Annotated in this window: 42 protein-coding genes, 1 tRNA gene and 2 pseudogenes (1 of these 45 only partly in view); 31 read left to right on the top strand and 14 right to left on the bottom strand. The window is 52.8% G+C overall.

Annotated features, from left to right (window positions below; all coding sequences use genetic code 11):
• The 3 genes in view from Q0L26_RS03700 to Q0L26_RS03710 are tightly spaced (at most 11 nt apart) and all read left to right on the top strand, a layout consistent with a single transcriptional unit that may run on beyond the window.
• Positions 1–390 carry the end of an acyltransferase family protein gene (locus Q0L26_RS03700; protein ID WP_296647575.1) on the top strand. 1,551 nt of this gene lie to the left of the window's left edge, so 390 of the gene's 1,941 nt are visible here — the last part of the coding sequence; its start codon lies off the left edge, out of view; its stop codon occupies positions 388–390.
• On the top strand, positions 383–1,756 hold the full coding sequence (locus Q0L26_RS03705; RefSeq protein ID WP_296647581.1) for a hypothetical protein: 1,374 nt from the start codon (positions 383–385) through the stop codon (positions 1,754–1,756). The genes Q0L26_RS03700 and Q0L26_RS03705 overlap by 8 nt, the downstream gene beginning before the upstream one ends.
• An 11-nt stretch (positions 1,757–1,767) precedes the next feature.
• Complete coding sequence (locus tag Q0L26_RS03710) at positions 1,768–2,829, top strand: N-acetylneuraminate synthase family protein (protein WP_296647584.1); 1,062 nt, start codon at positions 1,768–1,770, stop codon at positions 2,827–2,829.
• Here Q0L26_RS03710 and Q0L26_RS03715 read toward each other — a convergent pair.
• Genes Q0L26_RS03715 through Q0L26_RS03730 form a run of 4 tightly spaced genes read right to left on the bottom strand, consistent with a single transcriptional unit; the run spans position 2,826 to position 7,599 of the window.
• A complete protein-coding gene (locus tag Q0L26_RS03715; protein WP_296647586.1) occupies positions 2,826–3,677 on the bottom strand; it encodes a hypothetical protein in 852 nt (283 codons plus the stop codon). The two genes, Q0L26_RS03710 and Q0L26_RS03715, sit on opposite strands and share 4 nt — an antisense overlap.
• 17 nt (positions 3,678–3,694) lie before the next feature.
• Entirely contained in the window at positions 3,695–4,669 is a 975-nt protein-coding gene (locus tag Q0L26_RS03720; RefSeq protein ID WP_296647589.1) for a hypothetical protein, read from the bottom strand.
• A gap of 39 nt (positions 4,670–4,708) precedes the next feature.
• Entirely contained in the window at positions 4,709–6,334 is a 1,626-nt protein-coding gene (locus tag Q0L26_RS03725) for a hypothetical protein (protein ID WP_296647591.1), read from the bottom strand.
• A 2-nt stretch (positions 6,335–6,336) separates the two neighbouring features.
• Positions 6,337–7,599, bottom strand: a complete 1,263-nt coding sequence (locus Q0L26_RS03730; protein ID WP_296647594.1) for a nucleotide sugar dehydrogenase — start codon at positions 7,597–7,599, stop codon at positions 6,337–6,339.
• A gap of 59 nt (positions 7,600–7,658) precedes the next feature.
• Between Q0L26_RS03730 and Q0L26_RS03735 the strand changes: the two genes are divergently transcribed.
• Both Q0L26_RS03735 and Q0L26_RS03740 read left to right on the top strand, forming a co-directional pair.
• The gene (locus tag Q0L26_RS03735) at positions 7,659–9,554 is read left to right on the top strand and encodes a glycosyltransferase family A protein (protein WP_296647597.1); all 1,896 of its coding nucleotides are present in this window, start codon (positions 7,659–7,661) and stop codon (positions 9,552–9,554) included.
• Position 9,555: 1 nt separating this feature from the next.
• Positions 9,556–10,623 carry a Stealth CR1 domain-containing protein gene (locus Q0L26_RS03740; RefSeq protein WP_296647600.1) on the top strand — a complete coding sequence of 356 codons (1,068 nt, stop codon included), beginning with the start codon at positions 9,556–9,558 and terminating at the stop codon, positions 10,621–10,623.
• Positions 10,624–10,655: 32 nt separating this feature from the next.
• Here the strand turns inward: Q0L26_RS03740 and Q0L26_RS03745 are convergent, their stop codons facing one another.
• Positions 10,656–13,454 (bottom strand): S8 family peptidase, encoded by a 2,799-nt coding sequence (locus Q0L26_RS03745; protein WP_296647603.1) that lies wholly within the window; start codon positions 13,452–13,454, stop codon positions 10,656–10,658.
• A gap of 158 nt (positions 13,455–13,612) precedes the next feature.
• On the opposite strand from Q0L26_RS03745, the pseudogene Q0L26_RS03750 reads away from it, so the two are divergent.
• Positions 13,613–15,841 (top strand): annotated as a pseudogene (locus tag Q0L26_RS03750) (serine protease).
• 59 nt (positions 15,842–15,900) lie between these two features.
• On the opposite strand, the gene Q0L26_RS03755 reads toward Q0L26_RS03750, so the two are convergent.
• Genes Q0L26_RS03755 through Q0L26_RS03765 form a run of 3 tightly spaced genes read right to left on the bottom strand, consistent with a single transcriptional unit; the run spans position 15,901 to position 18,735 of the window.
• Positions 15,901–16,851: an L-lactate dehydrogenase gene (locus Q0L26_RS03755; RefSeq protein WP_296647605.1), complete on the bottom strand. Its 951-nt coding sequence runs from the start codon at positions 16,849–16,851 to the stop codon at positions 15,901–15,903.
• Positions 16,832–18,460 (bottom strand): putative PEP-binding protein, encoded by a 1,629-nt coding sequence (locus Q0L26_RS03760; protein WP_296647608.1) that lies wholly within the window; start codon positions 18,458–18,460, stop codon positions 16,832–16,834. Before Q0L26_RS03760 ends, Q0L26_RS03755 begins: the two co-directional genes overlap by 20 nt.
• 5 nt (positions 18,461–18,465) lie before the next feature.
• Positions 18,466–18,735 (bottom strand): HPr family phosphocarrier protein, encoded by a 270-nt coding sequence (locus Q0L26_RS03765; RefSeq protein WP_296647611.1) that lies wholly within the window; start codon positions 18,733–18,735, stop codon positions 18,466–18,468.
• A 245-nt stretch (positions 18,736–18,980) separates the two neighbouring features.
• On the opposite strand from Q0L26_RS03765, the gene Q0L26_RS03770 reads away from it, so the two are divergent.
• The 7 genes from Q0L26_RS03770 (at position 18,981) to Q0L26_RS03800 (ending at position 24,446) form a co-directional block, all read left to right on the top strand.
• Positions 18,981–19,433 (top strand): fructose PTS transporter subunit IIA, encoded by a 453-nt coding sequence (locus Q0L26_RS03770; protein WP_296647613.1) that lies wholly within the window; start codon positions 18,981–18,983, stop codon positions 19,431–19,433.
• Positions 19,433–19,867 carry a PTS fructose transporter subunit IIB gene (locus Q0L26_RS03775; RefSeq protein ID WP_296647616.1) on the top strand — a complete coding sequence of 145 codons (435 nt, stop codon included), beginning with the start codon at positions 19,433–19,435 and terminating at the stop codon, positions 19,865–19,867. The genes Q0L26_RS03770 and Q0L26_RS03775 overlap by 1 nt, the downstream gene beginning before the upstream one ends.
• Positions 19,868–19,904: 37 nt before the next feature.
• A complete protein-coding gene (locus tag Q0L26_RS03780) occupies positions 19,905–21,044 on the top strand; it encodes a PTS fructose transporter subunit IIC (RefSeq protein ID WP_296647620.1) in 1,140 nt (379 codons plus the stop codon).
• 90 nt (positions 21,045–21,134) lie between these two features.
• Entirely contained in the window at positions 21,135–21,980 is an 846-nt protein-coding gene (locus Q0L26_RS03785; RefSeq protein ID WP_296647623.1) for an ABC transporter permease, read from the top strand.
• Positions 21,967–22,734, top strand: a complete 768-nt coding sequence (locus tag Q0L26_RS03790) for an ABC transporter ATP-binding protein (RefSeq protein ID WP_296647625.1) — start codon at positions 21,967–21,969, stop codon at positions 22,732–22,734. Before Q0L26_RS03785 ends, Q0L26_RS03790 begins: the two co-directional genes overlap by 14 nt.
• 2 nt (positions 22,735–22,736) lie before the next feature.
• Positions 22,737–23,744 (top strand): glycosyltransferase family 2 protein, encoded by a 1,008-nt coding sequence (locus tag Q0L26_RS03795; RefSeq protein ID WP_296647628.1) that lies wholly within the window; start codon positions 22,737–22,739, stop codon positions 23,742–23,744.
• Positions 23,745–23,753: 9 nt separating this feature from the next.
• On the top strand, positions 23,754–24,446 hold the full coding sequence (locus Q0L26_RS03800; protein WP_296647631.1) for a phosphocholine cytidylyltransferase family protein: 693 nt from the start codon (positions 23,754–23,756) through the stop codon (positions 24,444–24,446).
• 25 nt (positions 24,447–24,471) lie between these two features.
• Here the strand turns inward: Q0L26_RS03800 and galE are convergent, their stop codons facing one another.
• The gene (galE, locus tag Q0L26_RS03805; protein ID WP_296647634.1) at positions 24,472–25,425 is read right to left on the bottom strand and encodes a UDP-glucose 4-epimerase GalE; all 954 of its coding nucleotides are present in this window, start codon (positions 25,423–25,425) and stop codon (positions 24,472–24,474) included.
• A 39-nt stretch (positions 25,426–25,464) separates the two neighbouring features.
• Between galE and Q0L26_RS03810 the strand changes: the two genes are divergently transcribed.
• Positions 25,465–26,508 carry a DUF3048 domain-containing protein gene (locus tag Q0L26_RS03810; RefSeq protein ID WP_296647637.1) on the top strand — a complete coding sequence of 348 codons (1,044 nt, stop codon included), beginning with the start codon at positions 25,465–25,467 and terminating at the stop codon, positions 26,506–26,508.
• 135 nt (positions 26,509–26,643) lie between these two features.
• On the top strand, positions 26,644–34,305 hold the full coding sequence (locus Q0L26_RS03815) for an Ig-like domain-containing protein (protein ID WP_296647640.1): 7,662 nt from the start codon (positions 26,644–26,646) through the stop codon (positions 34,303–34,305).
• Here the strand turns inward: Q0L26_RS03815 and Q0L26_RS03820 are convergent.
• Positions 34,302–35,489, bottom strand: coding sequence for a hypothetical protein (locus Q0L26_RS03820; protein WP_296647643.1), 1,188 nt, complete (start codon positions 35,487–35,489; stop codon positions 34,302–34,304). The genes Q0L26_RS03815 and Q0L26_RS03820 overlap by 4 nt on opposite strands.
• A 505-nt stretch (positions 35,490–35,994) precedes the next feature.
• Between Q0L26_RS03820 and Q0L26_RS03825 the strand changes: the two genes are divergently transcribed.
• The 11 genes from Q0L26_RS03825 (at position 35,995) to Q0L26_RS03875 (ending at position 48,770) form a co-directional block, all read left to right on the top strand.
• Positions 35,995–37,551, top strand: a complete 1,557-nt coding sequence (locus tag Q0L26_RS03825) for a sigma-70 family RNA polymerase sigma factor (RefSeq protein WP_296647648.1) — start codon at positions 35,995–35,997, stop codon at positions 37,549–37,551.
• A 239-nt stretch (positions 37,552–37,790) separates the two neighbouring features.
• Entirely contained in the window at positions 37,791–40,391 is a 2,601-nt protein-coding gene (locus Q0L26_RS03830; protein ID WP_296647650.1) for a hypothetical protein, read from the top strand.
• Between the two features lie 84 nt (positions 40,392–40,475).
• The gene (locus Q0L26_RS03835; RefSeq protein ID WP_296647652.1) at positions 40,476–40,943 is read left to right on the top strand and encodes a hypothetical protein; all 468 of its coding nucleotides are present in this window, start codon (positions 40,476–40,478) and stop codon (positions 40,941–40,943) included.
• Positions 40,944–41,639 (top strand): endonuclease NucS, encoded by a 696-nt coding sequence (nucS, locus tag Q0L26_RS03840; protein WP_296647655.1) that lies wholly within the window; start codon positions 40,944–40,946, stop codon positions 41,637–41,639. It abuts the gene before it with no gap.
• The gene (locus Q0L26_RS03845; RefSeq protein ID WP_296647657.1) at positions 41,639–42,898 is read left to right on the top strand and encodes a divalent metal cation transporter; all 1,260 of its coding nucleotides are present in this window, start codon (positions 41,639–41,641) and stop codon (positions 42,896–42,898) included. Before nucS ends, Q0L26_RS03845 begins: the two co-directional genes overlap by 1 nt.
• Positions 42,899–42,945: 47 nt before the next feature.
• A complete protein-coding gene (locus Q0L26_RS03850; protein ID WP_296647659.1) occupies positions 42,946–43,599 on the top strand; it encodes a response regulator transcription factor in 654 nt (217 codons plus the stop codon).
• 2 nt (positions 43,600–43,601) lie between these two features.
• Positions 43,602–45,353, top strand: a complete 1,752-nt coding sequence (locus Q0L26_RS03855) for a hypothetical protein (protein WP_296647662.1) — start codon at positions 43,602–43,604, stop codon at positions 45,351–45,353.
• Positions 45,350–47,113 carry a hypothetical protein gene (locus Q0L26_RS03860; protein ID WP_296647664.1) on the top strand — a complete coding sequence of 588 codons (1,764 nt, stop codon included), beginning with the start codon at positions 45,350–45,352 and terminating at the stop codon, positions 47,111–47,113. Before Q0L26_RS03855 ends, Q0L26_RS03860 begins: the two co-directional genes overlap by 4 nt.
• A gap of 12 nt (positions 47,114–47,125) precedes the next feature.
• Positions 47,126–47,512 carry a hypothetical protein gene (locus Q0L26_RS03865; RefSeq protein WP_296647667.1) on the top strand — a complete coding sequence of 129 codons (387 nt, stop codon included), beginning with the start codon at positions 47,126–47,128 and terminating at the stop codon, positions 47,510–47,512.
• Between the two features lie 28 nt (positions 47,513–47,540).
• Positions 47,541–48,116 carry a nitroreductase family protein gene (locus Q0L26_RS03870; protein WP_296647669.1) on the top strand — a complete coding sequence of 192 codons (576 nt, stop codon included), beginning with the start codon at positions 47,541–47,543 and terminating at the stop codon, positions 48,114–48,116.
• A gap of 9 nt (positions 48,117–48,125) precedes the next feature.
• The gene (locus Q0L26_RS03875) at positions 48,126–48,770 is read left to right on the top strand and encodes a DedA family protein (RefSeq protein ID WP_296647672.1); all 645 of its coding nucleotides are present in this window, start codon (positions 48,126–48,128) and stop codon (positions 48,768–48,770) included.
• Here the strand turns inward: Q0L26_RS03875 and Q0L26_RS03880 are convergent.
• Genes Q0L26_RS03880 through upp form a run of 3 tightly spaced genes read right to left on the bottom strand, consistent with a single transcriptional unit; the run spans position 48,767 to position 50,600 of the window.
• Complete coding sequence (locus Q0L26_RS03880) at positions 48,767–49,333, bottom strand: ATP-binding protein (protein WP_296647675.1); 567 nt, start codon at positions 49,331–49,333, stop codon at positions 48,767–48,769. The genes Q0L26_RS03875 and Q0L26_RS03880 overlap by 4 nt on opposite strands.
• Before the next feature lie 2 nt (positions 49,334–49,335).
• Positions 49,336–49,926, bottom strand: a complete 591-nt coding sequence (locus Q0L26_RS03885) for a winged helix-turn-helix domain-containing protein (RefSeq protein WP_296647677.1) — start codon at positions 49,924–49,926, stop codon at positions 49,336–49,338.
• 38 nt (positions 49,927–49,964) lie between these two features.
• Entirely contained in the window at positions 49,965–50,600 is a 636-nt protein-coding gene (gene upp, locus Q0L26_RS03890; protein ID WP_296647680.1) for a uracil phosphoribosyltransferase, read from the bottom strand.
• Between the two features lie 40 nt (positions 50,601–50,640).
• Here upp and Q0L26_RS03895 point away from each other — a divergent pair, with 40 nt between their 5' ends.
• Together Q0L26_RS03895 and Q0L26_RS03900 are read left to right on the top strand one after the other, a co-directional pair.
• Positions 50,641–51,084, top strand: coding sequence for a nucleoside deaminase (locus tag Q0L26_RS03895; RefSeq protein WP_296647683.1), 444 nt, complete (start codon positions 50,641–50,643; stop codon positions 51,082–51,084).
• A 23-nt stretch (positions 51,085–51,107) separates the two neighbouring features.
• Positions 51,108–51,761, top strand: coding sequence for an HAD hydrolase-like protein (locus Q0L26_RS03900; protein WP_296647686.1), 654 nt, complete (start codon positions 51,108–51,110; stop codon positions 51,759–51,761).
• 15 nt (positions 51,762–51,776) lie between these two features.
• On the opposite strand, the gene Q0L26_RS03905 is transcribed toward Q0L26_RS03900, so the two are convergent.
• Positions 51,777–52,685, bottom strand: a complete 909-nt coding sequence (locus Q0L26_RS03905) for a cation diffusion facilitator family transporter (protein WP_296647689.1) — start codon at positions 52,683–52,685, stop codon at positions 51,777–51,779.
• 19 nt (positions 52,686–52,704) lie between these two features.
• Here Q0L26_RS03905 and Q0L26_RS03910 point away from each other — a divergent pair.
• The 3 genes and pseudogenes from Q0L26_RS03910 to Q0L26_RS03920 form a co-directional block, all read left to right on the top strand.
• Positions 52,705–52,794: transfer RNA gene (locus Q0L26_RS03910), tRNA-Ser, on the top strand.
• Positions 52,795–52,851: 57 nt separating this feature from the next.
• Positions 52,852–53,217 (top strand): hypothetical protein, encoded by a 366-nt coding sequence (locus Q0L26_RS03915; protein WP_296647691.1) that lies wholly within the window; start codon positions 52,852–52,854, stop codon positions 53,215–53,217.
• A gap of 186 nt (positions 53,218–53,403) precedes the next feature.
• Positions 53,404–53,816 (top strand): annotated as a pseudogene (locus Q0L26_RS03920) (DNA-directed RNA polymerase subunit beta); the annotation flags it as partial.

Here is a 53,816-nt window from a genome sequence, read left to right on the forward strand (position 1 = left end):
GCCTCTCTGCAGGCCCTACGCACCACAATTGCCAAGGTCGAAGCTTTGGGTAAGCAGGTTGTTCTGGTGCAACCAACCCCCAACAACAACGAAGACTTAGGGCAGTGCTTGATTCGCGCATCAGTGAATAAACAAGATCTGAGCACCTGCAACTTTGACCTTTCTGAGAACACTCGCGGCAAGATCAACGCCTTGTTGCAGCGTGCGAGCAACGCAGCGCCTGTGTTCAGCCTTGACCCGCTCATCTGCCCAGACGGCACCTGTTTGGCATCGGTTGACGACGTGTTCATATATCGAGACACCGCACACCTCTCGCACGAGGGATCAACCTACCTCGGCGCTACCTACGACCTAATGGGTCAACTAGTGAAAGCGGCGCAACATGGCTAGTCAGCTCAGGTTCGAAGAGTTCTTCAATCGACTAGTTGCTGTAGAAGCAAGAACCGGCGCCATCGAGGCCAAGTTCGAGGGCATTCAGCTCTACCCGCTTTTGCGAGTCAGAATTTTTTATGCGCTAACCCAGGGGCTCGGTTTATTCGACAACCCGCACCCGAACTCAAAGAAGCCTGAGGCTGCTGCCGATGTGGTTCCAATTACTAACCTGGATGCCTTCGGCAAGTCCAAGGTGGTTGTGCTCCCGTTCCGTCGTCAGGTGAACGCCACCGACCCATATTCAGACCGAATTCTCGAGATTCTGGCCGAGCCAAAAAACCCGTTGGTGAAGAACCCGGGCGACATCCGTGTTTTGAAATTTGAACCAACCGGCGATAACTCAGAGCCAGACATGCAGCGCCTTCGCGCATACTTCGCCGAGAAATATCTGCCGGCCGCTACCGCCCAAATCAAGGGCAAGAACTTAGCCAAGTCTGCGGCTGCCTGGAAGGCAATCATCGACGGCCTTGAAGCAGAGTTTGGCGTTGACCTAGAGAAGTTTCGCAAATACCCGCCACTTGCTATGCGCCTTGCTCTTGCTGAGCAGCAGGGCTTTGCCGACTTCTTCAAGAAAATCGGAGCCAAGCACCTGTTCATTGTGAATGCCTACAGCGAGCAGTCAATCGTTCTCGGAGCCCGCAAAGCTGGCGTCGAGGTTCACGAAATTCAGCACGGATTCATCACCGCACTTCACCCGGCTTACAGCTACCCGAGCGCTAATGGCAAACCGGTTAGCGTTGGTCACGCACCAGACAGTCTGTTGGTTTGGGGTGACTTTTGGGTCGACAACGTTCCGCTGCCTAAGGGAACCAAAGCTGTCGTCACCGGCCCAACCGCGGCTTTCAAGGCATATCGCGAGAAGGTTCAAAACGAGAACCGCATCATTCCAAAGCAGGTGCTGTTCACCTCTCAGGGCGCGGTGGCTACCCAGCTGCTAACTTCGGCCATCAACACCGCAAAAACACTCAAAGATCACACCGTGATCTATCGTCTCCACCCAAACGAAACACTCGAAGACTACGAAAGAATGGCAACCGATATCGCCGGCAAGTCACTGCCAAAGAACTTCTCGTTCAGCCACAAAGACCCGATTTTTCTCGACCTGGTTTCGCAGTCTGAATACTTGGTCGGTGCCTTTTCAACCACCCTGTATGAAGGCCTCGCTCTTGGTTGCAAAGTATTGGTTCTGCCATTGCCTGGCTTTGAGCACGTCAAGAGGGCAATTGCCTTGGATGACATGACTCTGGTCAGTAGTCTTGAAGAGCTACCTGGTCAACTTGCAACCGCTAAGCCGGCTGCCAACCCGAAGCGCTACTACGCATAAGAAAGCACCTGATGATCAACTTTGAACTCAACGGCCGCACCTTTGGCTACCTGAACCCATACCTGATTGCCGAGATCGGTGTGAACCACGAAGGTTCGCTTGAGCGCGCTAAAGAGATGATTGATCAGGTCGCTCGCGCCGGTGGCCACGCTGCCAAGTTCCAGACCTACAAGGCTGCAACGCTTGCTGCCAAGACCACCAGCCCGGCTTACTGGGATCAAACCAAAGAGCCAACCACCAGCCAGTATGAACTCTTTCAGCGCTGGGATAACTTCGGTCCGGCGGAATACGCTGAGCTAGCCGAACACTGCAAACTTCGCGGAATCGACTTCATGTCAACCCCATTCGACCTTGACGCCGTTGACATGCTCACCCCGTTGATGCCGAGCACCAAGGTTGCTTCAGCCGACCTAACCAACATTCCGTTGCTTCGCAAGATCGGTGCAACCAAGCGCCCAACCATCATGTCTTGCGGTGCTTCTTCGCACGAAGAAATCGAGCGTTCACTCAACGTTCTTCTCGAAGCCGGCGCACCTTCGGTCACCCTGCTTCACTGCATCTTGAACTACCCAACCCCTCGCGAGAACGCGCAGCTTTCACAGATTCAGGTTCTGCAAGAAAAGTTCGGTGACCGCGTGGCAATTGGCTACAGCGACCACGTTCGCCCAGAAGACGACGGCTCGGTGCCAGCTCTTGAGATTGCATCAATCTATGGCGCTGTAGTCATCGAAAAGCACTTCACCGACAACAAGCAGGGCATCGGCAACGACCACTACCACGCTGTTGATGAGCGCGATCTAAAGGCATTCACCGAAAAGCTGGCCATCTACCGCGAGCTTTATGGCAAGCGCGAGCACAGCCTCGGTGCCCAGTCTTCAGCAATAAATAATGCCCGCCGCCGCGTTATTGCAGTTCGAACCCTGCCGGTTGGTCACATTATCGAAGAAAGCGATTTAATTGCACTTCGTTCAAACGTGGGCATCGAGATTGCTCACTGGGATGACGTAGTCGGCAAGACCGTAGCCGTCGAAATCGAAGCAGAGCTTCCGCTTGAGTGGAGCCAGCTCAGCTAATTAGCTGGTTGTGCCCAGCGGCGCTTTCGTTCTTGCCGCTCGAACGCCAAGTAAGGAATTACCGCAGCCGCCAGCGCTATGCCGGCAGCCAAGTAGTAACGCCAGTCTGCGTCAATTTCGTCTAAACCTTGCCCATACATGCCAAGGCCAAAGTGAAACCAAATTATTAGCCCAGTCAGGCCGAAGGTTGAGGCCCAACGCCAACTCGCCCTGATGAGGTTTTTTGATCTGCTGAAAACAAAGAAGTCAAACGCTAACGCTAAGAGGATTGAACCAACTAGGGCAAAATTTTCGACTGCAACGAAAATGTTTGTTGCCAAAGCTACTCGTTCATCAATATCGATGGCTAGGTTGCGAAAAGTAAAACTTTGAGCGAAAGCAAGCGAGAAGTTTGTCACGAGGCCAGCCGCTAACCAACCTATCTTTCTCGCCTGGAGGCTATTTGACTCCGAGATAAGAAAGAACAAACCCGGCCCAATGCCACAAACCAATGAAACTAAACCGGCGGTTGCATATGCATCACCTACTGTCGCAACACTAAAGTGTGACCCTAGATTCCTAAATGCCAACGTGTAGAGAGCAAAAATCAGAAACGTTGACCCGAATGTGGCAGACCACGCGAGCCACCTTTGACCATGCCGAGTTGCGAGTGCAAAAACAGCACCATCCAAAATCAACACAATTGCGACTGGCAATGCCAGATTGGCCTCTCCTGAATAAAGCGCGGATAGGACCGAATCAGCATTCTGGTAATTTTCGGATGAAGAAAAAGAATTCTCAAGCTTTAGCGTTGCAAGCAGCAACCCAAAATTGATTGCGAGTCCAACTCCCAACAAAATTTTTACCATAGCGTTGAATTTTTTGGCTACCAATTGCATTGTGAAATCACCCAATCGAAAACGTCACGGTTTGGAGAGCGGGTTCCTTCAAGATCCCAAGAAGGACTCTTATCCCAATTTTGCGTTGCAAACCCGAGGGGAGCCCCGAAAGCATGGCAATCGTATTGATCCCTGTACTGTGGTCGTTCGCTTATGTAGGTTCGCATTTGTAAGCTAAACGTGCTTTGCAGTTTTGTCAGAACCTCAGACCAGCCCGCAGATGCCATTATTGAGTATGCACTTGAGTAGCTAACTGCGTAAAGCGACCCGACCCATGGCGTTACGTGTACCTTTACCCTGTAGGCGCTAGGTGCGAGGTAGGCACGTTCGATGCGATCGATTAAATCAATTCCCAGCCATGGATCTGCAGTTAAGGGGTATTCGTAACCGTTAGATCGGTGCTCGACCACTTGAGTGAGAACGTTGCCTTCAACAACATAATGAGTTGGAATTCCCCTGCCGCGAGCATCCCTGGCCCACGGCGCCGGCAGATATGCTCCAAATTGCCCGTTAATATCTGCAACTATCACAGACCCATCAACTAGAACCTCAGCAGAGGCTGGTTGCCCATTGAGGGAAAGCTCAAATGAGTAATCCTCAGGACTGGCCTCCTCCGCGATTGTGATTAATACCTGCGCACTTCCTGGCTCAGTCGAGGTTGCATTCAGTGAGAAATTGTCAAAGGCCAAGTTCTGATCGGATCCTTCTTGTTCCCAAACCGCTCCAGAATCGGCACCCAATAATGTAAGCGAGAGATTAGTTCTAGTTGAATCGCTTGAGATCTTTAGCTCATCGAGATCGGCGCTCAGAAGAATTTCCTCGCTGTTTTCTTCAAAAGTTTCGGTCAGCTTTACCTGTTCTGCCGAAGCTAATGACGGCCCCCCGACGATTAATGTTGCTGCAAGCATTGATGCAATTATTGCTTTTTTCAATTTTCCATCCCCAAAATACTTGATAGTCAAGTCCTCTGAGTCTATGGGACTATAGGAAGCTTTAGACAATCATGAAAGATCAAGCGTGTGCATCATGCGCTCGACGATCTTGGTGTTTGATCGGGCGATGGTTGCATCCAAGGCTCTTTGGTGAAGCGTTTTTCGCAAACTGGAATCTTCAATCAATTCGCGCAGGTGGTTAGCCAGACTTTCGGTGGTCACCAGTGATCCCAAACCAAGCATTAGCACTCCGTTGTTCACGGTGGTGTGCGTGTGAGTTAGTTCTTTGGCGTTCTGCGCTAGGCACAGAGTCGGCACGCCAATGCAGCTGAGCTCAGTGATAGTTCGGCCTGCTGAAGAAAGCGCAATGTCGGCTCGTTCCATGACAGCCGGAATATTCTTGACGTTTGAGAGCAGTTCAATCTTCAACGCATAGTCAGCGGCATTCACCGGCTCTGCGCCAAGGCCGCGCACCACAATCACGTTGCCGGCAAAGTTCAACTGCTCGAGCGCGCGCAGGGCCTTGCCGGCCAGGTGAGACGGGTCGGTTCCTCCGAACAAAACCAATACGGTTTCGACAGTTTCGTTGAAGTCGTTTTTGCGGGGGAGTGATTCAAAACTCGGTGCCAAAATCGAATTCTCAACACCGGTCAGCTGTCGTTCAGCCGGCACGCGAGGGTTTTCATAAAGGTCGGCAACCAAAAGGTCGGCTAATTCGGCACCCTCACCAAGGTCTTCAAAAGTAACCACCTTGGCAAACTCTTTGAGGCCGGCTACTACAGCTGCCGAATTGTCTAGGCGGTCGAGCACAACCAGGTCGGCTGAGGTTTCGCGAGCATATTCGACAAAGGCTGCGTCGTCGGCAACTTTGGCCACCTCAAACGGATACTCGGCGAAGAACTCGGCACCAAGCGGCTTGTCATCGCTCAAAACAATAGTTAGCTCGTGACGGGCTAGAGCATAGGCAAGCGCGAGGGTTCGATAAACATGGCCCATTCCAAGCGCCTTGGCTGCGTCGGTGCGCAACAGAATTCGGCGGCGAGTGGCCAGGTGTTCGGCAACTGCCCAGTCGGCCCAGGTGTCGATGTCTAGCGATTCATTCTGGCTAAGTTCAATGAGTGAAATTGGCTCAACAATTCGCGTGCCTCGAGCCAGTACATCGCTAATGCGTGCGCCGATGATGGCCCCAGATTCTCGATAGTGGGTTGGCAACATCTGGCGGTTTAGTCGAGCCGTATAGTCAGGCTTTGGCTTGCCGTTTTCGTCAATCAACCAGCCGAGGTGGCGATCGTCAACCACGGTGATCACCGATCCGGCACCGTTGGCGAAGGCATCCATGGCTTCATGAATGCTTTTTGAATTCACAAACGGGCAGGTTGGCTGCATGGTCAGCAAAATGTCGTCTTCGGTTGCGCCAAACCCAATTAAATCTGGGATGGTCCTGACCATGACCTCATCAAGAGTTGCTTTGCCGGTGGTTTTCGGCTCGCGAACCACAAGTGCACCAAAGGCAACAGCAATTTCAGCGATTTCGTCGTCGTCGGTCACCACAACGCAGCCGGCAACATTTGCCGCTAGCGCTGTTTGAATGGTGCGGGCAATAAGTGGAACGCCGCCGAGTAGGCGAACATTCTTTCTCGGCACACCGGTTGATCCGCCGCGAGCGGGAATCACAATCCAGGGTGCTGAACTCATGCCTAGAGGCGCTCTACGTTTGCTCCGCTGAGCTTTCCGCGAGTGTCGAAGATGACCTTGCTCTTTGAAGCGATGTCTTCTAGGTCGTATGCCTTGTGAGCCTGTAGCAAGACCACAACATCGGCGGCAGCCAGAGCTGCATCCAAGTCGGTCTGGCCCTGAAGCATCTCGCCGTGCACGCGGAACTGAGTTGCGTGCGGGTCGTGGAACACCATGTCGGCACCCTTGTCTAGAAGCAGCTCGGCTACCTCTAGAGCTGGTGACTCGCGAAGGTCAGCGATGTCTGGCTTGTAGGTAACACCTAGAAGCAGAACGCGTGAACCCTTTAGCGCCTTTGACTGGTCGTTCAATAGGTCTTGGATGCGGCCAACCACGTAGTTAGGCATGCCGGTGTTGATGTCGGTAGCCATTTCGATGAAACGGAACGGCACACCGAGGCGGCGCTTCACTTCGTAGCTTAGGTAGTTAGGGTCAACTGGAATACAGTGACCGCCAACGCCCGGGCCTGGGTAGAACGCCTGGAAACCGTAAGGCTTGCTTGATGCAAGACGCACGACCTCCCAAACGTCGATGCCCAGTTCGTGGCAGAACATTGCCATCTCGTTCATCAGTGCGATGTTTACGTGACGGTAGGTGTTCTCAAGAAGCTTTGCAGTCTCGGCCTCGCGAGTACCAACGGTCTCGATTACGGTCTCGATGAACTGGGTGTAGAAAGCAAGTGCGCGCTTGGTTGATTCAGCGCTTGAACCGCCAACAATCTTTGGGGTGTTGGTGATCTTGTACTGCTTGTTACCTGGGTCAATGCGCTCTGGTGAGAAGGCAAGGTAGAAGTCTTTGTCTAGCTCGCGGCCACCCTTTTCAAGCATTGGGCGAACTAGGTCTTCGGTGGTGCCCGGGTAGGTGGTTGATTCAAGCACAACCAAGGTGCCAGGGCTCATGTTGTCAGCAATTAGCTGAACGGCTGACTCCACGTATGAAAGGTCTGGCTCGCCAGTTTCATAGAGTGGGGTTGGAACACAGATAACCACGGTGTCTGCGGTTGCGATGTCGGCTGGGGTGCAAGTTGCACGGTAGCCCTTGGCAATGATCTCGCTAACTTCGGCATTTGAGATGTCGTCGATGTGCGAAATGCCGTTGTTTAGGTTGTTAACTACACGTTCGCTAACGTCGAAGCCTAGAACTGACTTCTGAGTTCCCGTGTTGGCTAGTCCCTGCGCTAGTGGCAAGCCGACGTAACCTTGTCCCATAATTACTGTATTGACCATTGGTCAATTCTATCGTTCGCCAATTGAGTCGGGTGTCTAACCCAATAAGGAATTTGACCGTGCCACTAAAGAAGCGACTCGCAAAAATCCTGAAAGCACTGGGGCTATTACCTATTGCCTACCGGGTCTACAGCTTGCTTCGAGACGTTGCGGCTGCCCGCTCACTGGGTCAAGCTTTGCGTTCAATTGGCATTCACCTGAGCCCTCAATACAAATGGATTCCACGCTCACGTCGTCAAATTGGCCGTGGCCGAATCATGCTTCAGCAGGGCCTTGAAGAACAGGGATTAAGCAACCTGGTGAACGTGGCCTATGGCCCAAACATCCAAGAATCAGTTCGCCGCATTGCGCTCAACGAACTTTTGGTTTGGGGCATCACCGCAAACGACGCAAAGGTCGCAACGGTTGCTGCAAACCACATCTCGGGCGGTTTCGGTTCAAAGCGTTTTCGCTCGCCGCTGCGCACTGAGCTGAGCACGCTTCTAGAGCACTTCAGCGAACCTGAATTCTGGTCAAACCCGGAAGGCTATCGCGCATTTTTGGCAGCCATTCAGCGCGGCCGACGCGGTCTTGAATACGCAACCGCCAACTTTGCTTTCGGCATGCCCGAAGACATCTTCGGCGCGCGAGTGATCCGTGAACTTCAAATCTCATGGATGAACCACATTCTCGACACTTATAAACTTTCGGGCTTTGAAACCGATGCGGCATCAAAAAAACCGCTGACCATCGATGACCTCAACCATTTGAACCCGAACGACCAGTTCATCCAAGAGGGCCCGTTGGTCACAGTTTTGATACCTGTTTTCAATGGCGAGCAGTGGATGCCAACCGCACTTGAGGGTCTAGCCAAGCAAACCTGGCGCAACGTTGAAATTTTGGTGGTTGACGACTGTTCTACCGATGGCACTCGCGAGTTGGTCAAGGCCTGGAGCAAGCAAGACCCACGGTTCAAGCTGGTTGAGGCCGGCACCAACGGCGGTAGCTACCGCGCTCGCAACATTGGCCTAGAGCAGGCTGCCGGAGAATTCATTACCGTGCACGATGCCGATGACTGGTCTCACCCGCAAAAGCTCGAGGTTCAGGTTCGACACTTGCAGAAATACCCAAAGCTGGTCGGCAACATCAGTCAAGGAGTGCGAGTTGAGCACGAGCGCATGCATTTTTACTCTGTGGTTGGCAAGCACTATCTGCGCATGAACATCAGCTCAATGATGTTCCGTCGCGAAATTATCGCCAAAGAGATTGGCTTCTGGGATGAAGTTCGTTTCGGTGCCGATTCAGAATTCCACGAGCGAATTATGGCCAAGTTCGGAACATCTGCGGTTGCAGTGGTTAATGCTGGCCCGCTATCTTTCACTCGCTTTCACTCTGGATCGCTAACCGGCGGTGGCTATGCCTCAACCCAAAAAGGCATCTCGGGCATGCGCCGCTTCTATGCCGATTCATTCAAAGAGTGGCACGAGAACATTTCGCAAGGCACAGCTTCTTCATACCTGGGCCGCGCTTCAAAGGGTCGCCCGTTTGCTGTTCCGGCTCTTCACTTTGACCGCAACGCAAAATACACAAAGTTTGATGCAGTGTTCTTTGCCAACCTGAGCATTGAGGGCGAACACCTTGATGAAGTGCTGAAAGAGATTAAGTCAGCCGTTGCTTCGGGTCAGAGAATTGGTCTGGTTCACGCAATTTCAAATATTCGCCCGATTGCAAAGGTTGCGCCCGTTATTCGTCATCGTGTCGATTTCGACTCGGTTGTAATGTTGCTTGCCGGCGACGAAGTTCAGGCAAAGACCGTAAAGGTTTTCGAGCCTGAAGCCTTGCAGCGACTTTCGCTTCGTCGCCCAAAGGTGAAGGCAACCGCGGTTGAGCTTTTCGGTGCTTCAGTAGAACCAGCCCAGATCGAGGCTGCTGCCAAGGATGAATTCGGCGGCAAAGTTACTTGGGCAGGCAAATAAAGTGACCTCGCTCAAAACAGCTATCCGATCAGCCGTGAAGTCGGTTGCTCGGGTTGAGTTGTTTGAAGCAATCGCAATCAAAGCTGCCGAATCGGCAGGCAAGGCTAGAAGCTCGAAGGCGGCGGTTGCTAAGCCAGAAGATTTTGATGTTGATGCCGTGTACCTGTGGGTTGATGATCAAGACCCGGCATGGCAGGCAAGACGAGCAAAATACGCTCCAAGCAGGCAAAGTGATTCAAGCTCAGTTTCAGCCTCACGGTTTCGCCAGTTTGGCGAGTTGGCTGCGTCGATTCAAATGCTTGCCGAACATGCCCCATTCATCAGAAACGTGTTCATTGTTGTCGATCAGCAACAGCCAGACCTGTCAGCCTTGCCAGCAAACCTGCCGTTCGAAATCCGCCTGGTGAACCACAGCGAGTTCATTCCAGCTGAATATTTGCCGACCTACAGTTCACGTGCAATCACCGCCAACCTTCACCGAATTGAGGGTTTGGCAGAACGCTTTTTGTACTGCAACGACGATGTTTTCATCGCCAAACCTGCCAGCGCGAGCGACTGGTTTACATCCCAGGGTGTGCGCCTTCGCTACACGTCGACCCCCATGCCTGAGAGAGGCTCATTAGCCCCAGACGAGGTAATTTACAACGCTCGATACAAGACCATCGACCTAGCGACAGCACATGGATGGTCAAATGTTGACGGCATGCCTGAGCATGGACCGCACCCATTTTTGAAGTCGATTATGCGAGAGCTTTGGCGAGACTTCGTGGTCGAAATGAATGGTGTGAGCACCGCAAAGTTTAGAACCTCCGATGGCCTCTTGCCCGAGTGGCTGCACAACCTGGCTGCGTTGGGCACCGGCCGAGGCAAGTTAGTAACCGGCAGTGGCTACAAATACATCGCCATCAATGACCAAAACAGCCTGCCGGCAATCATTCATATGTTGCTAAATCGTGGTCGCATTTTGACTGTTTGTCTCAACGACGTTTCTGAAGTTGCCGAAGGTTCGAAATTGAGCGACGCCAAATTGGCACGTCGATTCAAGCGCGTTCTAAAGGCGATGGTTTAGTCAGCTATTGGCTATTGGCTATTGGCTATTGGCTATTGCAAAACTGCGTAGTAATACTGAACTTTCACGCCACGGGTTTTAGTTGTGCCAAGTTCGTGCACATTTATGTAGCCGGTTACTGAGGTTGGCTTGCTTGCCAGCGAAGCCCAGTTTGTCGAAGTCCATCCGATTTTTGACAGGGGCTTTACAGCCGGGCTCGAGCCGGTGGCCTTCAGCACAGCGGTGTTGGCATAAGTGGTGCAACCGGCGCCATACTCACTTAGGCGGCAACCATAGGTGTCACCCAGTTCTTCAAGTTGCATGCGAGCTTTTGGCGTTGCCAATTTATACGAGTTGATTACAGCCGACGGAATAGCAACTGAACCTCGCGAAGTGATGCCGATGTAGCCGCCCGAGGTGTCTAGATCTGAACCGTAGGCCTGGCAAATCAAAGTCGAGTTTGAGGTGTTGCAGAGACCGCGACTGAACACGTCGTTGTCGCGATAGCGGCTGAACATTTCGGCACCGGTATAGGTTTTGGTCAGGCTGGTCCAACTCAATTTCTTTTTCGAAACCACGATCGGCACCGACTTGATTACTCCGGCACCCTCGGTTCCTTTTGCACTGACCACAAAATCATAGGTGCCCTCAACCACCGAGGATCCGTAGCGCCCGTTCCAACTAACGCTCAGGTCGCCCGAATTTGGAATGTACCAACGTTTGACCACCTTGGTTCCGAGCTTGATGGTGGCAGTCGCGCCAGTTCGAACCAGAGTGTCAGGAGTCGTGATGACGTGCACTGTGAAGTCGACCGAGTCTCGGTAGTCGTCGATCACCGGATAAACCGTGGGAACCGATCGAAGAACAGCAATTGATGAAACGCCCGTGTCTTTTAAATAGATCGCAAGGTTGGCACTCGATGCGCTCGAAGTTTGACTCACAGCCAAAGCGGTTGTCGCTGATGCTCGCAGGTTACAGGCAACCTTGGCATAGCTGCTGAAGTCAAAGGTCACAACCGCTGGTGTTGTAGAGGTTCCGCTGAACGTAATCGCTGGTGTGCCAGTAGGTGAGCAGCTGGCCCAGATGCTTCCGGTCGATGCAACTTGGGTGCCGGTTTCATCCGTGGTGGCAATTCGCACGTCAACGGTGTCGCGAAGGTCATCATCAAGCGGATACACCGTGGTTGAATTCAAGGCATTTAGAACAACCTTGGTGACCTTGCCCGAGCCAACTTTTAGACTGCCGGTTAGCGTGCTGCTTGAGCCAACTGTGCTGATGGTGAATGCATGTGAACCGACACCAAGCGTGATTGAGCTCGAATTCACCGCCGGAACAGTGACCGTGGCCGAGTAACCCGATTCGCCTGCACTGAGAACTAGGTTTTGGGCGCTGAAATAAACACCGTTGTCTAAGGCATTGCGCAATTCAAAATTCACGGTGCGGGCGGTTGGGCTCTCAATTGTGATGACAGAACTCTCGTTGTAGCCATCGCCCACCGGCATGGTCAGGTTGTTCGATGAGCGCCAACGAAAAGTGCCCACTGAGCTGGTGAAACCACTCGGGCTGGCATACAAAAACTTCTTGGCATCAGATGGGTTGTCGCGCACAAAATCAACATTGGTTGCGTTGTTGAGTAGCGTGCTGGTGACCTGTGCCGGGGTTAGGGCTGGCTGGGCCTGAAGCATTAGCGCAACCGCACCCGAAACGTGGGGTGTGGCCATGGATGTACCGCTGCTCAGCGCTGGAGCACCTGACATTGAGAGCGAAGTGATGTCTACGCCCGGGGCATAGATGTCTGTGCATTCGCCGTAGTTCGAGAAGGTTGCGTCTGATTCATAGCCTGCGAAAGGTTTAGTCGAGGCATTCACGGTGATGGCCTGCGGAACACGAGCCGGTGTGAAATTACAGGCGTTTAGGCCGTTGCCGCTTGAGTCTCCGTTACCTGATGCTGCCACCACGGTTAGCCCAGAATTATACAAATCAACCACAGCCGCTTCAATAGCAGCGTCGGTTCCGTCAGCGCCGAGGCTCATGTTCACTACACCCGGCTTACCTTCGGGGTGGTTGGCAATAATCCAGTTAAGTCCAGCAACAATCTGCGAGGTTGAGCCTGATCCTTGGCAATCAAGAACTCTAACCGGCACCAAATATGCCTGCTTTGCAACTCCGTAGGTCTTACTGCCGATAGTGCCGGCAACATGGGTTCCGTGACCAGCGCAGTCGGTGGCGCTGGTGCCTGGGTTCACAATGTCTACGCCGGTTCGCACCCGAGTGCCGAATTCATCCGTGAGGTTGGTGATGCCTGTGTCAACAACATATACATAGACACCAAGACCGGTGTTGGCATAACTAAAGGTGCCATCCAGGGTCGCAGTGGTTTCATCAATTCGGTCAATTCCCCAAGTAGCTGAACTTTGGGTGGTTGAGGTGGCCGAAATTTCGTCGACGTGATATTCAAGGTTTGGTTGCACTGCGTCGACTTGGCTAAGCGGCAACAAGGCGCTGCGAACGGCACGGATTTTTGACTCCGAGATCTCGGCGTCAAACTTCAAGATTCCAAGGCCTCCATCGGCCTTCAGGTCAAAACTTGGCAGCGCCAAATCTCTGATTGCCTTGGTGTTTAGGGCAGCGTCAACGGCAGCCGAAACAGCATTTTCAGCAGTGCTAGAAATTAAGTCTGAACTAAAGCTGATGACCAGTTCGTCGTTTGCCTTTAGAGCTAACTTGGATGCGCTCGCCGCAGAATCAGTTTTGCCAGAAGGGGCGTTCTCTTGAGCTGTTGCTGTTGTGGCGGTCGAAATAATCAGAGTTAGGCAAAGCGCCAGAGTGGCTAAGCCCCTAAATCTCTGCAACGCTTTCCGCCTATCGTTTTCGGGAAGCATCGCCAAAATGTGACTGCAAACGAAACTTTCCCCAATCAAATCTAACTTCTGAACCTGAAAATTTCTTGTGTAAGTTGTCACACCTAGCCCTTAGGCTTGAGAAAAGATTTCAAGTCTGCGGGGGCAAAATGAAAAAGTTCAAAAATAAGTTTTCTGTAATTTCAATCTGTGCATTGATTTTCAGCTTGGTACTGCCATCGGGGGCGAATGCGGCAGAGACCAACGATGTCTCAATTCAAAGCGAAGTTGGTGCAGCCGTTTATGGCGGCACCAGCGCTTCAATCACTGATGCCCCTTGGCAGGTTGCCATCACTCTTAAGTCGGCATCCAATGAATATGACGGTTTCTTTTGTGGTGGCTCACTAATTTCAAACCAGTGGATCATCACCGCCGCACACTGTCTGGTCGACGACTACGACTCACCACTTTCGCCATCCTCTCTACTAGTACACGTCGGTAGTTCAAGATTGAGCACCTCGACCAAAGCTACCCGCGCTGTTTCTGCAGTTCGTGTTCACGATGGGTATGACTCATACACCGCGGTTAACGACATTGCTTTGCTTAAGTTGACCAACCCAGTTACCTTCGCAGCTGGAACCATCGAGGCAATCGATATTGCTGCCAGCGATCCTTATGACGGTGAAATCGCTCGCGTTACCGGCTGGGGTGAGGTTCGAGGAGCCACCTACCCTGCCACCATGCAAAAGGGCAACATCACAATCCAGGCAGGCTCTGTGTGTGAGAACAGTTACTACGACTTCTACACATCAAGCCAAATTTGTGGTGGCGACGCGTAGACCGACGTTTGTTCCGGCGACAGCGGTGGCCCGCTAACTCACACCGAAGCCGGCGACCAAACTCTAATTGGTTTGGTGAGCTACGGTTCAGCTCAAGCTTGTGCCAGTGGCACTCCGAGTGCTTTCACCCGAGTCTCTTTTTATCGTTCCTGGATCCAATCTCAAATGGGTGAATTCTCGGTAGTGAGTGCTGGCGTAATTATCAGCGGTGCCAGCAGCTCATCCAAGGTAACAATCACCTCTGCAACTCCTCGCACTGTCGACTTAGAGATGGACGTAAATGGTTCACCCCACACATTGCAGACCCACGTGGTTCTGTCTTGGGTGGCGTCTATTTCTAAATACCAAGCGGGCGTCTTGGTGCAAAACATCAACTCTGCGTTTGACGGTGTTGGCCCGGGCAGTTATCCGCTCAGTGCCGTAGACCTTCGCACCAGTGAAGAGGCATTATCAACCATTGCCGTTTCTGATGGCGTTCACAGTTCTGCAACATTGACCCTCGATGCCACAGAATACTTTCCGAGTGTTGATGGATACCGCGATGTGATTGCTGCCACACTGTCTGTGCTCGGTGCGAGCAATGAGGCCGTGCCATTCAGCGCGGGCCAGGCCAGCATTACCGTCGGAGCAAAAACAGCTCGATGCACTTTTGCAGCATCATCTTCAGGTGTAGCTACTTGCAACTTGAATCTCAAAGGTTTCAGCCCTACTGACGAGGTGACTGTCACTGCTAACTTCACCGATGGTGCCGGCAACAGCGACACAGTTGAGAGCCAAATCGTTGCACTTCTAACTACACAGATCACTAGTGCTTCCATTTCGCGCGATGTGCCAACTGTGTTCCCGGCTTCTGATGGCTACATCGACACCGTGCAGCTTCCGTTCACCATGGAGACCAGCACCGGCCGTTCGATTCCTCTAACCAAGGGCAGCATCACCGTAAAGCTGGGCACCAAGGTTGCCCAGACCTGGCCACTAACCAAGAGCGCTAGCAGCTATAAAACCTGGAATGGCCTCAACGGCGGCAAGATTGTGCCTGGCTCGTACACCATCGTCTTGGTGGCTCAGGGTGCTGAAGGTCGTTCATTCACGAGCACCGCGGTCGTTGTGGTTTCAAACAAGAAGCTGACCACCAAGACCACCACCGTCAGCTACACCGGCAAAGAAGCGTTCCGCTATTACTACTCAGATGACAGCACAGCGTGTCAGTACGACGGCACCAGCTTCTATGGCTACACCTATTACATTGACTCAGCTATTTGCTATTCATACCTAGCTGTTCCAACAGCGGTTCAACGTGGGTATGCAAATGGTGCAGTTCAGGTGAAAGCAACTCTCGTTGTGTATGACAACGTTGGCGATTATTGTGCATCATTCGGCATAGATGAGGCTTCGGGTGCCGACGTTGATCTTTGTACTAACGGAACCAAGGTTCTTAACATGGGTCGAATTGCATCAGGTTCGTCAACTATTCAGACTTACATTTATTTGCCTTACAGCTACACCATGTTGAATGTTCGTTCGCTGACCCTGACCTATACCTATAAGTCACTCGGCTAATCGTCTGAACCAAAAAGAATCCCGCCCACTAGTTAGTGGGCGGGATTCTTTTTGAAAACCTAAATCGCTAGATTTGCCAGCGAGTGAGCAATCTGGCTGGCAGAGGCTTCAAACAGCAACTGCTCTGAGGCATCCATCGGCACCTCAATGGTTCGGTAAGCACCGTTTCGGTTTACGACCGTCGGAACCGACATAGCAATTCCATCGACGCCACGGTAATCGGTTAGTACCGAGCTCACCGGCAGAATGGCATTTTCATCACGGATGATTGCCTCGACAATGCGAGCCCCCGAAAGGCCGATGGCATAGTTAGTGGCACCCTTGCCCTCGATAACTTTGTAGGCCGCGTTTTTTACTGAAAGCGCTAGCTCATCAAGATCGGTGCGCGAAAGCTTCGAGCCGAATTCATCTATCCAAGTTGCAAGTGGCACTGGACCAATGCTGGCCTGTGACCAAAGAGCAAACTCAGAGTCGCCGTGTTCGCCAACAATTAGCGCGTGAACGCTTGAGGTGCTGACGCCTAGCTTGTCGCCAAGCAACCAACGAAGTCGGGACGAGTCAAGCACGGTGCCCGAAGAGAACACACGGTTTGCTGGCAGACCGGTCATGCGAAGTGCAGCGGTAGCCAAAACATCACACGGATTCGTGACCAGCAAGAAGATTGCCTCAGGTGAACGCTTCAATAATTCGGGAATCAGTGAGCTCAGAATCGAGAAGTTCACGCCAGCTAGTTCTAGGCGAGTTTGCCCAGGATTCTGTTTGGCGCCGGCGGTGATGACAATTACATCCGAGTTTTCGGTCAAAGCAATGTCGTCGCCACCTGTGATGCTCGAAGAGCCAGTGAACGATGTGCCGTGAGCAAGGTCTAGAACCTCTGCGGTTGCCTTGGCGGCGTTCACGTCATAAAGCACTACCTCGCGAGCAGACTCACGAATGAGCATCGCATAGGCCATCGAGGCGCCGACCGAGCCGGCACCAATCACTGAAACTTTAGAGCTGTGAAAGAGCATCTAGGGCAGCTGCCTTCGCGGCCTCAGGTGAGGTTGCGGCCAACACCTTGTTTGCAATTTCTTTGCAGGCGCCAAGATCAAGCGATGACAAAGCGTTGCGAACCACAGTCACCTGTGACTTTGAAACGCTCACAGATGTAATGCCAAGCCCGGCCAACACCACTGCAAAAGCTGGGTCAGATGCGCTCTCGCCACAAACACCAACTGAGATGCCCGCCTTCTTGCCACCATCAGCGATACGGGCGAGGGTGCGAATCAATCCCGGCTGCCAGTGGTTTAGCAATGCGCCCAGCGAAGGGTTCATGCGGTCAGCGGCAAATAGGTACTGTGACAAGTCGTTGGTTCCAACGCTCACAAAGTCAACAACGCCTTCAAGCTGCTCAATCATGGCAGCGATAGAAGGGGTCTCAACCATTACGCCGACCTTGTAGCCACCGATGCTGCGTGCCAAATCAGCAAAAGCCTTAGCTTCGCCAACGGTTGCGATCATTGGTGCCATAACCCAAACTTCGCGACCGGTTGCAACTCGAGCCAACTCGAGGCTCTTCAACTGGTCTTCGATGAATTCGCGGTGATCTTGAATCAAGCGGTAGCCGCGAACACCCAGAGATGGGTTTTCTTCGTGAGGCATGTTCAAGAATGGCACTGGCTTGTCGCTGCCTGCATCGATGGTGCGAACCACGATTGGGCCAGCCGGTGCAGCCGCAAGAATTGCGCTGTAGCTTGCAACCTGGTCATCAATGCTTGGTGCGGTGTTGGCAGAAAGATACAAAAGCTCGGTGCGGAACAAGCCAACACCCTCGGCCTTGGTTTCGGCGGTCGCACCTTCGGCGTCAGCCAAGGTTCCAATGTTTGCGCGAACCGGAATCACTGGTTCTGCGTTCAAGGCCACGAACTCAATTGCCTTGGTAGCCAAAGTTTCGTCGCCGCCAAAAACAACACGGTCGCCAACTGGGTCAACCAAAACAGTGTCGCCATTTTCAAGGTCTGCTGCAGCACCACAAGAAACCACTGCTGGGATGCTCCTTGAGCGGCAGATGATTGCGGTGTGGCTGGTTGGTCCACCCTTGAGGGTGATTACGCCAACTACTGCTTTGGTGAACTGAGCGGTGTCGGCTGGTGAGAAGTCGTCGCCAACCAAAACATAGCGACCAATCTCAGGCAAGGTTAGAGCCATTTCGATGCCGGCAAGATCTGCCTGCACACGACGAGATAGGTCTTGAAGGTCTTTGACGCGCTCGTCAAAATCAGGGTCGCCGCCAAGAATCTCGGCAAAGGTGTTTACCGCCATGCCATAAGCAGCGCCAGCGGTCCAGCCGTCATCCAGATTGCCCTCGGCTACTTCAAAAAGCTCTTCATCTTCAAGCAAAAATTTGAGCGCCTCAAAGATCTCGGCACTTGTGCCGCCGGCACGAACACCCAGGGCATCCAAATTTTCAGACACATTCGCAATTGCCACCTTCAGAGCTGAGCGCTCTTCATCAACCGACTTGGATGATTTGGTCCACTCAGGGAGCGGGGCCTGTGGCTTAACAATGTGAACTTCGCCGACTGCGGAGTTAAGGCCTACACCTAGACCTGAAAGTACGGTGCCCTGAGCGACTGACAACTTAGTTAGCCCTTCAAGAACTCTTGGATCTGGCCAGCGATTTCGCCAGCAACAGTTGAATCCTCGGTTTCAATCTGAAGGGTCAGCTTTTCGCCGGTCTTGATCTTCAGCGACATCAGCATCAGTGCTGAGTTTGCTTTTACGAATTCTTCGCCTTCACGACCGATGGTGATGGTCAAGCCAGACTCTTTAACTAGCTTTACGATTTGGCTTGCTGGGCGGGCGTGCAGACCGATTGGGTCTAGAACCTCAACCTCGTGTGCGATTGCTGACATATGAATTGCTCCGTCATTAAATTTGTTGGGTTTTAAGTTTCTCACGCTCTAGGGGTAAACAATCAATAAGGAGTCGATTTGGCGCTTTATCCCAGAGAAAAGGGCTAGTCTTCTTTTGTCCATTTCCTACAAATTTGAAATGTTACTTTCTCGCAACATTACGTGTAAATACCAAAAAGCCTGAGAAAAGGCTGGGTATCGTAAGGTTCGAGCGAGCAACAAGAGCTTCCAAAGGAGCAAGCAATTTGACCACCGCAATTACCACTGCAGACATCGTCATCGTTGATATCGATGCCACCACCAAAGAAGAGGCAACTCGTCAGCTAGCTGAGCGTTTGGTTTCTGCAGGTCGCGTTACCGAGATCGAGGGTTACCTCGCAGCAGTAGCAAAGCGCGAAGAACACTTCCCAACTGGCATCGAGGGTGGCATTGCTATTCCTCACGCACAGAGTGACCTAGTCACCGCTCCATCTGTTGCTGTTGCAACCTCAGTAGCCGGCATCGACTTCGGCGCTGACGATGGCCCGTCTCACCTAATCTTCTTGATCGCAGCTCCAGCTGCTGGCGATGGCGCACACCTTTCTATCCTTGCTTCACTTGCTCGCAAGGTAATGCACGAAGAGTTCCGTGATGCTCTTCGCGCCGACAAGAACCCAGCCTCAATCGCAGAAACCGTAACCCGAGAGGTACAAAACTAATGGCAAAGATCGTTTGCGTAACTTCATGCATCACCGGCATCGCCCACACCTACATGGCAGCAGAAGCTCTTGAGCAGGCTGGCAAGAAGCTAGGTCACGAGGTAATCGTCGAGACCCAGGGTTCAGCAGGTTCAAACCCGCTTAGCCAGGCAGTAATCGATTCTGCAGATGCAGTAATTTTTGGCGTTGACCTAGAGGTAAAAGGCCGTGAGCGTTTCAACGGCAAGCCTTACATCGAGGTTCCAGTTGCTAAGGCAATGAAAAACGCACAAGACTTGGTCAACCAGGTACTAGAGGCTGCCGCTAACGGCACCGCTGCAAAGGTTGGCGAAGGTTCTTCAGCGAAACCTGCTGAGAAACAGGAACAGGCAGTGAAGCCTGCAACTGAAAAGAAGAGCGGTGGCTTCTTGGCCGGCCTCTTCGGTAAAAAGTAGTAATCCCACTAATCCCCCTAACTCTTAGGAGACTCAATTGAGTAACGCATCAATTGGAACCCGCATCCGCCAGTGGCTGATGACCGGTGTTTCACACATGATTCCATTCGTAGCCGCCGGCGGTATCCTTATCGCTCTTGGCTTCTTGTTCGGCACCTGGGCAATGGGTACTGACCCAGCCACCGGTGGTATCCGTGTTTACGACGCAGCTCTTGCAGGCGTTAACGAAGACGGTAGCTTCAACCTTGGCAACCTAGGCAACTGGGCATTCATCATTTTCTGGCTAGGTAAGGCTGCATTCGCATTCTTCGTGCCAGTTCTTGCTGGTTACATTGCCTTCGCAATTGCTGACCGTCCAGGTCTTGCTCCAGGCTTCGTTGCAGGTGCACTTGCAACCGGTCTTGACGGCAACCCACTTGGCACCGGCACTGGCTTCCTAGGTGCAATCATCGGTGGTTTCATCGCTGGTTTTGCTGCTCTATGGATCAGCCGTTGGCCTGTAGCTAACTGGATCAAGCCAGTTATGCCAGTAGTTGTAATTCCTCTACTTGCAACCATCATCACCGGTTTCGTAATGGTTCTAGTTCTAAAGGGCCCAATCTCAGGTCTAGCTAACGGTCTAACCGAGTGGCTAGGCAGCCTATCAGGCGCTGGCATTGTGATCCTAGGTATCGTTATCGGTCTAATGATGGCATTCGACATGGGTGGCCCAGTTAACAAGGTTGCTTACACCTTCGGTGTTACCGGTCTTGCTGCTGCAGGTGCCGTAGCTGAAGCTCCAGAGTTCGTTGTTATGGCGATCGTTATGGCTGCAGGTATGACTCCTCCACTAGGTCTTGCTCTTGCAACCGTTCTTCGCAAGTCTGCATTCTCTGAGTCAGAGCGCGAAAACGGTAAGGCTGGCTGGTTGCTAGGTGCATCATTCATCTCTGAAGGTGCAATCCCATTCGCAGCTGCTGACCCAATCCGCGTTATCCCATCAATCATGATTGGTTCTGGTGTAACCGGTGCACTTGTTGGTGTATTCGGCAACCAGTTGCGCGCACCTCACGGTGGTATCTTCGTGTTCCCTCTAGTTAGCAACGTACTTACCTACATCCTTGCTATCGCTATCGGTACCGTAGTAACCGCAGTTCTAGTACTAGTTGCAAAGAGCATTGGCAACAAGGCTGAGTAATCAGCTTTAGCTAACGTCTTTTCGACAAATTGAGAAGGGCCTGGGAGTAATCCCAGGCCCTTTTCGCATAAACTTGGGCAGGTGAACGACATGGATTATTCAGCGTATGCAGAGGCGCACGGCCTCAAGCGAATGGGTGCTCGCCCTCCGTTTTCTGAATACCTTCGTGATGCCTGGGTGCGCCGCGATTTTGCCGTCACCCTCTCGGCATACTCAAATGAAGCTGCCAATTCCCACAACCGCCTCGGTCGCTGGTGGACAGTTCTTTTGCCAACCATCCAAGCTGGCACCTATGGGCTCATCTTTGGCCTAATTCTTCAGGGCAATCGCCCCGACAACTTCTTGCCGTTTTTGTTCACCGGTGTTTTCTTGTTTGCATTCTTCTCAGCAAGCTTTTCATCAGGAGCCAGTGCACTGACCGGAAACGTTGGCTTGGTCAAGAGCCTGAGCTTTCCGCGCATTTTGCTACCTATCTCTTCGGTGCTCAGCCAGTTCTTCAACTTCTTGCCGCAGCTCGGTGTCTTGGCGCTTTTGCTGATCGGAATTCAACAAACCATTAGCTGGACTTGGTTGGCACTGATTCCGATCATGATTCTGATGGTCATTTTTGCCTCGGGTCTTGCCATGATTGCGGCGCGACTGACCGTTCAGGTTCGAGACCTTAGCCAATTGATTCCATTCGTCACACGCATTGCTTTTTATATCAGCGGAATCTTCTTCAGCATCGACACTGTTTTGTCGGGTATTCCGGTGCTTCACGCGATCATGCAGTGGAACCCGATTTATGACTTCGTTGAACTTGCTCGAGGCGCGGTTGTTGTTGGCCACGAGATGACTCCGCACCTATGGATCGCAACATCGGTGTGGGCATTTGGGTTGTTTATTTTTGGAACCATCTTCTTCTGGAGAGCGGAGGAGCGCTATGGCCGCGACTGATAACCGCAAGCCGGCCGTTGTCGTTGATGACGTTCACATTGTTTACAAGGTTTATGCCAGCGGAAAGCTAGCAACTGGCGACGCCGGAAGAAACGGCCTCTTGAAAAAGAAGGTCAAGCTTCGCGAAGTGCACGCGGTCAAAGGCGTTAGCTTCACAATCTATGAGGGCGAATCAATCGGATTGATTGGTAGCAACGGTTCAGGCAAGTCATCTTTGATGCGCGCTGTTGCCGGCCTGACTCCGATTGACCAAGGAAACATCTATGCCTCGGCTCGCCCAACCCTTCTAGGTGTTGGCGCAGCATTGCTGCCAAAGCTCTCTGGTGAAAAGAACATCATGATTGGCGGCATGGCTATGGGCCTTGACCGCAAGTCAGCCCAGGCATCACTAGAGCCGGTCACCGAGTTCGCAGGGCTACAAGACTTTATCGATCTACCGATGCGAACCTATTCATCAGGCATGTCAGCTCGTCTGCGCTTTGCAATCGCGGCCTACCGCGACCACGACATCTTGATCATCGATGAAGCTTTGGCGGTTGGTGACAGCGCCTTCCGCAAGCGTTCAGAAGCTCGCATGCGTGAACTTCGCGACACCGCCGGCACCGTGTTTTTGGTCAGCCACAGCATGAAGTCAATTCTCGACACCTGCAACCGAGTTATCTGGCTCGAAAAGGGTGTGCTGCGCATGGATGGCGACCCGCAGACCGTGGTCGATGCCTACAACGCTGAAAACGGCTCGGACATCATCGACTAATTATGGCCAAGACTTATCCGGCAATCTCGGTAATCATGCCGGTGCTCAATGAGCAAGACCACCTCGCGGCTGCAGTCGAAAGCGTGCTTTCGCAAAACTACCCGGGCCAATTTGAATTGCTTTTGTGCCTTGGCCCATCAACCGATTCGACCAATCAAATCGCTGCCAGTCTCGCGCTAGCCGACCCGCGAATACGACCAATCAATAACCCGCGAGGCTTGACCACAGTCGGGTTGAACGAGGCCATTCGCCAGGCGCAGTTCGACATCATCATTCGCATCGATGCTCACAGTGAACCGACGCCCGGCTATTTTCAGCGCGGTGTTGAAATCTTGGATGAACAAAAAGCTGACTTGCTCGGTGGCATCATGGACGCCCGCGGCAAGGCAAGTTTTCAAAGTGCAACCGCCTGGGCTTACACCAGCAGATTTGGCATCGGTGGTGCAGCCTTTCACGTTGGCGGCGAGGCTGGCGAAGCCGAAAGCGCCTACCTCGGAATCTTTCGCAAGAGCGCACTGATTCGAGTTGGCGGCTATGACGAGGCAATCATTCGTGGTGAAGACTGGGATCTAGCTCAGCGCATCAAGAAGACCGGTGGCCTGGTTTGGTTCAGCCCTGAACTGCGAGTGGTTTATTGGCCGCGCGGTCGCTTCGACCGATTGGTAAAGCAGTTTTATTCAACCGGTGTTTGGCGCGGCGACCTAACTCGTCGAGACCTTCGAGGTGCCCCAAAGCGTTACTTTGCTCCGCCACTCTTGGTGGCCTCTGTGATCATTGGTTTAGTTGCCGCAGTATTTGGCTGGTTGATTGGCATTCTGCCGGCGGCAGCCTATTTGCTAGGTGTAGCCGGTTTGGCCGTTACCGCAAGCAAACTAAGCCTCAAGGCTCGGGTTGCACTGATGATTGTTCTGCCAACCATGCATTTCAGTTGGGGTTGGGGTTTCTGGGTTGGCTTACTCAAAGGCGCCAGCGGAACCATCGACCGCAGTCGAGTTACTAAGAAGTCATAAACTAAACCCATGTCAAAACAGGTCGTAATTCTCGCCGCCGGCATGGGCACCCGCCTAGCCCGCCCGCTTCCGAAGCCACTTACCGAGCTTCGCGACGGCCGTTCAATCATGCGACAGCAATTCGACAACATCGAGACCGCCTTCGGCGAAGCTGCCCGCGTAATGGTGGTTGTTGGCTTCAAGCTCGAGGCAATCATCGAGCGATTCCCTGAAGCCAGCTTTGTCTACAACGAGTTCTATGACCAGACCAATACATCCAAGAGTCTTTTGAAAGCACTAAAAGCCTCTGGCGATGGCAGCGTTTTGTGGCTGAACGGCGACGTAGTTTTTGACCCTCAGGTTTTGACCCGCGTTACCCCGCTGATTGAGGCTGAAGAATCTTTTGTTGTCGTCAACACCGCAAAGGTGAGCGACGAAGAAGTTAAATACACCGTGGATGCCTCTGGCTTTATCAACCAGCTGTCGAAGCAGGTTGTTGGCGGTCTTGGCGAAGCCGTTGGCATCAACCACATTGGTGCTCGCGACAAAGCCACTTTGATCAAGCGTCTAGCCGAGGTTGATGACCAAGATTATTTTGAACGCGGCATCGAGGTTGCAATTGAGTCAGACGGCCTGAAGTTCAAGGCCGTAGACATCAGCGACCTTTACGCAGTTGAGGTTGATTTTGCTGAAGACCTCGAACGCGCTAACCAGCACGTTTAGTTTGTGCTGATAGGTTTAGCAATTTTTAGGCGTTCCAGGCGCTTTCAATAATGTCGTGAAGGTTCTTCTTTGCCTTCCAGCCGAGAGCCTTCTCAATTCGCGAGACATCGGCAGCCAAGAACGGTGGGTCGCCCGCGCGACGCTCGAGAACGTCGGTGTCAAAATCGATTCCGCTAACTGCCTTGATCTCGGCAAGAACTTCAAAAACGCTCGAACCCTGGCCAGTGCCCACGTTGAAAGTATCGTGAGGTCGAACGTCAAAATCGAGGTAGTCAAGCGCACTTAGGTGAGCCTCGGCAAGATCAAGCACGTGAACATAGTCACGCACGCAGCTGCCATCGGGAGTGTCATAGTCGTCACCGAAGACCACTGGGTTTTTGTTCGCACGGATAGCCGCAAAAACAATTGGAACCAAGTTGGCTACCGCGGTGTCGGCTAGATCAGGCCAGCCGGCTCCGGCGACGTTGAAATAGCGGAGGTTAGCGCCACGTAGACCCCAAGCTCGCTTGGCGTTGGCAACCATCCACTCACCAATCAGTTTGGTTTCGCCATATGGGTTGATTGGCTTGCAGTCGATGTCTTCAGAAACGGCCGGCACATCTGGCATTCCATAGGTTGCCGCTGAAGACGAGAAAACAAGTTTCTCTACGCCGGTTGCATGCATAGCTGAGAGCAAATTAGCCATGCCGCCGATGTTTTGTTCGTAGTAAAACTCAGGCATCTCTACCGATTGGCCAACCTGCTTGCGTGCAGCAAAGTGAATAACTGCGTCGACCTCAGAGTCGGTGAAAGTCTGAGCAAGGATGCTCTTTGCGTCAGGCGCAGCTAGGTCTAGCTGAAGAAGTTCGGCACCATCGAGACGGGCCTCGATGCCGGCGGTCATGTCATCGGCAACAATTACGCTGTCTCCTCGCTCTTGCAAAAGACGCACAACGTGAGAACCGATGTATCCGGCACCGCCGGTAACTAGAACCTTCATATCAACTGAGTTTAGCCGAGCGAGGTTTACGCTATTGGCATGAGCAAACTTCGCCTTGTTGCAGCAACAGCCATTGCACTTACAGTTCTTTCAGGTTGCGCATCAGCGCCGGCAGCATCGCCCGAGCCCTCGGCCAGCCCGAGTGCTTCACAAGGCCCGTTCTTTATCGCGGCACCGCTAACCGGTGTGCAATACGAAGTTGGTTCAGCAAACTTTCCTGCGCTGGGGCACCCATCCGTGGCCTGCAAAATTGATAACTCGTTTGATGCCCGCCCACAGTTTGGCTTGAACCGAACTGACATCACTTTTGTTGAGATGGTCGAAGGTGGCCTAACTCGACTGGTCGCAATTTGGCACTCAGATATGCCTGAGGCTGTTGGCCCGGTTCGTTCTATTCGCCCGATGGACCCAGACATTCTTAGCCCATTCGGTGGCGTGGTTTGTTACTCGGGCGGCCAGCTTGCCTTTGTTCGTTTGATTGAAGCAGCACCGGTTTTCACTGCTTCAGAGACCAGCGAACAAGGCAACGGAACCTTCAAGCGAAGCCATGATCGCCCGGCTCCGCACAACGTGATTGTGAACGCGAGTCTGCTTGCCGAGCAGCACAACGAACTGCGTTCACCAAAAGCTCAGTTCACTTATTCGCTCGATCAGGCAACGGCCAGCGCGGCAACCGGCACCGCAGTTAAGCAGTTCACGGTTAGCTACCCGCAGGCAACTTCAAGCTGGAAGCCGAATGCCGATGGAACCGCTTGGTTGAGAACCCAGGATGGCGCTGTGCACCGAGACGCTGCAACCGGCAAGCAGGTTGAGGCAACTAACGTCGTTGTCATGACCGTCAAGATTGACCGCAGCTTTGCAGATCACAAGTACGGCAACGTGCCAAAAACCATCATGGTTTCTTCTGGCACCGCTTGGGTTTTCACAGCCTCAAAGTACATCGAAGCCACCTGGTCGAAGGCAGACGCAACCTCGCCGATTATTCTCAAAGACGCCTCAGGTGCTGTCATAAACCTTGCCCCGGGCAACACCTGGGTTGAGCTAATGCCAAAGGCTCCCGAAGGCAAAATCGTAATCAAGTAACCATTTCGAAGGTCAACCCCGCATTTAGTTTTCAAATGTGGGGTTTACCGAACATTTCTCCTGCCCAATAATGCCCAATTTCTAGACTTTAACTAGCCTTCAATGCGGGCTCTAGTTGGTGTTTCTGGGGGATTAATGGCGATCAAGTTTGGCTCTTGGATGAGTCGCTTTGTCGTTGCATCCTTGATATTTGCACTGAGTTTTGCCGGGGCAATTTTTAGCCCAAACCCAGCGGGCGCCGCCACTCTAAACTTCACGAACTGGCTTTCTTATGTGGGCAACAGCGGCGGCAGCGCCCAGACCGATCTAATGTGCCCAAGCGGCCAGGCTGCAGTTGGTGTTGTCTCTGGCGGCAACTATGTAATTGGTATTCGTTGTGCAACGGTCAACGCCGACGGCACAGTTAACACCACTACAACTGACCGTGTTTGGGGGTCGGGAGGCACCTGGGCCCTGTGCCCAGCAGGCAAAGTTGCCCGGGCCATCACCGTGAACTTCAGCGGAGCTTTTCCGGTAAACGCTGGCCTCAAGTGTGTGACGGCTCCCGGCGGTACCGATACCCCAGATTTAGTCGGCCTCACCAGTTGGGGTGCTGAGCGAGATTGTGGCGCGGGCAAATTTATTTCGAGAATCTATGTTCAGACCGGCTCATGGATGGACGGCTTCACCCCCGGTTGTTCTACAGCGGTGGGGTTCAATGAACGGCCCATGGTTACCGCAACAACCGCGCCGAGCGGAACAGCTCAAATTGGCTCCACGCTAACCAGCGCTGTTACCTTTAGTGGTTCACCCACCCCCACTTACACATATCAGTGGCAGCGATCATCAAATGGCATTGATGGTTGGGAAGACCTGGTCAATGCAACTTCTTCAACCTATGCCCCAACCATTGCCGATGCCGGTCGTTACTTGCGCACCGTTGTGGTTGCAACAAACTCAAGCGGCTCAGTAAACGGCACTTCGGCATCAACCAGCATCATGCGTTTGGCAACTTTGGCCGCCCCAGATCTGCAGACAGCGTCTGACTCAGGAACCAGCACCACCGATAACCTAACCAAAGATTCAACACCTACTTTTGACCTAACCGGTTTGACTGCCGGAGTCGACGTCACGGTCACGGCCACTCAAGCAGGCCAAACCAGCCAGACCTGTCAGATTCTGAACGTGCCAAGCTCAACCGCAAGTTGCACATTTGTCGAGGGTTTTCCGGCAGCTGGCGCCTGGAGCTTCACGGTTACTCAGTCAACCAGTCAGGCAACATCAACTGCCTCGGCTGCAGTGACGGTTACCTTCGACACCGCCGGCCCTCAAATTACCGCCGTCACAATGACCCCTGTTTTGACCAAGCTCACCACCATTGCCGTTGAGGTTACTTTCAACGAGACCATCTCAAACGTCGCCGGTGAGATCGACTCGACCAAAATTTCACTCAGTGGCATTTCAACGGGTTGGACTATCTCTGGTCTAACTCGCAAGACTGGCAATGACAAAGTTGCGCAATTCAACATCACTAACTCGGCTACCACCATCGTCAATGGTCAAATCAATGTTGATTTCTTAGAAGGCTTCACGCGCGATCAGCACGGCCAGTTGTCAGCGGCTTCGACTGAGGCTCAGCGGCTCAGCGGCGTGTTCGATAACACCCGACCTACTGCAGTTATCTCGGGTGAGCCAGAGTTGCCGACTCAAAAGGGCACGGATGCAAACCCGTTGCGTTTGACCCTCAGCTACAGCGAACCTATCCGTGGTTTGGTTGGTGGCGCAGCAACACTCACCGCCAGCGACTTCACTTTTGCTGGCACCGGTTACACGGGTTGTACGGCTAACCCCGTTTCGTCGGCGACTGCAACCTCTGGCGGCACCTACGAAATTACCCTCGATATCAAGGGCTGCACCACTTCGGGCACATTCACCATCGCCCTTGAGGCCAACGCGGTTGATGACCTAACCGACACCACTGGCAACACCGGCCCTATTGCCAACGTGGTGTCACGTTCAATCACGCGAGACCTGGTTGCGCCAAAAATTACCACGGTCACAAAGAAACTGACAAACGGTGAAGTGACAACCGTCACCTACGAAGTCACTTTTGATGAGGCTATTGCTTCAAGCACTTTCACCTCAGACAAAATAACCGCTACTCAAACCGGCGCTACCTCGGCCTGGGTTGTTGCATCAGCACCGAGCCGGGTTGGCGAATCAAACACCTGGACCTTCTCGATTTCGAATGCCACACCGGTCAACGGAACGGTTGCCATCGCACTGGCTAACTCAATCACCGACCTTGCTGGCAATGCTCTGGTGGTAACCATGCCAACAATCAGTTCGGTGAACGCATCGCAGGCTCAGATTTATGTTGCCCCGGTGCTGAATCCAGGCACACTGAACACTGCGGGCACCGGCACAACGGCAATTGCACCAAACCTCACCCTCGATGGCCGTGGCGGCACAATCTATGGAATGCGAATCGAACTGACTGATCCGCAATCGGGCGATGCATTGGCATTCACCGCTTCAAACAACGTCACTAAAGATGCCCGCAGCACAGCATCCGTGTTGTATCTAATCAGCACAACCGCAACCTCTGCCCAGTGGCAAGCTGCCTTGCGAACTGTGACTTTGACTTCAACCGCTTCAACGGCTGATCGGCACTACGAGTTTCACATCAAGCCATTCGAGGGCTACTCATATGTAAACGGTCACGTTTATCAGCAAGCCGACTACGGCGTTGCATCGACGCCATTTGCTTCGCTCAAGTCAGCGGCTAACAAAGCCACTTTGGGTGACAACCAGGGATACTTGGCCACGCTAACGAGCGCCGAAGAAACCGCAGAATTTGCCGTGCTGACTAACCTCACCGGCTATTCGGTTCACGCTGCCCAAAAGACGGTGGGAACCACAACTGCCAATGTGGGCACCGAAATTGTTAAGTTCTTTGACGGGCCAGAAGAGGGCCAAACCGCAACCTACACCCCTTGGTACACGGGTGAGCCAAACGTTGCCAGCTCGATGTGCACCCTGGTTTACGCACAAAACCACGGCTTTGCGGCTGCCGGAAAATGGAACGACATCGGTTGTAGTGAGTCATATTCTCAGCGCTACATCGTTGAATTCGGTGGCTATGAAGGCGATGAATCATTCACTCAAATTCTTTCGGCAACTCAAATTGCCGACACAGTGGCTCCGACTGTTGAAGCGATTGGCGCACCTAGTGGCTCGGCCAATTTGGGTAGCTCAACCAAGCCGCTGACTCTCACCCTGCGTTTTAGCGAACCGTTCAAAAACCTCGCTGCGGCAGACATTCTCAAGTCAGGTGCTACCGCCGGTTGTGTAATCGCAACTCCAAGCGTTTCAACCGACACCACCGCGCCTTATGAGGCAACGGTTCAAATCACCGGATGCACCGCCTCGGGTGAAATCACTTTCTCGTTAGCTGCAAACGCGGTGAATGACCTAGCTGGCGACACCGGCAACCCGGGCCCGGCCACAGCAACTGTGCTTGCAACTTTTGTTCGTGATTTCACCGCGCCAACCGTTGTAATCACCAGCGAAGTTCAAGCCACCACAGTCACCCATGAATTCGCATTCAGTGAGCCAATTGAAGACTTCACCCAAGATGACCTGACTGCAACTTTCTCTGGCGTTGGCGGCGTCGAGAGCTGGTCGGTCAGTGGCCCAACGCTCAAAGAGGGCACGAGCTCTACCTATGTTGTCGCTTACCAACGTGAAACCGAAACCGCTGGCGAACTTTCTGTTTCGCTAGCTTCACTGAGTGTCAGCGATGCTGCTGCAAATCAGATCGCTTCAACCGCCACCTCGACCGTGAGCCTGGCTTACCTGCCTACTTTTAGCCTCGGGGCACTGCACGGTTCAAGAAATGCCACCGAGCTTGCCCCTGATTTCACCTTGGATGCAAAGGGTTCAACCCTGGCTGGCACTCGCATCAGAATCACCAACGCCGAGGTTGGCGACACCCTCGCCTTCGTAAATAACAACAGTTCGCTTTTTGGAACCATCCAGAGCCTAACGACCACCAACGGAGTATTCGAGCTCACCTATTCAGGAGCCGTGCCGACCGAGGCTCAGTGGCAGGCGGCTATCCGTGCGGTTCGTTATTCGAATGCCTCAAACACTTCGTCTTCAGCTGAGCGCAACATTGAGGTGCACCTCAAGCCGCGGTTGAATGCCAGTGCAATTTATCTGTATGACACCCAGCATTTTTATGAGCCGGTTTCAACGCTCGTAACCAATTCGGTTGCGATTGCTGCGGCCGAGGCCAAGACTCTCGCCGGGCTGCAGGGCTATCTAATGACCGATGTCATTCAGGCTGAGCACAGCTATTTGCTTGGCACTAGCGGCAATTACTGGGTGAGCGGTTTTGAATACTCGGATGGCTTCAAGTACAACACTGGCCCTAACGCAGGCAACCCGGTAACGGCTTCGTTCTGGAATGCGGCTGAGCCAAACGCCGCAACTAACGAACCTTGTATTGTCTCGATTGATGAGAGTTATTCGAACTACGGTTGGGCCGACTATGGATGCTCGGCAACCTTCAAGTACGTGATCGAATACGGTGGCATGGTTGGCGAAGCACCGCGCAGCATGATTTCCAACTCAACAATGTCGCCTGATCTCGAGGCGCCTAGAGTCTCTTCAATTACTGCTCTAACCGAAGATGGTTTCTACATCGCCGACGATGTTATTCGAGTCAAAATCACCTTCAGTGAACCGGTAGAAGTTATCGGTTCACCAGAGTTGAGCCTTGCCTTTAGCGGGGCTAACCAAGCGGCCGTCTGTGATTTGGGCGAATCAGCCTATGAGTTGATTTGTGAATATGTAATCGCTCAGGGCGACACCGCTGCCGACCTTGACTATGCCGGCGTTACCGCGCTCTCAATCGGCTCGGGTTCAATCAAAGATGCCTCGGGCAACAGCGCAATTTTGACTCTGGCTGCACCGGGCACGCCAGGGTCGATGTCACTCGGCGCTGATCTTGAAATCGACGGCAATTACCTAGAGCTGAACTATTCAGCTGACTCTTCAACTTCAGAGGTTGCCGAACTAACCTTCACGTTGAGTTCAACTTTGCCGATTGATTGTTCAACCCTGAGCCAAGTTGATGGTGTCGATTTCGACTTCACCAACATCCGTGAAATTTCTTCGATTGTTTCAGCCGACGACAACCTCTCTTGCATCATTCACGCAACCTCAAGCGTTGCAACTGCCAACTACGGTGAGAGCGAGCTAAAGATCGCTGACTCATTCTCGGTTGACGATCTTCAGGCCACTGCAGTTGCGCACACTGTCGTGACATCGGGTAACACCAGAGTCTCGGTTGTCATCGATGCCGAGCCAGGCGAAGGTTCTATTGACCTGATTACCTTGCCAGGTGAGCCAGCCACTGAGCTTGAATTAAATGCCCCGGATGAATTCTTCGGCGAGCTCAGCACAGCCGCACGGTCGGCGCTCGAAGCGCTTGGAATCGTTCGTGTTCCTGAAGGCCTCGAACTTTCTGGAGCCCAAGCCAGTGCCGACTTCAGCGCTCTAACTCGCACCAGCCCGAGAGTCGATGCAGCGCGAACCAACCAGCTAGTTACCGGCGAGAAGCTCTCGATGCAACTAAATGTGTCGGCCGATATTGCTGCCGACTATGTTGCGGTTGGCTACCTCAAGCGCGATGGCAACTGGATCTATCTGGGAACCAAAGAGTTTGATGTTGATAATTCAGTTGAGTCAGCCGCCTTGGTTTTTGCCCAACCGGGTGCCTATAAGGCCAGGATGATCATTGTTGAGCGCGGCACCGCTCTAGCGACTTCGGCCTTGCGCAGAGCTGCCATTGCAACCCAATCGGCCCGATCGCAAGATTTTGCAGCTTCAGCGATTAGCGATGCCGACCTGCCAACCGGCATTCAGAAACTCGACCTAGACATCGCTGTCTTAGGCACACCAATTGCCGTGGTGATTCCAACGCCGTCGCCTACACCTTCGCCATCTCCTTCTAGCTCGACAACGCCTACCCCGACTCCTACCCCAACGGTCGCGCCTACCCCGACTCCGACTCCGACTCCGACTCCGACGGCTACGCCAACTCCATCAGTTGCCCCGACCCCGACCCCTTCGGCTCAAGCAACCGCAACACCGGAACCAACGCCTGAGCCAACCGAAGACCCAACTGTTGAGCCGACCCCAGAGCCAAGTGAATCGGCTGTGGCTCTGCCTGAGCCATCTGCAGAGGCTGAAGCTCCTGCACCTGGTGAGCCGGTCGCCAACCCAGCCATCGGTGCAACCGGCGATGACAGTGACCCACCTTCACCTTTCGACCCGCTGGCAACTCCCGAAGGTGTGGCTGCCGTAACTAAAACTGCAGTGACAGCTCTAACGGTTGTTTCAAGCGTTGCCGCTGCGGCGGCGGGTGCGGCTGCCGCTGCCGGAGCCGCTGGCGCTGGCGCTGGTGCCTCTTCTGGTTCTGGCCGCTCAAGCTCAGGCAGCTCAGGCAGTTCAAGCTCATCAAACTCAAATGCTGCCGAAGTTGCCGAATCGGCAGAATCAAGTGACTCAGGTGAGGGCGAGGTTGCCGAACTAGAGGTTGCACTCGATCAACTCGAACTCACGCATCGTGGCTGGGGTGATGGCCTTGCCATGTTTGCCCTGCCGTTTATGACCTTCTTTGACATTCGCAGCAACCGTTGGGCCGTCAAAATCGCCCGCATCTCGCCATTGATTTCAAAGGTGGTGACCGACGGCGCATACATCCGTGCCGCACTTGGTTCGCTTTCATTGTTGTTGCCAGTTATCGCAGGCGCACTCGCCCTAATTTCAATCGGCATCAACCAAGAGAACAACCCGGGTCTTGTGGTTACCCCGCCATGGATGTTCCTTCTCGCGATTGCAGTTCTTGGCGTATTCGATGCTTTTGCGGGCTTTGTTGCCGGAATCATCTTTGTGCTCGGCACCGTGGCCATAACTTTGGCCACCGCACCTGAGGCAATGACTATGAGCGGCGTTCGTTTGCTAATGGGTGTGATGGTTGTCGTGATCGGCCCGGCCATGTTGACCACTGCCTTCCGTCAACTGCGCAAGGCTCCCGAATCTGGGCACCACTACTGGTGGGAGCGTCTGGTTGACACTGCCGTTGCACCGTTCATGGCTGGCTGGTCAGTTGCCGCCATGGTCAGTTCGCTGCCTGCACTTGCTGGTCTAACCCTGCCGGTTGCCAATCACGTTCTCGACTTTGCTCTGGCTATTGCCCTGGCAGCATTGCTTCGTGTTTGGTTTGAAGAGGCAACCGCTCGCCTCTACCCAGCTCGACTCGATGTCATCAACCCAACTGAAATTCCTGAACCTGGCCTGCTTCAAAAAATTATCGTGCTCGGCATCAAATACGGCATTTGGGTAATCATCGGCGGCGCCTTGATTGGCCCAAGCTGGCAGGTCTTTGTCGGTTCGGCTCTCTTCTTGTTCCCAACAGTGCTCGGATGGTTCGCTGATCGATTCCCGAACTCTCCGCGCCTATGGAAGCTTCTTCCCTCTGGCTTGCCTGGATTAGTGACAAGCTTGGTCATCGCCAGCACAACATCTGTGGTGGTTGCAGCAATCTTCGGTGTCGTGCCAACTCTGGCTCAGTGGTCGTTCTTGATTATTCCGATGCCAATGTTGGTGCTGAGCATTCTTGGTCTATTTGGTCGCCACGGCGAGAACGAAGAGGATGAAAAACCTGCCAAGTCACAAATGTGGGTTTACCGAATCGGTGGCTTGGTGATGTTCATCATCACGCTCAAGTTAACTGGCATTATTTAGTCGATTTGCGGTTCGCGGCCCGGCTGAAACTCCCAGGCAACCTCTGTTATTTGCGAGGCGTCAACCAGAGGCGAACCCGAGCCGTCGGCGCCAAAATCGGCAGCCACAACTTCAACAATTCGGGCAGCTGATTCTCCATCAAATGGCATAGCTGCTTCTTTTAGCGCCGCAATCTGTTCGGTGCGATCGGCCAAGACAAACTGGGCATCGCGCATCTCAACCTGATCAATCGATTCAACCCGGATGCTACTTGCCGCTGCCAATTCACCAATCTCACTGAATTCCCAGTGCTGCGGATTCTCAATAAAGAACGCCGGGCGGCCAGTGGCCAATGGGTATTCAGCAAGATAAGAAATGCCATCGGTGATCAAGGCGTCAGAGTCGATAAAAATCTCAGCTGAACTCGATTCGCTGTCAATCTTGGTGTTTGGCAAAGCGTTCCAAGCGCCTAGCCAGTCATCCAAGGCTTCGGCAGTCATCACTTCACGGTCAACCAGTGTGCCAAACAAGAACGGGTGTGGGCGAAGGGTGACATGCACTTCAGGGTGCTCAGTTGCCCATCGCAACATGTCAGAGTGCGTGGTCGCGAAGGTTCCAAAATTCAGCCAGCTTGGCGAATAGCTGTGGTGAGGGGCCCAAACCAGACGAAGCCCGTGGCCAGCAACACCCGCTGCTCGAACCTCGTTGACCAGCTGATCTAACTTTGGTGAACCAACAAAGTGCACATGGTTGTTGCCTCGAGAGGTCGATGCAAAAGCTTCACGCATGGCTGCGGTCTGAACAAAAATCAGCGAGGCCAACTGGTGCGAACGCTGGGTATAAAGGTGTGGCGCAACCTCGTTGCCAGAACCAGGCTCGTCAACCAGCGACACCGAGTAATAAGGCACATAGGCAATACGGGTGAACTTAGCCAACGCCTCGGCCCGATATTGCTTTGGGTAATTTCTTTGCCACGGATAGTTGATGAACACATAGTCGGCATTTAATTCACGGATGTCTGCATTCACCAAGTGCTCGATGCCAGCATCGGTGAAGAATTTTGAAACTTCAGCGGCGTCATCAAATTCAATCTCACCGGTTAGTCGTCGCGAGATCGCAACCACTTTCACGTCAAAACGTGGGTCGGCATTCATGCGCGAATAAACCTCGGCCAGGGCATCCCAGGCTTCAAAATAAAAAGTCATAAAGACTACGCGTATCGGCACTCATCAAACCTAACCCCCCCTGTGCTGTCGGCAAAGTTTGGGTTAAAGCAAAAACTCGGTTCCACAAATTCTGTGGCCCCGAGTCTTGTCACAACTGGCTTGGTTTCAGTTGCGATTGCTTCATATCTAATAGCGCTAGTTGCTCAGTTTCATTACGGCCAATTGTCGTATCTGTTGTTTCCTATTCGCAACAAGCGGTGTCGCAAGAGGCCCATCGTGCCGCACTTCGCCAGACTTAGAAAGTCGAATGTTCGCAAAATGTCATACCCATTAGCGAACATTTAGTTGGCATCAAAAGATGCATCTGAAGTTGATTTCACCGGGGGATCGGTCGCATCGATTTCTAGGAGCGGGGGCTCCCAGAAATTATTTTTTCAATGCACCGTAATGAATCAGCCCTTTCCTCGTGTATTTCAATGTTCGGCAAATTTGTTGCTGCGTTCATGCGCATTAGCTAGCCAGCAACACGGGGACCGGGGGAAACATGTCCAAAAAGCGCAACCTGCGCATCATCAAGGTAGTCGCGCCTGCTTACGAGGCCGAGGCCAAGGGGCCACTCGACGACGACTACAACGAGGTGCTGCTCAGCAAAGGTGCGTCTGGCGTCAAGCGCGCCGATCAAGAATTCAAAACCTATGTTGAAGATCCTCTTGAGAACATGCTCGACCTAGAGTCTGACGAAGAGTTTGGTGAGCCCGATTTTCGCGAAAAAGTAGGCACCGATCTTCAGCCAGTAAAGCTCGCTGAGTGGAGTGCCCAAGACTTCAGCAGTATCTACACTCGCTTTCGCCCACACCTTGAGCATCATGCTCGCCGTTTTCTGCGCAACCAATCCCAGGTAGACGAAGTCGTTCAAGACGCGTTTCTGTACCTAATGGTTAGCCTTCCTGAACTTGATTCAGAGCTTGGTGTGCTGCGCTTTCTCAAGTGGAAGGTGCGGTTGCTCTGCCTCGATGTCATTCGTGCCAGCGGCCGCGCTCAGTTCAGCAGCATTGACGACAACCCAGAGATTGCTAGCAACGACCCAGACATGTCTTTGGCTCTTGAGCAGCAAGATGATGCAGCGGTTTTGCGACTTGCGCTAAGCAAGCTGAACCCTCGCCACCGCGAAATCTTGTTGGCCAGCATTTATGAAGAGAAAACCACCGAAGAGATCGCACAGCAGGTTGGTCTATCTGAGAACGCAACTCGTCAGTTGATGTTCCGTGCCCGCGCAGCTTTCAAAAAGGCGCTTTTGGGTGAAGATGTCAACACCGACGGCATGAGTGCTTCGGCAATTCTCTCGGTTGCTGCTCGCAAAGCTGCTCAAGATGCCAAACGCATGAGCGTTCAGGCCATGGTGTTTGCCGTGTTCCTAATGTTGAGCGTTGGTGCCTACCTAAACCTGCCTGGTCGCAACAGCGACAACCAGATTCTTGCCGAGGGTGAAGGCCCTGCTGCAGTTTCACCTGAGCAAAGCCCAAGCCCGTCATCAACTCCGAGCCAAACCAAGACTCCAGATGCCGAAAACCTTGGCCCAACTGTGGTCACCAAACTGGTGGATATTATTACCGAAGAGCCAAACATCGATACTTCGGTTGAGCCAAGCCCTGAGCCTTCGCCATCAGAAGCAGCGTTCACGGTGGCGGCTCTCGAGAACCTGTTCACCACCACCCCGGGTTCAAACGAACTTATGAGCATGTCGCCAACCGGTGTTGGTGCGGCTAAGTCTTATCGCCTGATTTCTGGCCAAGGCATCATCGCCGACTTCAACTTCGATGCAACTGCTGAGAATGCCTTCACCGATGCGCTGTTCACCATCGATGTGAACGGTCAGCAATTCTTTGCCTACCCGGAGGCCACCGAGCTTTATGTTGTCACCGACAACGCAGGCCTCAAGCACTACATCTATTACGGTTCGCTAGCCCATGTGTTTGACGAGGCTGGTCAAGTTTTGAGCGGTTCGGTTTTGGCCAAAGCCACCGTTCGCCTAGAGCTGGTCGTCGAAAACGATCAGAGCACGCTTCGCGATTCGATTCTTACGGTTTTGCCGCAGGAATAGCTTCTCTTAGTGTGCCGGAACCCCCTACCACCCCCTGGGAGGGGGTTCCGTATTTAACCGGGATGATGCCGTCTTCAAATAATTTCAAAAAATTTCTTGCACAACCGTAATAACTCGACCACCCCGTCGCTATTTATTGTGGGGACCCGCGTGCCATCCTGCTTGGTTGCTTGGCGCAAGTGGATTTCTCAGTGATCTAAGCCTTAGATCGCTTCTAAACCAAGAAAGAAAGAGACATTATGTCTAAGAACATCTCCCGCAAGGGAATCGCGTTCGGTGTGGCAGCTACTGTCGGTTTCGCTGGTCTAACTGGCGCACTGCCAGCTCAAGCCGTCGTTCCAGTAAGCCTTTCACCAAACGCTGGTACCTCATATGGTCAAATCCTTGGCCAAACCTTTAACCTGAAGTCAGTTTTCACTGATGCGGCCCAGGTAGGTTCTGAAGACCTAACTTTTAAGATTGTTGACTCGACCAGCTCGTTGGCTGTTGGAGACTTCACCTTGGAGTCAGCTTCAACCCACACTTATTCATATGCCACTGGCAACGAAGCAGCGCCTGCAAGCAACAACGTTGTTCTCGCTGCCGATGACGCTGCGCTAGAAGCGGGCGACACCTTCTCAGTTCAGGTGACAGCTTTCCTTGACTACAATGGCGATGGCGAGCTTCAGACCACTGGCGAGGATGCAGAGACTGCCTCAGCAACCCGTACTGTAACTTTCTATGCGGTTGACGAAGTGACTTCTACCGTTTCAGTTACCCAGCCATACGAGGGTGACAATTCAATTGCTGCTGCTGTTAAGTTCACCAACATCAACAATGAGCAGCTCGATGAAACCGACTTTGCAATTCTGTTTTCTACTGGCACCGGTGGAAACCTTGCTGGTTCAGAAGCAGCCGAGTCAACGGATGCAGTCAGTGAGTGGGACGCAACTGACGGTTTTACCGCAGAGACTTCTGGCGCAATTGACGACCTAGTTGAAGCTAAAGTCATCAAGGCTCAAGCCCTATACACTCCAGGTGGCGTGGCTCCTGTCCAGCCATCTGATGTTAGCGCAGACACCAAGGTTGGTTCGTTCAAGACCGCAAAGGTTGCTGCTGTAAAGGCATCGTCGATTACCGCCGACACTGTTGCAAGCAAGACTGCAAACACGGCCGACTTTGCGCTAACCAATTCAGAGTTCCAGGTTTCAGCACTTGTTGAAGATGCAAACGATGATGCAGTTGCTGGCAACAAAGTTCTTGCAACTGTTTCAACCGATGTAACTCTTTCTTCAACCGTGAAGTTGATCGTGAATGGTGTAACTTACACGGACAACGATGACCTTCCAGGCGCAGACGGTGTTGCTGAAGTTTCGTCAACTTCTAACGCAAAGGGTCTGGCAACTGTTTCAATCAAAACAGTTGGATTCGCTGCCGAAGACGTGGTTTCAGTTGAATTCTCAACCGAGAACTTGCCTAGCTCAACCGTTGATGTTGCATTGCAGGATGCTGAATACTCAATCGTTGAGTCAAATAATATCGCTGACCTAGACCCGTTTGAGGTTGCAACGACTCCAGGTGGACGTTTCTCGCTAAACGTTTTGGTAAACGACCAGTTTGGTGGAGTTCCAGCAAATGGCAAGTACGAGGCACGCCTTTCACTTGATGCAGCAGGCACTCGATCAGGCGACGGCGAAGAAGCTACCAATGACGTTGACTCAGTGGTAGCTGTATCTAACGGCAAGGCATCGTTCACCGTAACTGACAATGGAACCGGCACCGGTGTAGATGAGTACGCAGTGGACCTTTGGAAGAAATCAACTGCCGACACCATCGATACCCTTTGGGTTGATGTAAACCTAGTGGCAGCCGCAGACCTAATCGCTGGAGACATTTCAGTTGATGGCTCTGATGATGCAAACGAAGACGGCGTATTCGAAATTGGAAACGACGTTGCACTTGAGGTTGAGGACTTCAGCAACTTTGATGCTCGCACCCTTGAAGGCACTGAGCCAAACCTAAACCAGGATGGTTTCTTGATCGCGGGTATTGTGTCAACCGCAGGTTCTGACACAGAAGAGTCAGTTGCTGTTATCGGAGCAACCGTCACCATCTCAGGCGAAGGCTTGCTATTCGAGTCTTCAGGCAACTACTCAGTGGGTTCACTCGCTGTTCGTGCCGATGACGAGGGTAACTACGACTTCAACGTTTGGTCACACAAGGCTGGCGAGCAGACTGTAACCATCAAGTCTGGTTCAAAGTCACAGAAGGTAATCATTGAGTTCGGTCAGGCTGATGACGAGGCAGGTACCAACGTTGCTTTCACCAGCAGCAACCAGGTAAAGGCTGGTCGCACTTTGACTGTCAAGGGTCTCCTGACTGACAAGTTCGGCAACCCGGTCAACACAACCGACAACGGCATTTTCGAGGCAATTTACGACGGCCCAGGATTCATCCTTAGCGACGACGTAATCGAGACTGACGCAAACGGTAAGTTCAGCATCAAGGTTCTTCTTGGCACTGGCGAAGTTGGTTCAGCTTCTGTCACTGCAAAGTACGATGTTGACGGCGACCTAGACGTAGCCGACGAAGAAGATAACAGAATCACTAAGACCCAGACCATCTTGCTTGGTGTCTCAGCTGCCTCTGTTGCAGGTTCGAAGAAGGTTGTTTCAACCGTCAAGAACGCTTCAGGTCTTCAGGTCAAGGTTTACGTTGACGGCAAACTGAAGGCAACTAAGACTGCTTCATCAGACAACTACTCTGTAGCTGTATCGAAGCTAACTGTCGGCAAGCACACCGTAAAGGTATACGTTGCTGGAATCTTGGTTAACACCAAGTCAGTTGTAGTCAAGAAGTAACAAAACCTAGCAAGTTCAATTGCTAAATCTGAAAACCCCCGGTGCCTGGCACCGGGGGTTTTCTCTTGCCGTTAGCCTAGAACTATGAGCAAGTATGAATACCAGCAACACCCGCATGCGGCTGCCCGCAAAGAGCAGGGTCCGGCTGTTTCAAAGCGTGCCAAGCCAATTGCTGAGCTCGGCCTAAATGAACGCATTGGCTTGTTCATTACCAAGCACGTTGGCACCATGTGGGCGGCATATCTGTTCTTAGGCCTGACCCTAATTAGCCTTCCGGCAGCGCTGGCCAGCGGCAATACCCTGGTGATCGTCAGCTGGATCGCCCAGACATTTTTGCAGTTGGTTTTGCTACCAATCATCATCGTGGGGCAAAACATCCAAGCTAAAGCCTCTGACGACCGAGCCATCGCCACCTATGAAGACGCTGGCGCAATTCTCGAAGAATCAAAAGAAATTCAGAACCACCTGAGCGTTCAAGACGTTGCCCTCACCGAATTGGTAGACAAGGTTGCAGCGCTTGAAGCCAAGCTAGCAAAGCAGTTGAAGAAGTAGATGCGCCTGATTATTGCCGAATGCTCGGTCGACTATGCCGGTCGGCTGAGCGCCCACCTGCCAAGAGCAAAGCGTCTTTTGGTCATGAAGGCCGACGGTTCGGTTTTGGTGCACAGCGACAGCGGCAGCTATAAGCCACTCAACTGGATGAACCCGCCGTGCACTGTTTCGATGGTTGACCCAACCGATGGCCAGGTGTCTGTGGGAGTCACACAAGTTTGGAAGGTTCAGCAGACCAAGACCGACGACCTGCTGATGATTTCGATCTTTGAAGTGCTCAGCGAATTTGAGCACGAACTCGGTGAAGACCCCGGGCTGATCAAAGATGGTGTCGAAAAGCACCTTCAAGAGCTTTTGGCCGATCAGCTTCACCTGGTTGAAGAGGGCTCATCAATTATTCGTCGCGAGTATTTCACCGCGATTGGCCCGGTAGACATTTTGATGAGAGATGCCAATGGTTCAACCATCGCAATTGAACTAAAGCGCCGCGGCGACATCGATGGCGTTGAGCAACTCACCCGCTATCTCGAGCTTCTCAATCGCGACCCTTTGCTTGCCCCGGTTCGCGGAATCTTCGCAGCCCAAGAAATCAAGCCACAGGCCCGCAAGCTTGCCGAAGACCGCGGCATCGAATGTTTGGTTCTCGACTACGACTCAATGCGCGGCATTGAAGATTCGGTTCCAAGGTTGTTCTAATGCCAAGACAACATCATCCGCGCAAAAATACGATTCGCTCAAAGGGTTATTTCAACCGGTTGGGCCCAGGAATCGTCACTGGTGCTGCTGATGACGACCCATCGGGCATCGGCACCTATTCGCAGGCCGGCGCAAGCGCTGGTTATGGATTCTTGTGGAGCACCATTTGGCTGCTGCCATTGGCCTTCGCCGTGCAAGAAGCCTGTGCGCGACTAGCCCTCGTGACCGGCAAGGGTTTGGCCTCGATTATCAAATCACGGATGCCCCGCTGGGTGCTGATTCTTGCTGTGCTGTTGGTGGCCATCGCCAACACCGTGAACATTGCGGCCGACCTTTCGGTTATGTCAGCCGCACTTGGTCTGTTGATTCCAATTGACCAACTGGTTGGCGTGGTTTTATTCGCAGTCTTGCTGGCTGTAACCGAAATCGCGATTCCATATCACCGCTATGCCAAGGCGCTTAGGTGGCTAACCCTGAGTTTGCTCGCCTACGTTGCTGTGCTCTTCGTGGCCAAGGTCGATTGGGCTGCCGTCGCAACTTCAACGATGTTCCCTCAGTTTGATTTCACCAAAGCCTCGCTCGAGATGCTGTTAGCTCTAGCCGGAACGACCATCAGCCCATACCTGTTCTTTTGGCAAGCAGCCGAAGAGGTTGAAGAGCGTCACGAGATCGACGGAAAGACCGTCTCGCTCAAGCACATCCAGGCGATGCGTGGCGATGTGTTCTCGGGAATGTTCACCGGCGTCTTCATCATGTTTGCGATCATGGCTACCTCGGCTGCAACGCTTCACCTGCAGGGCATTACTCAAATTGAAACAGCGGCCGAAGCGGCCAAAGCCCTTGAGCCAATCGCTGGAAAATATGCCGGTTTGTTGTTCTTGCTCGGCATCCTTGGCGTTGGCCTGCTCTCGATTCCGGTGCTGGCCGGTTCAACCGCCTATGCCATTGCCGAAACTTTTGGCTGGCGCGAGTCCCTTGAACTCAAGCCACTTCAAGCCAAGGCTTTTTATGGCGTGATCGTTATTTCGATGGCGATTGCACTGGGCTTGAACTTGCTGCACATTCAGCCAATTAACTTCTTGATTCTGGCGGCGGTTCTAAACGGTCTGACCGCGCCAATTTTGATGTTCATTGTGTTCTGGTTAGCCAGGGATAAAAACCTACTCGGCCGCTGGGCTTCGCCAAAGTGGTCGCAAATTTTGCTTGCGGTTGCCACAGTGGCGATGGTCTCGCTGCCAATCATGTGGTTGTTCGCATAAACGAACTTAATCCACATGATGGGTTAACCTAATGACAAACTTGAACCATGGCCCTATTTGAACGCAAAGTACTCATCGTTGAAGATGAGCCACTCATCCGTGGTTTGATTGCTGCCAACCTAACTGCCGAGGGTTTCACTGTAGAGGTGGCTTCAAGCGCTGCCGAGGCCCGCAAAGTAGCTGAAGATTTTGACCCAGACATCGCGGTGCTAGACATTGAACTTGGCGATGGCCCAACCGGAATCGACTTAGCGATGATTCTTCGTCGCCAGCACCTTGAGATTGCGCTGGTGTTCTTGACTCACATTCCTGAACCGCGCATTGTGGGCATCGAGAACCGTTCGATTCCTAAAAACGCCGCCTACCTGGTGAAAGACCGCATTGCCGACCCTGGCATCTTGCGCGCTGCCATTGAGGCTGCCCTGCGCGACCGCGTTGGCAAGAGCTTTCGCGATGACAAAAACATTGAGCACCGATTTAGCGAAGTTAGCCGCAACCAGTTGGCCGTGCTTCAGATGGTGGCGCTCGGCATGAGCAATCAGCAGATTGCGGCTGACCGAGGCACAACTATCCGTGCAGTAGAAAACTTGGTTCGTCGTGCCTTCGAAGCCGCCGGAATCGACCTTGAGAGCGACAACAACCCGCGCGTTACCGCAGCTCGCGAATACATCAAGCTTGCCGGTCTGCCATTCGGCAAATAAAAATGAAGTCTCGCTCTAGAACTCTTCGCGCATTTGGCCGCAAAGAAGTCTGGGGTTGGCAACTTTTTTGGTTCGCACTACCTTTTTATGCAACTGCCTCGCTGCTATTTGACGTAGTTCTGCTCAATAATGCCAGCCTGCTCTGGCTGCTGATTTTTGTCGGTTCAACCGCAGCTATGGTTGCAGTCGCGGTTCTGTGCAAGAAATTCTTCATGGATGCCCTGCTCGATCGAACCGGTTCGGGTTGGGCTTCTATCGGGCTCGCCGCTGTTCTAGGAGTGGTCAAAAACTCATCGGTTGCTGCACTCTCGATTGCCTTGGGTCTTCAAGAAGATGTCGACTGGGCCTTCAGGTTTATCGGTGGCGCAGGCCTGGCTATTCCAATTTTTGCCTGTTATGTATTGGTGCTCGGCACCCGCGTTGAGCACCGAGCGGCCATGGCAAGACTCACCCGCACCCAGAATGATCTTTTGGCTTTTAAGGCGCAGTCAAAGTCGATTGCAACAGCCGAAAACACTAAATTGCTCAAAGAAACCCAGGATGCAATTCTGCCCAAGCTGCAGAAAATTCAAACCATGTTGGTCGCGGGAACCGGTTTGTCAGAGTCGACTGCCCAGCTGAGATCGCTAATTTCAGATCAGATTAGACCGATTAGCCAAAGGCTTGGTGAGTTCAGCGAGCGGCCAGCGTTCGCAACCACCGGCGAGATTGCCGCTCGACCGCCAAAGCTTTTTGAGAATGCTGTTTCGCTTCGTCAGCTAATTGCACCCAACATTGTGTTTTTGATCAGCGCCCCGAGTTATTGGTTGACCATCGACATGATTATCAGCTTTGATGCTGCGCTAAGAATCACGCCGTATATTCCGGGTGTCTGGTTGCTGATGCATCTCAGCCGTCTTGCTTTGCCGGTGCGATTCAAGACCAACCGAAACACCTCTTGGTTTTTGTTGATTTCAATAGGCGTCTTGTCATCAATGCCGGTTTACCTTGGTTTTCTCACCTTGGCTCAAACGCCAACCCAGGTGAATTTGGGTTTCATGGAGATCTTCGGAACCGTCGCTGCACTGACCGGTTTTGCCACGTCTAAGTCTCGAGACATTGAACGCCAAAAAGCTGAGGCTCAGTTAGCCAAAGACAACGAAATTTTGCAGCGCGAGCTGGCACTCTTTGACCAGAAACTATGGGTGGCAAGAAGAAACTGGAATTTCATCATCCATGGAACCGTGCAGTCAGCCCTCACCGCGGCCGTTACCCGATTAGTGTCGGCTGGTGCCGACGCCGAGCCCTATCAACTTGAGTTGGTTAAGCAAGATATTGAGCGCGCTCGAACTGCGCTAATTTCTCCAACCCAACAAGACGTCTCGGTTCAGGGTGCAACGGCCCAAATCATTGATACCTGGCGAGGTGTTTGTGAAGTTGAATTCACCCTTTCGGCTCGCGCAACAAGAGCCATTGAACGCGACCTTGGCGTCAGACAGTGCATAAATGAAATCGCCAAAGAAGTTGTTTCGAATGCCGTTCGTCACGGTTCGGCCAAATCGGTGCGATTCACCATCGACCGCTCTGAGGACGAACTGATTGAGCTCACCGCCACCAATGACGGCAGCCCGGTTTCGACTGCAGCGCCCGAGGGGGTCGGCAGCCAAATGCTAAACGAATTGACGCTCGACTGGAGCATTCAAATTCGACCGGGGGCTGGAGTAGTCTTCAGGGCAAGCCTCCCGCTTTCGCAATTCTCGGTGGTTGATTTTTGATTCATCTCGACCGTTTTGCACGCGCCAATTTTTGGAGTTGGGGCTTTCTGCTTTATCACATGTTCTCGATGCAGACCATGCGGTTGTTCTTGAACATGCTTGCGCTGGATGATTTCAGTATCGGGTGGTTTTACATTCTTGGCATTGAAACCGTGATGCTGGTTGCCCTCTTTGCAATTGCCAAATGGCTGGTTCTAGACCGAATTGGTCAACTTTCGCGTTCAAAAAAACTGGTTATTTTGTACGCGGTTTTTGGCATCCTTGGCATTATTCGAACGTTGGTGACAACCGACCTAGCCAATCAATGGGGTCTCGAAAACCAAGGCGAACTTTGGTTTCTAATCTGCACCGGCATTCTGTTTGAATACGTGTTGGCAATGTTCTGGGCAAATGTTGCTGTGCCTTATCAAGACCACAAATCGCTGGTTTTAGAAGTGCAAAAGACCCAGGATGCCCTGCTCGGATACCGTGAGAATGCCCATGAGATTCTGATTGACGAGAATCAGAGACTTGAAAAATTGGCTTTCGAATCATTGGCTCCTCAAATTCAACGCATCGAAGAACTCATTGAAAACTCGGGTGACTCAGTCGCAATGCGCCTCAACGTGGTTCAAGAGCTCAAGGCCATGATCAATAATCAGGTTCGACCGCTCAGCGCTGAGTTGCTACACGCAGCAGGTGACTTGGCCCAGGCAACCAGGCCCGCACCGAAACCATTTATGTTGGCCGGTTTGCCGCCGGCCAAATTTGCCATCCCAAACTCAATTTTTCCGGTGGCCAACTACGTAACCATGCTTTTGGTTTATCTCGCGATGCCCAACTGGACTCTCGGTGTTCAGTGGATTCCATTGATGGCAATTGCATCAATCAGTTATCTGGCCATTTTGGTGACCATTAAGCGAAGCCTCAGCCCAACTCGATTTGTCTCAGCCTGGATCGGCTACCCGGCGCTGATTTTGGTTTCACAAATAGCTCTGCTGCCCACCTTTGCGCTGGTTTTGTTCTTGGCGTCAAACACGAATTTGGCCATCGTGCACTGTGCTGCGCTGGCTACGTGTTCATTCATCACCTTTGCCGCAGTTGCCTTTTTCAAGTCACTTGAGTTTCAAAGAGCTAGATATGTTGAATTGCTCGAGCGATACATCAGCGAACTTGCACGAGAGGCTGCGCTTTTTGATCAGAAGCTTTGGTTTGCAAGGCGCACCTGGTCTACAACTCTTCACGGCACAGTGCAGTCTTCGCTCACTGCTGCCCTGACCAGATTCAGCTCGGCAAAAATCGGCAAGCGCAGTTACCTGCAGGCATCCCAAGATTTACAGCGGGCTTTGGGCGCATTGGCCGAGCCACCCCAGCGAATAATCAAGCTCGCGCAGGCCACCAAAGAGCTTTCGGCCACTTGGAGTGGCATTTGCGAGGTTAAGGTGGCTGTTGCACCTGACGCGCGAAAGTCGATTGACCAGAGCGTCGAGGCCGCCGCCGGCATAAATGAAGTCTTGAAAGAAGTCGTCTCTAACGCGGTTCGCCACGGCGATGCCTCTGAGCTGATGGCCCAAATCAACCTAACCGACCATGATGAAATTCACGTTCGGGTTGAGAATAATGGCACCGCACCAAAGCAACTTGGGCGAATTGGCATTGGTTCAAGGCTCTACGACGAGCTCACCATAAATTGGTCATTGCGCACCGACGAAACTAGTGGTTTTGTTGTGTTTGAGGCCCTTCTGCCGATTGCGAGCACCAGCTCTGAGGTAGAGCCTTAGACGGGGGTGAACTTGATCAACCAAGATTTTGTCTACGCGATAATTCCTCACTTTGGCCATGCGCAAGTTGGGCAACCAAACATCCTTGCCCCTGATTCAACTGGAATATCTATGCTCGACCGTGCCATTCAGGCAGCTGAAAACTACCCAAACGACAGCAGTGTTGACCTAGTTATTGTTTTGTCGCCAGATGAAGATGTGCTCGACGCCGCCTCAGATCAAGGCGCAATTGTTCACGAAGTGGCGGTTGGGTTGCAACCTTTTCAGGCAGCTCACGACTATTTCAATGCCGCCGATGTTTTGATTGCCGACGATCAAGACCCAAAAATGGTGTTTATTGACCCGGTTGATCTGAAAATCTCAAATTTAATCTCAGTAAAGTCCCTCTTGACGAAATAAATCCGAGTTGTTGCTGTTGACTGTAAATATGTCTAAAACCGCAATCACCGCAGCCCCAATCATGCCCGTTCTAGCTAACCGCTGGAGCCCACGTTCATATGATGCAACCTACGAGATCAACCAGCACGAATTGCTATCAGTTCTCGAGGCAGCTCGCTGGGCGCCTAGCGCAAACAATCTTCAGCCATGGCGCTTCTCAGTTGCCAAGCGCGGCACCGAACTCTTCAACAAAATGGTTCCCGGTCTAAACGGCTTCAATGCTGCCTGGTCGCCAACCGCATCTGCCTACATTGCTGTTTCAGTGGTCAAGAACAACCCAGATGGCTCACCTTCGGCAACCGCTCACTATGACGCTGGTCTTGCTGTTTCGCAGCTAACCATTCAGGCTCACGAGCTTGGCTTGCACGTTCACACCATGGGTGGTATCAACCACGTTGCCCTGGCTGAAACTCTTGACCTGCCAGAAGAACTGCAGTTGCTAGTGGTTCTAACTATTGGCAAGGTTGCACCAGCCGAGCAGCTTGAAGGCCCTGCCTATGAGCGCGAAATTGCTCCACGCACCCGCCTTGATCTCGACGAAATCGTGTTGGTTGGCAAGCCTTAGGCTTGTTGTATGCAACCAGTAATTCACCTCGCCATTTCTGAAGAGATCAGTGGTTGGTTCGACCAACTTGGTCCTTGGCTCTTCTACGGAGTGGTCTGGGGTTTGGTTTTTGCTGGAACCGGCCTATTCGTCGGCGCCTTCATTCCGTTCATAACTGGTGACTCGCTGGTCTTCGCTGCAGGATTGGTCGCCGCTGGTTCAGTGGGCACTGCAAACGAAGTCAACATTTGGGTCATGGCTATTGGCGTTGGTGTCTCGGCTTGGCTTGGTGACCAGGTTGGCTACACGCTTGGCCGCCACTTTGGTCGCCCATACCTTGATCGCCGCAAGGGTCAGTGGTTGCGTAATGCCATCACCAAATCTGAGGCGTTCTACCTAGCTTGGGGCTGGTGGGCTGTGGTCATTTCGAGATTCATGCCTTGGGCTCGCGTTTTTGTTCCGGCAATCGCAGGCATCGCCAAGATGAACTACTACAAGTTCTTCAGCGCCAATGCCGTTGGTGCTTTGGCTTGGGGAACCGGCCTAACCGTCACCGGCTATTTCGCAGCCTCGATTCCGGCCGTGAAAAATGCTTCATACGCAATCGCAATTTTCTTTATCTTGGCATCGTTGGTTGCGGGCATTCGTGCCTGGCGCAAAAACCGCTCAGCTTAGGGGCCAACCAAATCGGCAAGCTCGTGAGATTTTTCGCGCGCATAAAAATCAACTTCTTGAGCAGCCCACCTGGCCCAGAATTCATCCGTGCCCTCGCGCTTTAGCCAGCGTTCGTGACGAGTAGTCTCGTCAACTTCTAACCAAACACGGATGTTCGCAACCTCGCTGGCCGGAGCGCTGAGTGAGCCGCAACCTTCAATGATCAATGGTGTGCCGCCGCGAAATTCTCGCCAGTTGACGCGCTCGCCGGCTGCCCAGTCAAACTCTTGCCACTCAGCAACCGTGTGCTTCGAGATCGGGCCGAGAATAAATCTCAGCAGGTAGTCAACGCCGGCCTGAAGGCCATCCCAGCCAAAATAAAGGTCATCCATGTGAATTACCCGCGGCAGTGATTCGCCGTCTTTGAACAGCTGGCGCTGAACCAGATCTGCCAGGGTCGATTTGCCCGAGCCAGCGCGGCCATCAACCAAAACAATGGGTGTTTGGTTGCCTAGGTCAATAAGTTCGAGCACCTGGTCAGCGATTTTGCCAGCCAGTGCGTCGAGGTCAGAAAACTCGGTCAAAACTAGATTTCGTAGATCACGTCTGGGTGATTGTCGAAGCGATAACCGCCACCGCGAACCGTGCGAATAATGTCTTCATAGCCCGCAATTTTTGCGCGCAGGCGGCGAATGTGCACATCGATAGTTCTTTGGTTTGGTGCGTTCTCTTCGTCGCCAGCCCAAAGAATATCGATAATCTCTTGGCGCGCGATGGTCGAACCCTCGCGTGAGATCAGGTAGTTGATCAGGGCAAATTCTTTATAGGTAAGCTCGGCATTTTCGCCGTCGACGAATACCTTGTGACGCAGGGTGTCGATTACCAAGCCTTGTGATTGCTCTTCGTCGTGCGGTTCGTGGGCTTCAACAATCTTGTCGATAGCGCGTGGGTCACGAAGTGCGGTTCGAACTACATCAATTGGTCGCCCGCCAGCACCCTTAGGGGCCAGGGCAACCGCAGCATAGGTTTCGTTCGCCGCTGCTGGAACAAGTTCGGCAACAGTCTCGCGAAGTTTGCCAACCAATTCAGCCAGACTAATTCCGGCTGCTTTAGCTGTAGCCTCGTCAACGCCAACGTAAAGCGCGAACCCCCGCGCCTCGGTGTTGGTATCAGTCATTTGGTTCTCTCTTTTCAAAAATGCTGCTGGGCAGCTAATTACTGAGCGGTTCCATAGAGGCGATCGCCAGCGTCGCCAAGGCCCGGAACAATGTAGCCGTCTTCGTTCAATTTTTCATCAAGGGCGCCGAGCACAAGCTTGACATCTTTGCCGTGCACGTGAGCCTCAAGTGCCGCCAAACCTTCTGGGGCGCCAACTAGGCAAACGGCGGTAACATCGGTGGCACCGCGCTCAAATACATAGTCAATCGAGTCAATCAAGGTTCCGCCGGTGGCTAACATCGGGTCGATGATATAAACCTGTCGCCCAGTTAGGTCATCAGGGAGGCGGTTCGCGTAGGTGTGCGGAACCAAAGTTTTTTCATCGCGCTTGATTCCCAAAAAGCCAACCTCGGCGGTTGGAAGAAGCTTGACCATGCCCTCAAGCATTCCCAAGCCGGCACGAAGAATCGGCACGATGATAGGGCGAGGGTGAGCAAGGTTCAGTCCATCAAAACTCGCAACCGGAGTCTCAACCTGAATCTTCTTGGTGCGAACTTCACGGGTTGCCTCATAAGCCAGCAGCGTCACTAGCTCTTCAACCAGTTGACGGAACACCGGTGATGGGGTGTTCTTGTCGCGAAGAATGGTGAGCTTGTGGGTGATCAGTGGGTGATCGGCAATGTGAACTCGCATAGGCTAAATCTATCCGAATCTGCCAAACCAGGGGGTGCCCATGAATAACCAAGAACTAATGGCGCTGGCCCTGACCGAAGCTGAAAAATCAGGCACGGATGTTCCGGTTGGTGCACTCATCCTTGATCGAGACGGGCAAATTATTGCTCGAGCACACAACAATCGCGAAGTCACCCACGACCCAACCGGTCACGCCGAAATCATTGCCATTCGCGAAGCTACCGCAACGCTCGCTGATTGGCGATTGACCGACTGCACTCTGGTGGTCACGCTCGAACCCTGTGTGATGTGCGCCGGCGCAATTGTGGCAGCGAGAATTACAAAAGTTATTTTTGGCGCCTGGGATGACCGCGTCGGAGCGGCCGGATCTCTCTACGACCTGTTGCGCGATTCTCGACTAGGAAACCCGGTTGAGGTTATCGGGGGAGTGCTCGAAGCTGAGGCTTCTGCCCAACTCAAAAACTTTTTCACCGACAAACGATAAGCGCCCGGCGCAGCTAGGAAACCTTGAACTATACGACTGTCCTGTGGGACCTAGACGGCACCATCCTTGATTCGGCCCCGGGTGTTTTTGCCTCATTCGTGCACACCTTCGAAACTCTTGGCCTACCGGTACCGCCGGCTGAGCAAATGCGCACCTTTTTGGGGCCGCCGCTCGAGGTGACCTTCGGCGAGACTCTCGGCTATGACGCCGAGGTTGCAGCCAAGTGTCTGGCCACTTATCGCGAGATCTACCTAAACGGCGGTCAGGCAGTCAACGCCAACATCTTTGACGGTGTGCTCGATGTGATTGCTGCGAGCAAAGCTGCCGGTCTGCCAAATTCTTTGGCAACATCTAAGGGAATCTCTGGCGTCAACATTGTTGGCGAGCACTTTGATTTTCTCGACCTGTTTGATGTTCTCGGTGCAGCTGATCTTGAAAAGGGTCGAAGCACAAAGTCTGCCGTGGTTGAGTATGCGCTCGCCGAACTGGCAGCTCAAGGCGCAGACCTAAGTCGAACCGTTTTGATTGGCGACCGAATTCACGACATCGAGGGCGCGCGCGAACACGGAATCGAAGTGATTCTGGTCAAGTGGGGCTATGGCGACGAAAGCGAATGGGCTCAGGCTGACGCCGTTGCAGAAACCGCCGATGAACTACGTGAGCTGCTCGGCCTCTAAGCCAAAACCTAAAAACTATCGAGCGATGTCTGGCTCTAGATAGATAACTCGAGTAGTAGGCACAGCAGCGCGAACTGCATCCTCTGCATCGTCAATCACCTTGGCGATATCAGCTGCCGAGCTTTTGCCGTCAACGGCAATCTTCGCGCCGAGCATCAATTCATCCGGGCCCAAATAAAGTGTCTTCATATGAATGACCGACTGAACGCCCTTGGTTGCTTTGAGTGCATCTCGAATCTTGCCGGTGTCAGCCGCGGTTGCGCCCTCGCCCACCAAAAGCGATGAAGTTTCAAGACCAAGGATGATCGCGACCGCCACCAACAACGCACCAATTGCCAGGGTGCCGATTGCATCCCAGATTGGGTTGTGGGTAATTACGGTCAGCCCAACGCCAAGGAAGGCGAGAACCAAACCGACCAAGGCCGCAATGTCTTCAAGAATTACCACTGGCAGTTCAGGTGACTTGGCGTGACGAATGAACTGAACCAAACTCTGCTTGCCGCGTGCGTGCTTGGCCTCGCCCAGCGCGGTGCGAAGGCTGAAACTTTCAAGGATGATTGCCACGCCTAAAACCACAAGCGGCAACCAGGCCATCTCAAGTTCGTGCGGGTGTTCAAGTTTTGACAGACCCTCGCTGATCGAGAACATGCCACCGATCGAGAACAGCACGATTGAAACCATGAAGGCATAGATGTATCGGCTTCGGCCATAACCAAATGGGTGAGAAGCAGTTGCCTCGCGCTTTGCACGCTTGCCGCCGATGATGAGTAGAACTTGGTTTCCAGAGTCGGCTAGCGAGTGGATGCCCTCGGCAAACATCGATGCAGAACCCGAAAATGCCGCAGCGATAAATTTGGTGATTGCAATGCCAATGTTGGCTAGCAGGGCGGCGATGATTGCCTTCATAGAACCTTCAGTACTCATGTGTAGTAGCCTATTTCACGGTGACGTGTCCGAGCGGCCGAAGGTGCAACTCTCGAAAAGTTGTGTGGGTGAAAGCCCACCGTGGGTTCAAATCCCACCGTCACCGCCACCAGATCCCCGAGCAATCGGGTTTTTGTGTTTAACGGGCCGGCCATACACTTTATCCATGCCTCAAATCGAACTAACCCCAACCCATTTGGTAGTCAAACTAACCAAGGGTGAGCGTTTTATGTCTTTGCAGGCCGATGACCTCAAGATTCCAGCTGCTCTGGTTCGAGGCGCTGAGGTCGCTGGTCACGATGTTTGGCAGACCCTCGGAATGCGCATCGGCACCGGCATACCTACTTATCTGGCCTATGGCCGTTTTTGGCGCCCAGCCGGCTGGACTTTCGCAGCCTGGTTCTCAAAGCGCCAGGCAGTGATTATTACCCTCGCAACTGCACCTGGTCAGCGCTATAAGCGCTTGGTTATCAGCACGGATGACGCCCAATCAATGGCCGATAGCATCAATGACGCCATCGTGGCTTGTTAAAAACTTTTCTGTTTACAACTGTGGCGTAATCGTTATAGACTAATTTTTTGCTCCCAAACACCCCGCATGCATATTTTGGCTGCGCGCGTGACCGCATATTGAGGCGTCACAGGTTTAGGTTGCGATTTTTCACCCATCTATTTATCAAGTCGCGATTGGTAAATAGCAGTATTCCTTGGAGGAACATTGGCTGCGAAGAACGCAAAAACCATCAAGAACGATCGTCTGGCTAAACGCCTTAGCTTTGCTAAGTCACCAGAACCGATTGAACTTCCAGATCTATTGAGCCTGCAGACCGAGAGCTTTGACTGGCTCGTCGGTAACCCTGCATGGCGCGAGAAAGAGGGCCCAGCCGCTAAGACTGGCCTTGAAGAAATCTTCGAAGAGATCTCACCGATCGAAGACTCATCAAACTCTTCTCAAGACGCAAAGATGGGTCTTACTTTTGGTAACCCAGAGCTTTACGACCCTTCATACACTCCTGACGAGTGCAAGACCAAGGGCAAGTCATACACCCAGCCGCTTTACATCAAGGCTGAGTTCACCAACTACCTAACCGGTGAAATCAAGTCACAGACCGTCTTCATGGGCGACTTCCC

Origin of the sequence: Rhodoluna sp. (genome assembly GCF_024641065.1) — a bacterium.
In the GTDB taxonomy this organism is placed as follows: Bacteria; Actinomycetota; Actinomycetes; order Actinomycetales; family Microbacteriaceae; genus Rhodoluna.

Excerpts from the sequence above, each read along its gene's own strand:
- Q0L26_RS03705 (WP_296647581.1), top strand. The coding sequence starts at position 383 with ATGGCTAGTCAGCTCAGGTTCGAAGAGTTCTTCAATCGACTAGTTGCT.
- Q0L26_RS03855 (WP_296647662.1), top strand. The coding sequence starts at position 43,602 with ATGAAGTCTCGCTCTAGAACTCTTCGCGCATTTGGCCGCAAAGAAGTC.
- Q0L26_RS03725 (WP_296647591.1), bottom strand. The coding sequence starts at position 6,334 with ATGAGTTCAGCACCCTGGATTGTGATTCCCGCTCGCGGCGGATCAACC.
- Q0L26_RS03845 (WP_296647657.1), top strand. The coding sequence starts at position 41,639 with ATGCCAAGACAACATCATCCGCGCAAAAATACGATTCGCTCAAAGGGT.
- Q0L26_RS03730 (WP_296647594.1), bottom strand. The coding sequence starts at position 7,599 with ATGGTCAATACAGTAATTATGGGACAAGGTTACGTCGGCTTGCCACTA.
- Q0L26_RS03820 (WP_296647643.1), bottom strand. The coding sequence starts at position 35,489 with ATGACTTTTTATTTTGAAGCCTGGGATGCCCTGGCCGAGGTTTATTCG.
- Q0L26_RS03895 (WP_296647683.1), top strand. The coding sequence starts at position 50,641 with ATGAATAACCAAGAACTAATGGCGCTGGCCCTGACCGAAGCTGAAAAA.
- upp (WP_296647680.1), bottom strand. The coding sequence starts at position 50,600 with ATGCGAGTTCACATTGCCGATCACCCACTGATCACCCACAAGCTCACC.
- Q0L26_RS03755 (WP_296647605.1), bottom strand. The coding sequence starts at position 16,851 with ATGCTCTTTCACAGCTCTAAAGTTTCAGTGATTGGTGCCGGCTCGGTC.
- Q0L26_RS03830 (WP_296647650.1), top strand. The coding sequence starts at position 37,791 with ATGTCTAAGAACATCTCCCGCAAGGGAATCGCGTTCGGTGTGGCAGCT.
- Q0L26_RS03905 (WP_296647689.1), bottom strand. The coding sequence starts at position 52,685 with ATGAGTACTGAAGGTTCTATGAAGGCAATCATCGCCGCCCTGCTAGCC.
- Q0L26_RS03870 (WP_296647669.1), top strand. The coding sequence starts at position 47,541 with ATGTCTAAAACCGCAATCACCGCAGCCCCAATCATGCCCGTTCTAGCT.
- Q0L26_RS03815 (WP_296647640.1), top strand. The coding sequence starts at position 26,644 with ATGGCGATCAAGTTTGGCTCTTGGATGAGTCGCTTTGTCGTTGCATCC.
- Q0L26_RS03875 (WP_296647672.1), top strand. The coding sequence starts at position 48,126 with ATGCAACCAGTAATTCACCTCGCCATTTCTGAAGAGATCAGTGGTTGG.
- Q0L26_RS03765 (WP_296647611.1), bottom strand. The coding sequence starts at position 18,735 with ATGTCAGCAATCGCACACGAGGTTGAGGTTCTAGACCCAATCGGTCTG.
- Q0L26_RS03775 (WP_296647616.1), top strand. The coding sequence starts at position 19,433 with ATGGCAAAGATCGTTTGCGTAACTTCATGCATCACCGGCATCGCCCAC.
- Q0L26_RS03795 (WP_296647628.1), top strand. The coding sequence starts at position 22,737 with ATGGCCAAGACTTATCCGGCAATCTCGGTAATCATGCCGGTGCTCAAT.
- Q0L26_RS03810 (WP_296647637.1), top strand. The coding sequence starts at position 25,465 with ATGAGCAAACTTCGCCTTGTTGCAGCAACAGCCATTGCACTTACAGTT.
- nucS (WP_296647655.1), top strand. The coding sequence starts at position 40,944 with ATGCGCCTGATTATTGCCGAATGCTCGGTCGACTATGCCGGTCGGCTG.
- Q0L26_RS03715 (WP_296647586.1), bottom strand. The coding sequence starts at position 3,677 with ATGGTAAAAATTTTGTTGGGAGTTGGACTCGCAATCAATTTTGGGTTG.
- Q0L26_RS03785 (WP_296647623.1), top strand. The coding sequence starts at position 21,135 with ATGGATTATTCAGCGTATGCAGAGGCGCACGGCCTCAAGCGAATGGGT.
- Q0L26_RS03825 (WP_296647648.1), top strand. The coding sequence starts at position 35,995 with ATGTCCAAAAAGCGCAACCTGCGCATCATCAAGGTAGTCGCGCCTGCT.
- Q0L26_RS03710 (WP_296647584.1), top strand. The coding sequence starts at position 1,768 with ATGATCAACTTTGAACTCAACGGCCGCACCTTTGGCTACCTGAACCCA.
- Q0L26_RS03850 (WP_296647659.1), top strand. The coding sequence starts at position 42,946 with ATGGCCCTATTTGAACGCAAAGTACTCATCGTTGAAGATGAGCCACTC.
- Q0L26_RS03915 (WP_296647691.1), top strand. The coding sequence starts at position 52,852 with ATGCCTCAAATCGAACTAACCCCAACCCATTTGGTAGTCAAACTAACC.
- Q0L26_RS03885 (WP_296647677.1), bottom strand. The coding sequence starts at position 49,926 with ATGACTGATACCAACACCGAGGCGCGGGGGTTCGCGCTTTACGTTGGC.
- Q0L26_RS03790 (WP_296647625.1), top strand. The coding sequence starts at position 21,967 with ATGGCCGCGACTGATAACCGCAAGCCGGCCGTTGTCGTTGATGACGTT.
- Q0L26_RS03800 (WP_296647631.1), top strand. The coding sequence starts at position 23,754 with ATGTCAAAACAGGTCGTAATTCTCGCCGCCGGCATGGGCACCCGCCTA.
- galE (WP_296647634.1), bottom strand. The coding sequence starts at position 25,425 with ATGAAGGTTCTAGTTACCGGCGGTGCCGGATACATCGGTTCTCACGTT.
- Q0L26_RS03835 (WP_296647652.1), top strand. The coding sequence starts at position 40,476 with ATGAGCAAGTATGAATACCAGCAACACCCGCATGCGGCTGCCCGCAAA.